45 protein-coding genes (1 of these 45 running past the window's edge) are annotated in these 51,835 nt (G+C 73.3%); 26 read left to right on the forward strand and 19 right to left on the reverse strand.

The window, feature by feature from the left end; translation table 11 throughout:
• The 4 genes from ABD330_RS18910 to ABD330_RS18925 all read right to left on the reverse strand — a co-directional run.
• A protein-coding gene (locus ABD330_RS18910) for a LysM peptidoglycan-binding domain-containing protein (RefSeq protein ID WP_344466546.1) crosses the window boundary here: on the reverse strand, positions 1-915 show its 5' portion. The gene continues 60 nt to the left of window position 1, outside the view; only the first 915 of its 975 coding nucleotides appear in the window; the start codon lies at positions 913-915; the stop codon falls past the left edge of the window.
• A gap of 105 nt (positions 916-1,020) precedes the next feature.
• Positions 1,021-2,643 carry a D-alanyl-D-alanine carboxypeptidase/D-alanyl-D-alanine endopeptidase gene (dacB, locus tag ABD330_RS18915; protein ID WP_344466548.1) on the reverse strand — a complete coding sequence of 541 codons (1,623 nt, stop codon included), beginning with the start codon at positions 2,641-2,643 and terminating at the stop codon, positions 1,021-1,023.
• Positions 2,644-2,837: 194 nt separating this feature from the next.
• Entirely contained in the window at positions 2,838-4,331 is a 1,494-nt protein-coding gene (locus tag ABD330_RS18920; RefSeq protein WP_344466550.1) for an outer membrane protein assembly factor BamB family protein, read from the reverse strand.
• A complete protein-coding gene (locus ABD330_RS18925; protein WP_425555576.1) occupies positions 4,306-4,527 on the reverse strand; it encodes a hypothetical protein in 222 nt (73 codons plus the stop codon). The genes ABD330_RS18920 and ABD330_RS18925 overlap by 26 nt, the downstream gene beginning before the upstream one ends.
• Before the next feature lie 224 nt (positions 4,528-4,751).
• Between ABD330_RS18925 and ABD330_RS18930 the strand changes: the two genes are divergently transcribed.
• The 3 genes from ABD330_RS18930 to ABD330_RS18940 are packed head-to-tail and all read left to right on the forward strand — an operon-like array spanning position 4,752 to position 8,588.
• Complete coding sequence (locus tag ABD330_RS18930; protein ID WP_344466554.1) at positions 4,752-7,097, forward strand: FHA domain-containing protein; 2,346 nt, start codon at positions 4,752-4,754, stop codon at positions 7,095-7,097.
• A gap of 16 nt (positions 7,098-7,113) precedes the next feature.
• Positions 7,114-7,623, forward strand: a complete 510-nt coding sequence (locus tag ABD330_RS18935) for a hypothetical protein (protein ID WP_344466557.1) — start codon at positions 7,114-7,116, stop codon at positions 7,621-7,623.
• Positions 7,620-8,588, forward strand: coding sequence for a serine/threonine-protein kinase (locus ABD330_RS18940; protein ID WP_344466559.1), 969 nt, complete (start codon positions 7,620-7,622; stop codon positions 8,586-8,588). The genes ABD330_RS18935 and ABD330_RS18940 overlap by 4 nt, the downstream gene beginning before the upstream one ends.
• A gap of 49 nt (positions 8,589-8,637) precedes the next feature.
• Here the strand turns inward: ABD330_RS18940 and ABD330_RS18945 are convergent, their stop codons facing one another.
• Positions 8,638-9,981 carry a streptophobe family protein gene (locus tag ABD330_RS18945; RefSeq protein WP_344466561.1) on the reverse strand — a complete coding sequence of 448 codons (1,344 nt, stop codon included), beginning with the start codon at positions 9,979-9,981 and terminating at the stop codon, positions 8,638-8,640.
• 498 nt (positions 9,982-10,479) lie between these two features.
• Between ABD330_RS18945 and ABD330_RS18950 the strand changes: the two genes are divergently transcribed.
• The 5 genes from ABD330_RS18950 to ABD330_RS18970 all read left to right on the forward strand — a co-directional run bounded on the left by ABD330_RS18950 (position 10,480) and on the right by ABD330_RS18970 (position 12,807).
• Positions 10,480-11,589 (forward strand): DUF6777 domain-containing protein, encoded by a 1,110-nt coding sequence (locus tag ABD330_RS18950; RefSeq protein WP_344466563.1) that lies wholly within the window; start codon positions 10,480-10,482, stop codon positions 11,587-11,589.
• Between the two features lie 15 nt (positions 11,590-11,604).
• Entirely contained in the window at positions 11,605-11,844 is a 240-nt protein-coding gene (locus tag ABD330_RS18955) for a DUF2277 domain-containing protein (RefSeq protein ID WP_344466565.1), read from the forward strand.
• Between the two features lie 139 nt (positions 11,845-11,983).
• Positions 11,984-12,199: a hypothetical protein gene (locus ABD330_RS18960; RefSeq protein ID WP_344466567.1), complete on the forward strand. Its 216-nt coding sequence runs from the start codon at positions 11,984-11,986 to the stop codon at positions 12,197-12,199.
• Between the two features lie 72 nt (positions 12,200-12,271).
• The gene (locus ABD330_RS18965; RefSeq protein WP_344466569.1) at positions 12,272-12,472 is read left to right on the forward strand and encodes a hypothetical protein; all 201 of its coding nucleotides are present in this window, start codon (positions 12,272-12,274) and stop codon (positions 12,470-12,472) included.
• A 38-nt stretch (positions 12,473-12,510) separates the two neighbouring features.
• Positions 12,511-12,807, forward strand: a complete 297-nt coding sequence (locus tag ABD330_RS18970; RefSeq protein WP_344466571.1) for a hypothetical protein — start codon at positions 12,511-12,513, stop codon at positions 12,805-12,807.
• A gap of 34 nt (positions 12,808-12,841) precedes the next feature.
• On the opposite strand, the gene ABD330_RS18975 is transcribed toward ABD330_RS18970, so the two are convergent.
• Together ABD330_RS18975 and ABD330_RS18980 are read right to left on the reverse strand one after the other, a co-directional pair.
• Complete coding sequence (locus ABD330_RS18975; protein ID WP_344466573.1) at positions 12,842-13,519, reverse strand: hypothetical protein; 678 nt, start codon at positions 13,517-13,519, stop codon at positions 12,842-12,844.
• Positions 13,516-14,088, reverse strand: a complete 573-nt coding sequence (locus ABD330_RS18980; protein ID WP_344466575.1) for an RNA polymerase sigma factor — start codon at positions 14,086-14,088, stop codon at positions 13,516-13,518. Before ABD330_RS18980 ends, ABD330_RS18975 begins: the two co-directional genes overlap by 4 nt.
• 422 nt (positions 14,089-14,510) lie before the next feature.
• Between ABD330_RS18980 and ABD330_RS18985 the strand changes: the two genes are divergently transcribed.
• The gene (locus tag ABD330_RS18985) at positions 14,511-15,347 is read left to right on the forward strand and encodes an SAM-dependent methyltransferase (RefSeq protein ID WP_344466577.1); all 837 of its coding nucleotides are present in this window, start codon (positions 14,511-14,513) and stop codon (positions 15,345-15,347) included.
• An 81-nt stretch (positions 15,348-15,428) separates the two neighbouring features.
• Here the strand turns inward: ABD330_RS18985 and cpt are convergent, their stop codons facing one another.
• From cpt to ABD330_RS19000, 3 genes are all read right to left on the reverse strand, one after another.
• A complete protein-coding gene (cpt, locus tag ABD330_RS18990; protein ID WP_344466579.1) occupies positions 15,429-15,965 on the reverse strand; it encodes a chloramphenicol phosphotransferase CPT in 537 nt (178 codons plus the stop codon).
• A gap of 82 nt (positions 15,966-16,047) precedes the next feature.
• A complete protein-coding gene (locus ABD330_RS18995; protein WP_344466581.1) occupies positions 16,048-16,839 on the reverse strand; it encodes a methyltransferase domain-containing protein in 792 nt (263 codons plus the stop codon).
• A gap of 102 nt (positions 16,840-16,941) precedes the next feature.
• Positions 16,942-17,685, reverse strand: coding sequence for a Mut7-C RNAse domain-containing protein (locus ABD330_RS19000; RefSeq protein ID WP_344466583.1), 744 nt, complete (start codon positions 17,683-17,685; stop codon positions 16,942-16,944).
• A gap of 218 nt (positions 17,686-17,903) precedes the next feature.
• On the opposite strand from ABD330_RS19000, the gene ABD330_RS19005 reads away from it, so the two are divergent.
• From ABD330_RS19005 to ABD330_RS19015, 3 genes are all read left to right on the forward strand, one after another.
• Complete coding sequence (locus tag ABD330_RS19005; protein WP_344466585.1) at positions 17,904-18,332, forward strand: XRE family transcriptional regulator; 429 nt, start codon at positions 17,904-17,906, stop codon at positions 18,330-18,332.
• Between the two features lie 80 nt (positions 18,333-18,412).
• On the forward strand, positions 18,413-19,000 hold the full coding sequence (locus ABD330_RS19010; RefSeq protein ID WP_344466587.1) for a ParH-like protein: 588 nt from the start codon (positions 18,413-18,415) through the stop codon (positions 18,998-19,000).
• A 3-nt stretch (positions 19,001-19,003) separates the two neighbouring features.
• Positions 19,004-20,248: an MAB_1171c family putative transporter gene (locus ABD330_RS19015; protein WP_344466589.1), complete on the forward strand. Its 1,245-nt coding sequence runs from the start codon at positions 19,004-19,006 to the stop codon at positions 20,246-20,248.
• 354 nt (positions 20,249-20,602) lie between these two features.
• On the opposite strand, the gene ABD330_RS19020 is transcribed toward ABD330_RS19015, so the two are convergent.
• A complete protein-coding gene (locus tag ABD330_RS19020) occupies positions 20,603-21,373 on the reverse strand; it encodes an SAM-dependent methyltransferase (protein WP_344466591.1) in 771 nt (256 codons plus the stop codon).
• Positions 21,374-21,704: 331 nt separating this feature from the next.
• Between ABD330_RS19020 and ABD330_RS19025 the strand changes: the two genes are divergently transcribed.
• From ABD330_RS19025 to ABD330_RS19060, 8 genes are all read left to right on the forward strand, one after another.
• Positions 21,705-22,457 carry an AIM24 family protein gene (locus ABD330_RS19025; RefSeq protein WP_344466635.1) on the forward strand — a complete coding sequence of 251 codons (753 nt, stop codon included), beginning with the start codon at positions 21,705-21,707 and terminating at the stop codon, positions 22,455-22,457.
• Positions 22,458-22,690: 233 nt separating this feature from the next.
• The gene (locus ABD330_RS19030) at positions 22,691-23,326 is read left to right on the forward strand and encodes an Rv1733c family protein (RefSeq protein WP_344466593.1); all 636 of its coding nucleotides are present in this window, start codon (positions 22,691-22,693) and stop codon (positions 23,324-23,326) included.
• Between the two features lie 646 nt (positions 23,327-23,972).
• Positions 23,973-25,676 carry an ABC transporter substrate-binding protein gene (locus tag ABD330_RS19035; protein ID WP_344466594.1) on the forward strand — a complete coding sequence of 568 codons (1,704 nt, stop codon included), beginning with the start codon at positions 23,973-23,975 and terminating at the stop codon, positions 25,674-25,676.
• Between the two features lie 13 nt (positions 25,677-25,689).
• Entirely contained in the window at positions 25,690-26,691 is a 1,002-nt protein-coding gene (locus tag ABD330_RS19040; protein ID WP_344466595.1) for an ABC transporter permease, read from the forward strand.
• The gene (locus ABD330_RS19045; RefSeq protein WP_344466597.1) at positions 26,688-27,677 is read left to right on the forward strand and encodes an ABC transporter permease; all 990 of its coding nucleotides are present in this window, start codon (positions 26,688-26,690) and stop codon (positions 27,675-27,677) included. Before ABD330_RS19040 ends, ABD330_RS19045 begins: the two co-directional genes overlap by 4 nt.
• Entirely contained in the window at positions 27,674-29,377 is a 1,704-nt protein-coding gene (locus ABD330_RS19050) for an ABC transporter ATP-binding protein (RefSeq protein ID WP_344466599.1), read from the forward strand. Before ABD330_RS19045 ends, ABD330_RS19050 begins: the two co-directional genes overlap by 4 nt.
• Positions 29,378-29,422: 45 nt before the next feature.
• Positions 29,423-29,830 (forward strand): DUF3224 domain-containing protein, encoded by a 408-nt coding sequence (locus ABD330_RS19055; protein WP_344466601.1) that lies wholly within the window; start codon positions 29,423-29,425, stop codon positions 29,828-29,830.
• A 201-nt stretch (positions 29,831-30,031) separates the two neighbouring features.
• Positions 30,032-30,532, forward strand: a complete 501-nt coding sequence (locus tag ABD330_RS19060) for a phosphatase domain-containing putative toxin (RefSeq protein ID WP_344466603.1) — start codon at positions 30,032-30,034, stop codon at positions 30,530-30,532.
• A 27-nt stretch (positions 30,533-30,559) separates the two neighbouring features.
• On the opposite strand, the gene ABD330_RS19065 is transcribed toward ABD330_RS19060, so the two are convergent.
• From ABD330_RS19065 to ABD330_RS19080, 4 genes are all read right to left on the reverse strand, one after another.
• On the reverse strand, positions 30,560-31,420 hold the full coding sequence (locus ABD330_RS19065; RefSeq protein ID WP_344466605.1) for a geranyl diphosphate 2-C-methyltransferase: 861 nt from the start codon (positions 31,418-31,420) through the stop codon (positions 30,560-30,562).
• A gap of 14 nt (positions 31,421-31,434) precedes the next feature.
• Positions 31,435-32,505, reverse strand: a complete 1,071-nt coding sequence (locus ABD330_RS19070) for a family 2 encapsulin nanocompartment cargo protein terpene cyclase (RefSeq protein WP_344466607.1) — start codon at positions 32,503-32,505, stop codon at positions 31,435-31,437.
• A 23-nt stretch (positions 32,506-32,528) separates the two neighbouring features.
• Positions 32,529-33,923, reverse strand: a complete 1,395-nt coding sequence (locus tag ABD330_RS19075; RefSeq protein WP_344466609.1) for a family 2B encapsulin nanocompartment shell protein — start codon at positions 33,921-33,923, stop codon at positions 32,529-32,531.
• A gap of 705 nt (positions 33,924-34,628) precedes the next feature.
• Entirely contained in the window at positions 34,629-35,375 is a 747-nt protein-coding gene (locus tag ABD330_RS19080) for a FadR/GntR family transcriptional regulator (protein WP_344466611.1), read from the reverse strand.
• Between the two features lie 177 nt (positions 35,376-35,552).
• Here ABD330_RS19080 and ABD330_RS19085 point away from each other — a divergent pair, with 177 nt between their 5' ends.
• Genes ABD330_RS19085 through ABD330_RS19105 form a run of 5 tightly spaced genes read left to right on the forward strand, consistent with a single transcriptional unit; the run spans position 35,553 to position 41,329 of the window.
• On the forward strand, positions 35,553-37,121 hold the full coding sequence (locus tag ABD330_RS19085; RefSeq protein WP_425555578.1) for an amino acid permease: 1,569 nt from the start codon (positions 35,553-35,555) through the stop codon (positions 37,119-37,121).
• Entirely contained in the window at positions 37,118-38,476 is a 1,359-nt protein-coding gene (locus tag ABD330_RS19090; protein ID WP_344466613.1) for a glutamine synthetase family protein, read from the forward strand. Before ABD330_RS19085 ends, ABD330_RS19090 begins: the two co-directional genes overlap by 4 nt.
• On the forward strand, positions 38,473-39,183 hold the full coding sequence (locus ABD330_RS19095; RefSeq protein ID WP_344466615.1) for a gamma-glutamyl-gamma-aminobutyrate hydrolase family protein: 711 nt from the start codon (positions 38,473-38,475) through the stop codon (positions 39,181-39,183). The genes ABD330_RS19090 and ABD330_RS19095 overlap by 4 nt, the downstream gene beginning before the upstream one ends.
• Positions 39,184-40,557, forward strand: a complete 1,374-nt coding sequence (locus ABD330_RS19100; RefSeq protein ID WP_344466617.1) for an aldehyde dehydrogenase family protein — start codon at positions 39,184-39,186, stop codon at positions 40,555-40,557.
• Between the two features lie 4 nt (positions 40,558-40,561).
• Positions 40,562-41,329 carry a 3-oxoacyl-ACP reductase gene (locus tag ABD330_RS19105; protein ID WP_344466619.1) on the forward strand — a complete coding sequence of 256 codons (768 nt, stop codon included), beginning with the start codon at positions 40,562-40,564 and terminating at the stop codon, positions 41,327-41,329.
• Positions 41,330-41,490: 161 nt separating this feature from the next.
• Here the strand turns inward: ABD330_RS19105 and thrS are convergent, their stop codons facing one another.
• The 4 genes from thrS to ABD330_RS19125 all read right to left on the reverse strand — a co-directional run bounded on the left by thrS (position 41,491) and on the right by ABD330_RS19125 (position 49,982).
• Complete coding sequence (gene thrS, locus ABD330_RS19110; RefSeq protein ID WP_344466621.1) at positions 41,491-42,747, reverse strand: threonine--tRNA ligase; 1,257 nt, start codon at positions 42,745-42,747, stop codon at positions 41,491-41,493.
• 96 nt (positions 42,748-42,843) lie between these two features.
• Entirely contained in the window at positions 42,844-44,982 is a 2,139-nt protein-coding gene (locus ABD330_RS19115; protein WP_344466623.1) for an MMPL family transporter, read from the reverse strand.
• Between the two features lie 68 nt (positions 44,983-45,050).
• Positions 45,051-48,794 carry a SpoIIE family protein phosphatase gene (locus tag ABD330_RS19120; RefSeq protein ID WP_344466625.1) on the reverse strand — a complete coding sequence of 1,248 codons (3,744 nt, stop codon included), beginning with the start codon at positions 48,792-48,794 and terminating at the stop codon, positions 45,051-45,053.
• A 234-nt stretch (positions 48,795-49,028) separates the two neighbouring features.
• Entirely contained in the window at positions 49,029-49,982 is a 954-nt protein-coding gene (locus ABD330_RS19125) for an ROK family protein (protein WP_344466627.1), read from the reverse strand.
• Positions 49,983-50,124: 142 nt separating this feature from the next.
• On the opposite strand from ABD330_RS19125, the gene ABD330_RS19130 reads away from it, so the two are divergent.
• Positions 50,125-51,414 carry an MFS transporter gene (locus ABD330_RS19130; protein WP_344466629.1) on the forward strand — a complete coding sequence of 430 codons (1,290 nt, stop codon included), beginning with the start codon at positions 50,125-50,127 and terminating at the stop codon, positions 51,412-51,414.
• The last annotated feature ends 421 nt before the right edge of the window (positions 51,415-51,835 follow it).

Genomic DNA, 51,835 nt, shown 5'->3' on the forward strand with positions numbered 1-51,835 from the left:
GGCCTCGGCGAGGCGTTCGACGGTGGTGCCGAATTCGGCGGCGATCGCCGAGAGGGTGTCGCCGGGCTGGACGGTGTAGGGGCGGCCGCCGTATTCGCGTTCCAGGTGGTGGAGTTGGCGGGGGCCGGGGATGCCGTCCGCGTCGGGGCCGGTGTCGCCGATCCGGAGCTGGTAGGCGCGGAAGCTCGCGGTGTCGGCGTCGCTCCAGTCCGGGCCGGGGGAAGGCAGGTCGGCGTAGCGGGAGCAGCCGGCGGCGACCAGCATCTCGCGCAGGGTGGCGAGGTGGGCGCCGCTCGCGCCGGGGCCGTACGGCTGCCCGTCGATGACGACCTGCCGCTCTTGCTGGGCCGGGATGGCGCCGGTGAGCGACTGCGTGGGCAGGTCGGCCACGCTCGCCTCGTGCCCGAAGTAGATGACGCCCGCCCGGCCGCGCCAGGCGGGGTCCGCGCAGACCAGGCCCTCGGGGTAGTCGGGGTAGCCGTAGGAGTCGACGTACGCGGAGCGGCGCTGGTAGGTGCGGCTGTAGACGCCGTCGCCCTCCGGGGAGCCGTCGGTGTTGGTGTTGCCGGCCACCACGGTGAGGGTGTCGGTGTCGTAGGAGACGCAGATGCCGGTGTGTTCGCCGCCGGGGCCGAGCGGGTTGCCGGGGGCGCCGAAGAGGACCTGGGCGCCGATCGCGGGGTAGACGGAGAGCCGGCCGCGCTGCTCGAACCAGCCCCGGGCGTCGGAGCAGGAGGCGGTGTCGGGGAAGTGTGCCGCGTTGCCGCTCTCCAGGGCGACGGCCGAGACGAAGTCGGCGCACCAGGCTTCGGCCGGGCGGCCCATCTCGGTGGAGAAGCGGTTGCTGTTCGCCGCGCCTTCGCGGTAGCCGAGGTAGCTCTCGGCCTTGTCGATCATGGCCCTCGCGCCGGACATGGTGCCTCCAAAAGTGCCGGGGCCCTGCCAACGACGGTCGGCAGGGCCCGGTTACGGGGGAGGTCACCCGGATGGTTCGTCAACGAGCCGCCCGGGCGTGAGGGTTCAGCAGTGGCTGAGCGTCTCGCAGTCGTCCCAGCGGGTGGTGAAGGAGTCGTCGGCCGGCGCGTTGTGCGCCGCGCGCGCCCGCAGCGGGGCCTGGGCGGGGGCGGGAGCCTTCAGCGACTTGGCGATGGCGGGGGCGGCGGCCGGACCGGCGGCCAGGCGGACGGCGATGGCGTCCAGCAGCGGCCGGGGGGTGACCCCGGCGAAGTTGTTCACCATGACGGTGAAGGCCAGCCGGCGCCCGTCCGGCGTGGTGGCGTAGCCGGTGATGTTGTCGACGCCGCTCATCGAGCCGGTCTTGGCGTGCACGTTGTTCACGGCGGCGGTGCCGCGCATCCGGTTGGCGAGCGTGCCGCCGACCATCCGGTCCGGGTTCCCGGCCACCGGCAGCGCGTCGTACCAGCTCTGGAACCAGGGCTTGGTGGCGGCGACCTTCAGCAGGCCGGTCATCTTGGCGGGGCTGATCAGGTCGTAGCGGGACAGGCCCGAGCCGTCGACCTGCCGGCCGACCGGGCTCGCCAGCCCGTTGGCGGCCAGGAAGCCCTTGACCTGGGCGACGCCGGTGGCCCAGCTGCCCTGACCGCCCTTGACCTTGCCGATCTCCTTGATCAGCTGCTCGGCCATGCCGTTGTTGCTGATCTTGAGCATCGGGAGGATCACGTTGGCGAGCGGCTGCGAGTCGTGGGACAGCAGCGGCTGCGAGGTCTCGCTGCCGGTCGCCGTCCGGACCGGGTTGAACACGTTGACGCCGTGCCGGGCGAGCGCGCCCGCGAAGACGTCGCCGGTCAGCGTGGTCGGGTCCGCCACGGTGGTCCAGTAGGTGGCCGGAGCCGCCCCGACGGGCAGGCTGCCGGACAGCGCGATCTGGTTCACGCCGTTCAGGCGGGTCGCGTACGCCGTCGCCGGGCTGCCGGCCGCGCCGGTGGTGACCTGGCCGACCAGCTGGACGGGGGTCTCGGCCGGGTTGAGCGAGATGTTCGCGGGCCCGCCCTGGGTGCCCGGCGTGACCGTCACCTGGACGTTGTCCATCGTGTACTCGGCGTCGGTGGAGACGGTGAGGCCGGAGATCTGCGGGCTGTACGAGACGGGCTCGTCGTCCCAGGCCCAGCCCGGGCCGAGCGGGACGTTGTCGTAGCGGCTGCCGTCGGCCAGCACCCGGCCGGTGACGGTGGTGATGCCGGCGGCGGCCACCTTGGCGGCCAGATCGTCCAGGTCCTGGGTCAGCAGGGTCGGGTCGCCACCGCCGCGCAGGACGAGGTCGCCGTCCAGCACGCTGCCGTAGCGGTCGCCGGTGGTGCGGACCTCGGTGGTGAAGACGTGGTCCGGGCCGAGCAGGTCGAGCGCGGCGGCCGAGGTGACGTTCTTCAGGGTGGAGGCCGGGGTCAGCAGCGAGTCGGCCTGGTGCTGGTAGACCACCTGGCCGGTGCTGGTGTCCAGGACCTCGACGCCGGCCTGGGCGCCGGCCAGCCGGGCGTCCGCGAGGATCGCGTCGATGTCGGCGGTCAGCGCCGGGTCGGCCGGGCTGGGGGAGTCGGCCTGGGCGGAACCGGCGAGCAGGGTCGCGGCGAGCGCGACGGCCGCGAACGGCAGCGTGCGGCGGCGTATGCGTGCGGGCAGGGGCAAGGTGGGCTCCTCGCGTGGGGAAGCGGGCAGGGGCAGGAAAGGCCCCACCCGCACCGGACGCGCGGAGATGGACGTGTCAGCCCCCCCGCAAGGCCGGTACCGGCTGGCTGGAGCGCCCCCGTCTGTCGTGCACAGAATAACAGTGATGATCAGTCAGTTTTCACGCGCAAAGGGGATGCACCGTCGGATACGGCTCAGTCCGTCCCGAATGCCGTGACCCCCGCCATGGTGCCGACCAGCACCCGGCCACCCGTCAGCACCGGCGCGGCGAAGTGCGGGACGGGCCCCACCGCGGTCTGTTCCAGCACCCGCCCGTCCGCCGGGTCGAGCGCGTACAGCCGCCCCTGCCCGTAGTCCAGCACCCACACCGCGCCGCCGCCGACCACCGGCGAGCCCGCGCCGCGCAGCGGCAGCCGCCACCCCGTCCCGAGCCTCCCGTCGTCCCCCACGGTGACCTGGAGCAACTGGTCCTGGCACGGCAGGTACACGGTGGAGCCGGTGACCGCCGCGCCGCCGTACGCCGGGCAGAGCGCGGCCTGCGACAGCTCGCCGCCGACCCCGCCGAAGTGCGCGGCGTCCAGCACGTACCCGGTGCCGCGCTTGCCGACGGCCAGCACGAACCGGCCGACCCGGACGGGGGAGAGCGAGCCCAGGTCGAGGTCGTCGGCGTTGTCCTGCTGCCAGCTCGACGGCGCGAAGAAGTCCGTCCGGACCAGCTCCGTCGAGGGCGAGGGCGAGGGCGGGAGCGAGGTGGTGAGCGAGGGCGAGGGCGAGGGCGGGAGCGAGGTGGTGAGCGAGGACGGGAGCGAGGACGGGAGCGCGAGCGCGAGCACCGAGTCCGAGCCCTGGTTCGTGCCGCTGGTCTCGGCGCCGTTGCCCACCGACACCAGCAGCCGCCCGCCGTCCACCACCGGCCCGCCGGCGGCCCAGATCCCGCCCTCGCGGGCGGTCGGCACGGCGTACGAGAGGATCGGCCCCGCGCCCGTCGCCGGGACGGCCAGCACGCTGCCGACGTAGGTGCCGCAGTCCCCGAACAGGCCGCCGAACGCGACCACCACCCGCCCGTCCAGCAGCGTCAGCGCGGCCCGCTGCTGGTGCGCGAGCGGATCGCCCTTCGGCGGCTCGACCTCCCGCCGGACGACCACCGCGCCGGTGGCGGCGTCCAGCCCGGCCAGCTCGTGCCGGCCCCCGGACAGCTCGGCGACGGCGTAGACCAGCCCGCTGGACGGGTCGTAGACCGGGGTGCCGGTGATCCCCAGCGGATCGATGTTCCCGCACGGCAGCTCGGCGGCGGTCGCGGGCGGGCCGAGGTGCGTGCTCCAGAGCACCGCGCCGCTCGCGGCGTCCAGGCCGTAGAGGGTGTTGTTCTCGGTGGCGGCCAGCACCCGCGCGCCCACCACCAGCGGCTGGCCGTAGACCGCGCCGTCGAGCGCGGCCGACCAGGCCCTGGTCAGCGAGCGGACGGGCGCCGCGCCCGGCGCCACGCCGGTGCGGGCCGGGTCGCGGTGGTAGGTGGTCCAGTCCCCGGCCGAGAGCGGTGTCGCGCTGCGCGCGGCCGTCGCCACCTGCGTCGGGACCGGCCCGCCGCCGCCCGCCGTACAGGCGGGCAGCAGCAGGACGGGCAGTGCCGCGGCGGCCGCGAGGGCCGCCCGCCGCCGTGCGTCAGTGCGGCGCCCGGGCACCGCCACCGGCCTTCGCCGCCTCCACCATCGCCTGGTGGACGTTGCGGGCGGTGGTCTCGTCGGCCGCCGCGACCGGGCTGCCGTCGACGGTGTACCAGTCCAGTGAGCCGGAGTACTGCACGGTCAGCCGTGCCTCACCGTCGATCCACATCGTGTGCAGGGTGAGATCCCCTGTGATGGTGCCGACCTCCGCGGTCTGCACTCCACCGTGTCCTGCCAGGATCCCCTGTGTGGTCCAGGTCGCCCAGGTGTTCACAACGCCTCCCCGGTGTGCGGCCGACGGCCAATGAGTGAGCATGCGTCAAGAGCTACCCGCCACGGTACCGCCCGACTCCCCGAATCACCTGTACGGGCGGTTACCCGTGCAAGTCGGGCGCGCCACATCCGGCCGAGCGGCCGTCCCCGGCCAGGACTAGCATCGACCGTATGGGAGCCCGACAGGCCGCCCCAGGGGCGCCGCAGCTCGTACTGGAGACCGACGGCGACTCGCAGGTGATGAGCCCGAGCCGCTCGTACAACGTCGGCCGGGACCCGACCGGTGACATCGTGCTCGCCGACCCCCGGGTCTCCTGGCACCACGCGCTGCTCCACGTGGACGACGGCCACTGGACGCTGGACGACACCGGCTCGACCAACGGCACCTGGACACACGGCCACCGCGTGCAGCACCTGGACCTCGACCCCGGCACCACCGTCAGTTTCGGCAGCCCGGACGGCCCGTGCGCGACGGTCAGCGCCCTCCCCGAGCCCACCGCGGTCGGCCGGCCCGCGCCCTCCGCCCCCTCTGCGCTCACCTCGCTCACCGGCTCCTACCGCCCGCCGACCACCGTCCGCCCGCTGCCCGCGAAGGTGATCCGGATCGGCCGGGCCACCGACAACGACCTGGTCGTCCCGGACCTGTCGGTCTCCCGGCACCACGCCGAACTGCTGGCCAGGCCGGACGGCCGCTACGAGATCGCCGACAGCGGCAGCCACAACGGCACCTACCTGAACGGCCAGCCCGTGCTGCGGGCCGTCGTCGGCGCCGACGACCTGATCGGCATCGGGCACTCGATGTTCTGCCTGGTCGGCGACCAGCTCCAGGAGTTCGTCGACACCGGCGACGTCGACCTGAACGTCGAGGGCCTGGTGGTCACGGTCGATGGCGGCAAGGTCCTGCTCGACGGCATCACCTTCCCGGTGGGCCAGAAGTGCCTGCTCGCCGTCGCCGGGCCCAGCGGCGCCGGCAAGTCCACCCTGCTGAACGCCCTCACCGGGCTGCGCCCCGCCGACCAGGGCACCGTCCGCTACGACGGCCGCGACCTCTACCGCGACTACGCCGAGCTGCGCCGCCGGATCGGACTCGTCCCCCAGGACGACATCCTGCACACCCAGCTCACCGTCCGCCGCGCCCTGCGCTACGCCGCCGAACTGCGCTTCCCCGGCGACACCGCGCCCGCCGAACGGGCCGCCCGGGTGGAGGAGGTGATCGGCGAGCTCGGCCTGGAGCAGCGCGCCGACCAGGTCATCTCCAGCCTCTCCGGCGGCCAGCGCAAGCGGGTCAGCGTCGCGCTGGAGCTGCTCACCAAGCCCTCGCTGCTCTTCCTCGACGAGCCGACCTCGGGCCTGGACCCCGGGATGGACCGCTCGGTGATGCACATGCTGCGCGACCTGGCCGACGACGGCCGCACCGTCATCGTCGTCACCCACAGCGTGCTCAGCCTCGACCTCTGCGACCGCCTGCTGCTGCTCGCCCCCGGCGGGAAGACCGCGTTCTACGGACCGCCCGGCGAGACCCTCGGCTTCGTCGGCTTCCCGCAGTGGCCGGAGGCCTTCGAGGCCTTCGAGAACGACACCGCGCGGGACTGGGCGGGTCAGTACCGCGACTCCGACGAGCACCGCCGCTACATCGCCGACGCGATGGAACGCCCGCGCCGCAGCCAAGGGACCGCCCCGGTGCCCGTCGCGCCGCCGCCCCCGCAGGGCTGGTTCGCGCAGCTCGGCACCCTGGTCCGCCGCTACGCCACCGCGCTCAGCGCCGACCGGACCTTCCTCGCCGTCATGATCGCGCTGCCGTTCGTGATGGGCGCGATGGCCCGCGCCCTGGCCGGCAGCAAACTCGACGAGAACAGCGCCCTCAACGCACTGCTGATCCTCTGCGTCGGCGGCGTCCTCACCGGAGCCGCCAACGCGGTGCGCGAGCTGGTCAAGGAGCGCGTGATCTACCAGCGCGAACGAGCCGTCGGGCTGTCCAGATCGGCGTACCTCTGCTCGAAGATCGTGGTGCTCGGCACGATCACCGTCGTCCAGGCGGTGGTGCTCACCATGGTCGGCCTGGTCGGGGTGAAGATCCGGCCGCAGGGCGGCGGCGGGATCTTCCTGCCACCGCTGCTGGAGATCACCCTCGCCGTCGCGCTGCTCTCCTTCACCGCCATGATGCTCGGCCTCTTCGTCTCCGCCCTGGTGAAGAAGGAGGAGGTCACCATGCCGCTGCTGGTGCTGCTCGCCATCGTGCAGGTGGTCTTCTGCGGCGCGCTGCTCCAGCTGAACGGCGTGCCCGGCCTCAACCAGCTCTCCTGGCTCGTCCCGTCCCGGTGGGCGCTCGGCGCGATGTCCGCCACCATCGACCTGCACCAGGCCGTCCCCGGCAAACTCACCGACGACCCGCTGTTCAAGCACACCCAGGCCGCCTGGCTGCTCGACATGGGCATGCTGGTGGCGCTCTCGGTACTGCTCGGCTTCCTGGTGATCCGGCTGCTGCGGCGGCACGAGCCCGCCATCATGCGCGGGTAGCGGGTAGTCGGCGCCCATGGACGGACCGCAGGAGTTCCGGCCCACCCACGTCGTCCCCGGGGACGGCCTGCCCACCTGGGCCGCGCCGGACCCGTCCCGCCCGACCGCCAGACTCGACCCGCTGCTCCCCGTCCGGCTCGACCTGACCAGCGGGGACTGGGCCCATGTGGTCTGTTCGAACGGCTGGTCCGCCTGGGTGGACGGCCGCCTGCTGGTCGCCCTCCCGCACCACCCGCCCGGCACCGTCGCCCCGCTCGGCGCCACCGCCGACCCGCGCCCGCTGCTGGCCCAGCTGGAGCGGGCACTCGCCTCGTACCGCCGGCTGGTCGACGAACTCGCCGACGGGCGGATCGACCTGGAGACCTTCCGCACCCACAGCCGGGGCCTGCGGGTCGGCGCGGTGCTGGACGGCCCGGCCGCCTGGCTGCTCGACCTCGACCACGGGCGCTGGTACCACTGCGACGGCACCCGGCTGCAGACGTACGCCACCGTCGACCCGCCGCCCGCCGAGGAGGGCGCCGGGTGAGCGGGCCGCCGGACCTCAGCGGGCAGCAGCTGGCCGGCTACCGGCTGGGCCGGGTGATCGGGCGCGGCGGGATGGCGGTGGTCTACCAGGCCGAGGACCTGCGGCTGGGCCGGACGGTCGCGGTCAAACTGCTCGCCCCCGAACTCGCCCGCAACGACGTCTTCCGGCAGCGCTTCGCCCGCGAGTCGAAGATCGCCGCGGCCATCGACCACCCGAACATCGTCCCGGTGTACGAGGCGGACGAGGCGGACGGGATGCTCTACATCGCCATGCGCTACGTGCGCGGACGCGACCTGCGGGTGCTGCTGGACGGCCAGGGCCCGCTCTCCGTCCGCCAGACCGTCCGGATCACCACCCAGGTCGCCTCCGCGCTGGACGCCGCGCACGCCCACGACCTCGTCCACCGGGACGTCAAACCCGGCAACATCCTGATCGCGGAGGGCACCGACAGCGACCACCCCGAACACGTCTACCTGACCGACTTCGGCCTGACCAAGAAGTCCCTCTCGCTCACCGGCCTGACCACGGTCGGCCAGTTCGTCGGCACCCTCGACTACGTCGCGCCCGAGCAGATCTCCGGCAAACCCGTGGACGGCCGCTGCGACGTCTACAGCCTCGGCTGCGTGGTCTACGAGGAGTTCACCGGCGCACCGCCGTTCCGCCGCGACGACGACCTCGCGCTGCTCTGGGCCCACCTGAACGACCCGCCCCCCGCGGTCACCACGCTCCGCCCCGACCTGCCCGCCGGCATCGACGCGGTGCTCGCCAAGGCGCTCGCCAAGACCCCCGGGGAGCGCTACGACAGCTGCCTGGCCTTCGTCGCGGCGCTCAGGGCGGCGGGTGAGGCCGCCGACGCCCGGGTGGTGCCGCCCACCCCGACCGAGGTGGTCCCGGTGGTGCCCGAGCCCTCGGCGCCGCCGATGCCGCCGGACTGGGCGCTGCCGGTGTTCCGGACCGGCCGCTGACGCCTGCCCGTCCAGGAGCCGGGTGGACCGGCGCCGCGCGCCGCACCCGCTATCCGGCGGAGCCGGAACCGCGGTCGGGCCCGACCCGGGCCGCCAGGGCGCCCCCCACCGCGCCGGCCACCGCACCCCAGAGGGCGGCCAGCGGGACGGAGACCAGCAGGTCGGGCTGGAGCGAGATGCCGCCGCTGCCCCCGAGGCCCAGCAGCGACAGCCCGTACGAGGCCGTGATCCGGGTGAGCAGCCCGATCAGCAGCGCCGCGGCCGCCAGCGCCACGGCCAGGTGCACCGCGTGCTGCCAGACCCGCAGGCCGGGCGGTGAGCGCCGGGCCGCCGCGAAGCCGGTGACCAGCAGCAGGACGGCCGCGAGGACGGGCAGCAGCCAGGCGCGCCCGTCCTGCTGGGCGAGCGCACTCACGTCCAGAGTGACGTCGCGGGACGCGGAGGTCTTCAGCACGGCGGCGAGCGCCTCGGGCATCGGCAGCCCGAGGGCGCCGCTGACGTGCCCGTGCCAGGAGCCGCCGAGGCCGAGGCCCAGCGCCAGCCAGGCGAGGTTGGGCAGGCCCAGCAGCAGCACCGAGAAGGTGTCGCGGGCGTGCCCGTCGGTGGCGGCGGAGGCGAGCCCCGCCACCAGCCCGAGGAGGACGTACCCGAGCAGCAGCACCAGCACGGCGTGCCCGGCCGGGCGGACGGCGGCCTGGTAGCGCAGCAGCGCGGTCGGCAGCGGCGCGCGCCGGGAGGCCAGCAGGGTGAGCGCCAGCACGACCAGCACCCAGAGCAGCCCGTGCGCGAGCGCCGACAACGGCTCGGTGCGGAAGCCGACGGTCGGCGCGCCGCCGAACGCGCCGCCCAGCTCGTCCAGCAGCTGGTCACCGGTGGAGAGCGTGAAGGTGTGCTGCGCGGGCAGCCGGAGCAGTAGGACCAGACCTGCCCAGAGCAAGGCCGTCCGCGCCGCGCGCCCGGCCAGCTCGCCGGGCGGGACGACGGCGTGCAGCCGCAGCGGACGCAGGAACACCGCACCGAGAACCAGCGCACCGACCAGCGTCACCGAGAGCGGCAGCACGGTGATCCCGCCGTGCGCCTGCGCCACGAACGCGGCGCTGCCGGTCAGCTCGACCGGCACCCCGACGGCCGTCAGCACCGTCGCGGCGAGCACGGAGGGGAACGCGCCGCCGGGCAGTTCGCGGGCGTGGGCGGACCACAGGCCGAGCGCGGCGACGGCCGTCATGGCCAGCAGGGCGAGCAGGACGGCCGCCAGGGCCTCGCCCCAGACCCGCAGGCCCCTCGCGGCGCGTGACGCGGCGGCGGGGTGCGGTGCGGCGGAGGCTCCGGGGCGGGGGGTTCCGGGGCGGGGGGTTCCGGGGCCGGGGGTACCGGGATCGGCGCTCTGGTGCACGCTCTCCAGACTGGGTGACGGTCGCGGCTTCGGCGACCGCTCGGGCGGCGGTCGCGGCGTCCGCCGCCGTGGGCGGGCCACCGGCGGGGCGGGCCGGAGGCCCGGAGGGCCCGGGGCCAGCGGTTGCGCGGGGGAGCGGGGACGCGCAGACAATGAGGCCGATGGGGGGAGCCAGCAGAGCCGTGGAGGCGAGTCGTGAGTTCCCTACCGCCGTCGGAGCCGCCGTCGGACCCGTCCGCCGAGGGGCTGACCGGTCCGTCCTCGGGGCCGCCGCCTGCCGGGTCGTCCGGGCCGTCCGGTTCCACGGGCGGCGGTCCGCCGTCCGGGGGAGGCTCCGGAGCCGCGTCCGGGTCGCCGTCCGGTCCGCCGTCGGGGCCGCTGTCCGGGCCGTCCGGTGAGGTGGGTCCGACGCCGACGAGCACCGGCGGGGTGCCGCCGGGCTCGGGCCCGCTCTCCCAGCCCCCGTCCCAGCCTCCCGGCGGGCCCCGGACGCTCGTCGTGGCCTCCGGCGGGCGGCCCCGGCGGCCGTGGTGGCACGGGCGGCGGGGCATCGCGCTGGGGGCGGGTGTGCTGGTGGCGGCCGGTGTCCTGACCGTGGTGCTGACCAACCAGGGGGGCAAGGGCACGGTCCAGGCCGCGCAGCAGGTCGCCCTCCAGCCGGTCGCGGCCACCGGGCCGGACCCGTTCACCGGTTCGGTCGCGGCCGTCTCGGCCACGCCGTCCCCGGTGTCCCCGCCGTCCGTGGCCGCGAGCGTCTCCGGAGCGGAGCGGACCGTCCAGGGCGCCGCCGTCGGCCTGTACGGCGGCAGCACGCAGATCGCCAGCTGCGACGTCCCCAAGCTGTCGGACTTCCTCACCAGCCCCGGCAACGAGGCCAAGGCCCGGGCCTGGGCCGGCGTCGAGGGCATCGACCCGAGCGCGATCCCGGCCTACCTGCGCTCGCTCACCCCGGTCGTCCTGCGGGTGGACACCCGGGTCACCAACCACGGCTTCCGCGACGGGGTGGCGACGCCCTTCCAGTCCGTCCTGCAGGCCGGTACGGCGGTGCTGGTCGACTCCCGGGGTCTGCCCAGGGCCCGCTGCGCCTGCGGCAACCCGCTGCTGCCGCCGGCCGCGCTGAGCGCCAACCCGGTCTTCGCCGGCACGGCCTGGCCGGCCTTCCAGGAGCACGAGGTGGTCGTGGTCAGCCCGGCCCCGAGCCCGGTGAACAGGATCGTGGTGGTCGATCCGTCGAGCGGGGAGTCCTTCGCCGCGTCGGTCGGGAGCGGCAGCGCGAGTGCGTCCCACTCGGCGTCCTCGTCCTCGGCTTCGTCGCCGGAGTCGGGTTCGGCTTCTTCCGGTTCGGGATCGCCGCAGTCCGGCGCGTCCTCGGGCGCGTCCTCCGGCGGATCGTCCGGGGCGTCGTCCGGCGGGTCGTCCGGGTCGTCCGCCTCGGCCGGGGTCTCCTCGGGGTCCGCGTCGGGCCAGGGACCGAGTGCGAACGCGGCCTCGACCCGGCGGTCCGGATCACCCGCCGGGGGCTCCCCGCACTCGGAGTCCGGGGTGACGGGCCAGAGCGGGCCGGTGTCCGCCGGGTCCTCGGCCGCGGGCCCGCTCACGGGCGGGTAGGGGCAGACTGGGGGCATGTGCCGAAGCATCAAGACCCTCCGTGCTCCCGTGACGCCCGAGGTCACCGAGGAGGACATCCATGCGGCGGCCTTGCAGTACGTCCGCAAGGTCTCCGGGTTCCGGGCGCCCGCCGCGCACAACCGCGAGGTGTTCGACCAGGCGGTGGCCACCGTCGCGGACGCGACCCGCGAGCTGCTCGCCGACCTGGTGGTGCGGGGCGCGCCGAGCCTCGCACCGGGTGCCGCGGCGCCGTAGGTCCGTCCGGCCGGTGGCCGGGCCCGCCCCCGGTGCGGCCGCCGGGGGAGTGCGGTGGCGGGGAGGGGCGCCGGGCCGGACCATCCTGGGTATGGACCAGCAAGAGGAACGCGACCGGCGGTCGGGGACAGGACGGCCGGTGGGAAGCCCCGCGACCGTCCGGCTCGTGCACGAGGAGGGCCACGTCAATCCCGGTGCCACGGCCGACGACTCGCTCCAGGGCAGCGTGTACGTGGACGGCCGGGGGTGGGTCTGGGTCGAGCGGGACGGGAGACGGCTCGTCTCGCTCCCGGCGCACGCGGTGGCCCGGATCGAGTGGGAGGCGGACGGCATCCCGGCCGGGTACGACGCGTAGCCGGCGGCCCGCCCGGCCGTCGCGGGCCGCCGCCCGGGTGCGGCGGGCTTCCACCGGGCGCAGGCTGACTGTATGGGTGACTTCGTGACCGCGACCGTGGTGTTCCGCGAGATCGTGGTGGTCGGCGGAGTGGTCTTCGGTGCGCAGATGGACGGCCTGGCGGTGCGCCGGGAGGACGACTGGGTGCACGTCCGGCTCACCGCGGACGAGAACACGGTCTACAGCTTCCCGGTGTCCATGATCGCCTGCGTGGCCTGGGCACCGGAGAACTGACCCGCGCGCCGGGCCGTGATGCGGTCTACGCTGGGACGATGAGCAGGTACCACGGGCCGGCCAACGTCCTCAGCGGCGGCAAGGCGATCCCGGTCGAGGCCGATCTGTACGCCGAACACCCGGCCGACGACCTGTCGCGCTGGTGGGGCACGGTGCAGGCCGAACAGAGTGCCGATCGCAGTGCCGACGGCGGCGACGGCTTCTGGGCGTCGTCCGGCCAGCGGTGGGGCAGGCTGAGGCTGCCGGACGGCCGCGACGGGAGCTTCGTCGCCGTCGAGCACGCGGCCGGTGAGCTGTGGATGGAGATCAACGGCCGGGGCAGCGAGCCGTTCTGACGACCGGCCCGGGTGGGCGTGCGTGCGGCGCGGGTCAAGCTCCGGCCGCGGCGTCGGCCAGGTTGCGGACCAGGCCGGCCGAGAGCTGCCGGATCTCGCCGTAGTCCTCGTCGTCGCCGTGCACCGGAAGCTGGTTGACCACGGCCGCCAGCCGGGGCGGCAGCCGCAGGTCGAGGCCTTCGTGGCAGCGGGCGATGATGTCGGCGCGGACGTGCCGGGGCAGCAGCTCGCGCGGTGAGTCGAGGACCTGCCGCACGGGCCGGGGGTCGGCGGCGAGTTGTTCGGCCTGGAGGCGCCAGAAGTCCGCGTCCAGGGGTTCCCCGCGGCTGCGGTGCAGCAGGTTCAGACAGGAGGCGGCCGTGTAGTTGCCGCCGCCGGCCGCGAACTGCCACCAGAGCTGCGCCCCGTCCGGGTGGCCGGTCACCTGGAGCAGGGCGCCGAGGACGAGTGCCCCCTCGGGGTGGATGTGCCGGTCGTTGACCAGCAGGTCCAGCGAGGCGGCGGCCGGCGGCTGGGCCAGGACGAGGGCGGCGAGCAGGTCCAGTTCGTGCGCCGCCTGCTGGTGTTCGGACGGGAAGGGCGCGGGCGCGGTCATCAGCCGCCGCCAGGGCAGGCCGTCGGCGCCGTCCGGCGGGGCGGCCGCCGGCTCGCGGCGCGGCTGCTCGCGCAGCGCGTACGGGGTGTCGGCGAGCAGCCGGTCCGGTCCGGTCACGGTGTGCCTCCCTGGTCCCGGTGGCGGTCGAGCTTGCGGGTGAGCCGTCTGGCCGCCTGGCCCGCGGTGCTCCGGACGTTCGCCTCGGTGGTGCCCAGGTAGTCGGCGATCATGGCGTCCTTCAGTCCGAGCAGGTGCCGCAGGACCACCACGTCGTACTGGCGCTCGGGCAGTTGGAGGAAGGCCCGGTAGAGGTCGGCCGGGTCGCCGGGCGCCGCCGGTCCGAGCCGGGCCAGGCCCGAGAACAGGCCCACCAGCTCCACCCAGGGCGGCACCGCGGCCTCGACCGCGGGCCGTACGGTCTTCAGTGCGGCCTCGGCCAGGGTGTCCGCCACCCGCTCCTTGATCAGCATCCAGGCGTAGCAGGCCGGGACGGGCTGGCGCAGGGCGATCGCCCAGTTCCGCCACAGGTCGGCCTTCATGGCCTCGACCGTCCTGGCCACGTCCGCCTCGTCGTGCAGCCGCGCCCGGGCGATGCCGGTCCAGGCGCGCTCGTGCGTCTCGCAGAACGCGTCGAACGTCAAGCGGGGCCGGTTGGCCGACCGTACCGCCCAGTCGTTCTCGGTCACGTTCCAATCCTCCCCGGCGGTCACCCGTTCGAGGGGCGCCGCCCGGCCGTCCGCCGCGTCTGGCCGCCCGGGGGTGCGGGCCGGTCGTGGCGGCTGCCAAGGGGGGAACTCCTTTCCCCCACGGGAACATTGGATCCCATGCGGGCCCGGATTGTGAAGTGATCGGATGATGAGGTGATCTGCCGTCGGAAATCCCCGGTCCACTGGTGATCAGACGTCAGAACCGATCAGGTGTCACCTTCTTGCGATCGGATACGATCGACCTCCGGGAACGACGGGGGCGGTTCCTGCTTGCCCCGTCGTCGCCGTGGGCATAGGTGGGGACAGGCCGCGCCAGGGTCCGCCAGGCCCCGCCAGTGCGGCGCGGGCCGCGGCGGACCGCCGCGGACGGACCGGCGGACGGGTGACACATGGGGGAGCGGATGACCGGCGACACGACCCGGAGCGACATCGAACCGACCGTCGAGGTCAATCTCGACGTGCACGTCGCACACTCGGCCCGGATGTACGACTTCTACCTCGGCGGGACGACCAACTTCGCCCCCGACCGGGAGGCGGCCGCCCACGCGCTGGCGGTCTTCCCGTGGGCCCGTTCGGCCGCGCGTGCCAACCGGGCGTTCATGCACCGCTCCACCCGGGCCCTCGCCGAGGCCGGGATCCGGCAGTTCCTCGACATCGGCACCGGTATCCCGACCTCGCCGAACCTGCACGAGATCGCCCAACGGATCGCCCCGCAGTCCCGGGTGGTCTACGCGGACAACGACCCGATCGTGCTCACCCACGCCCAGCACCTGCTGCACAGCGCCCCCGAGGGCCGGACCGCCTACGTGCACGCCGACGTCCGCGAACCGGAGAGCGTCCTCTCCGCCGCCCGCGAACTCCTCGACTTCTCCCGGCCGATCGCGCTGAGCCTGAACGCGATCCTGCACTTCGTACCGGACACCGCGGCGACCGGCGCGCACCGGCTGGTGGAGGCGTTCAAGGCGGAACTGCCCCCGGGCAGCGCCCTGGTGGTCAGCCACGCGACCCAGGACTTCGCCCCCGAGGACATCGCGCGGGTGGAGCAGGTCTACGCGAACGCCGGCACCCCCGTACAGGCCCGGACCCGGGAGGAGTTCGCCCGGCTGTTCAGCGGCTGGGAACTGCTCGACCCGGGGGTCGCCGCCACTCCCCGGTGGCGGCCCGACGAGACCTCCGCGGCGGAGCCGGTCGCCGACGCCGAGGCCGCCTGCTACGGAGCGGTCGCCCTGCGGCGTTGAGGCGCGGCGGCGATGGCGGCGACGGCTCCACGGTGACGGCGACCGGCTGACTCGGTGCTGATCCGGTGCCGCGTCGTCGGGTCAGCTGACGACGTGGGCCGCGACGATCCGCGCGCAGGCCAGCGGCTCGGTCCCGGTGGTGTCCACCTCCAGGTCGTAGTGCACGCCCTGGTGGACCAGTTCCGCCTGCGCTTCGGCCGTTCCGAGTGCCCGGTCGCCGCGTGCGAGCTCACGGCCCGCGGCGACCTCGGTCTCGCACCTGACGCCGACCCAGAGCACCCGCAGGCCGTGCAGTGCCTCCTGCCATCGCAGTTGGGAGGCCGCTCCGCCGAGGAACACCTCGTCGACGACGACCCGGGCACCCGCGCGGGCCATCGCGGCGATGCCCTTGATCCAGGCCTCCTCCAGTGACCGGAACGCTGACCCGAGCAGCACGGTGCCGTCCGGGGCGAAGTGGATTCCCGCCTCCGAGGTCCGCAGCGACGCGGGCATGCCCTCGATCAGCGTGTCGATTCCGAAGGTCAGCCACGGGTCCGGCAGAACGGCCTGAAGGCACCGGGCGAGACCGGATTTCCCGGCGCTGGAGCCGCCGTTGAGCACGATCACCTGGGTCGTCATCACTCCACACTAGGACCACCCGGGCGGTGCGCGGGGCGCATTCCCGGGTAGTGCCGGGTGGCCCTTCGCCGACGGTCGGGGTCTAACGACGGGTGGCGACCGCGAAGATCCGGCGGAACGGGAAGACCGTGCCGTACGGGCCGGACGGGTAGGCCTCGCGGAGCAGGGCGGCGTACTCGGCGGTGAAGCGCTCGCGGTCGGCGGGATCGGTCAGCCGGGTGAGGACGGGGCGCAGCGCGGTGCCCTTCGTCCAGTCGAGGACCGGGTCGGGGCCGGGGAGCAGGGTGCTGTAGGTGGTCTCCCAGACGTCGACCGTGCAGTCCGCCGCGGCCAGCGTCTCCAGGTACTCGGCGGGCGAGTGGACACCGACCCGCTCGCCGGCCGGGCCGAGGGCCCCGGCCCAGCGGGCGCTGCGGGCGAGTCCGGCGAGCAGGGTGTGGCTGGGGGCGTCGAAGTTGCCGGGGACCTGGAAGGCGAGGCTTGCACCGGGGCGCAGGGCGGCGGCCCAGCGGGGCAGCAGCTCCCGGTGGCCGGGCAGCCAGTGCAGGGTGGAGTTGCTGACGATCAGGTCGGGCGCGGCGGGGGCCGGGTCGTACCCGGCGGCGTCGGCCAGCAGGTAGTCGGCGTTCGGCTCGCCCTCGGCGCGGGCGATGGCCAGCATCTCGGGCGAGCTGTCGATGCCGGTGATCCGGGCCCCGGGCCAGCGCCCGCGCAGGACGGCGGTGGAGTTGCCCGGGCCGCAGCCGATGTCCAGGACCACGGGGCCGGGCCCGCAGGGGAGGGCGGGCACCCGGGAGAGCAGGTCGTGCAGCGGGCGGGTGCGCTCGTCGGCGTAGCGGAGGTACTGAGCGGGGTCCCAGCGGACGGAGGTCATCGCAACTCCTGAAAGTATCTCGACATCAAGATATATGGCCGAGGATGGCCCGGATGTATCTCGATGTCAAGATATTCAGGTCGGTGCCGGATCGGCGCCCGATCAGTGCCGGACGCGGTCCGGCGGCCCGCCGAACTCCTGGAGGCTCTCTTCGACGATGTCGTTCAGGCGGGAGTGGTGGGCCCCGCGCCAGTACGCCTGGCCGCAGTCGGTGCACTGGGCGAAGGTGTCGTACGAGCGCTCGGTGCCGTCGTGCAACTGCTCGTGCAGGTCCTCCTTGCTCGCGGCGCGCAGCGTCCCGTTGCAGGCCGTGCACCTGGTCCAGGGCGCGAGCGGGGGCGCGAAGCGGGACAGCACGTCCTTGAGCTGCTCGGCCGGCCGGTGGCTGTAGACGTACGCACCCGCCCAGAGCTCGCGGCGGCGCAGCAGGCCCCGGTCGCGGGAGAGCATCACCCGCTGCTCGGCGGCCGAGCGGGCGGCCAGCGCGGCGTCGCCGATGTCCAGGCTCTCGTACGCGGTGTCCACGCCCAGCAGCCGCAGCCGCCGCGCGAGGGTGCCGAGGTGGACGTCGAGCAGGAACCGGGCCGGCCCCGGGAGCTGCTGGGGCCGGGGTACGCCGAGCACGGTGATCTCCTCGCCGTCCGCCGGGATGTGGGAGGTGCGCACCTCCCGCCCGTCGGCGGTCAGCACGCCGACCTCGGTGAGCGGCGCCCCGAGGGACTCCACCACGTGGCCGAGCGTCGAGGCGCCGTCGGTGCGCACCGCCGTCCGGCCCCGCCGCTGCGCCGCAGCGACGAAGACGTGCAGTTCAGGGGCAAAGCTGATCCAGATCTCCGGTCTCTCCACGCGGCCAGCATGCCAGCGCGGGGCCGGCCGCGGCCAGCGCTTTCCGGGCGGCCGCGTACCCCGGCGGCCCGGAGTGGGAGGCCCGGTGTCGGCGGGCGCGGGGCGCCGGGCGGGGTGCAGGTTCGGTGAGAGCTCTACGACAACTCGGCTCACCCCGTTCGGGTTCGGCCTGACGCGCATTAGGATGGGCGTCCAGGACCTAGCGAGGGAGGCGTGCGGTGACCCCAGCCGAGACGGGAGCGTCCACGCTCGCCGAGAAGATCGAGAAGCTGTTCCGGACTGTCCGGCGACCGGGCGGCGAGCCGCACAGCAACGAAGAGGTGGCCCGCGCCTGCCGGGAGGCCACCGGCGAGTCCTTCTCGACCACCTACCTCTGGCAGCTGCGGACCGGGCGGCGGGACAACCCGACCAAGCGTCACCTGGAGTCGCTGGCCCAGTTCTTCCAGGTCCCGCACGCCTACTTCTTCGACGACGAGGCCGGCGACCGGATCGCCGAGGAACTCGCCCTGCTCGGCGCCCTGCGGGACGCCGGAGTCCGGGACGTCGCGCTGCGCGCGGTCACCCTCTCGCCGGAGGGCCTCGGCACGATCAGCGACATGATCGAGGCGATCGCGCGCCGGGAGTCCAAATCCCGCCGGTCCGACTGATACCGGGAACCGTCGGCCACTCCTAGGATCGATACCACCGTGTGCGGTGCATCGGTGACCCGGAGACTGGGAGGGAACGCGTGGCGACCGGTGGAGCGTGGCAGCGCAGGAAGCTCTGGCGGCGGTGCCGGCGAATCGCCGACACCCTGAACGTGCCGACGGAGTTCGACGCCGCCGTCCTCGCGGACCTGGTGTCCTCCCGGCTGGGGCGTCCGGTGGAGCTGGTGCCGCTGCCCTCCTCCACGTGCAGCCCGTGCGGGGTCCTGGTGACCACGGACCGGGCCGAGTACATCGGCTACCCGCGCGACACCACCCCCCTGCACCAGCAGCACATCGTGCTCCACGAGGTCGGGCACCTGCTGTGCGGCCACCGCGGCAGCACCGTGCTCAGCCCGGCCGTCGCGGCGGCCCTGGCGCCCAGCCTCTCCAGCGAGTTGATCAACCGGGTGCTCGGCCGCAGCGTCTACACCGAGGTCCAGGAGCAGGAGGCCGAGGTGTTCGCCTCGCTCGTCCTGCACCGCGCGGCGGACCGCCGGCCGGCCGGACGCGTGGCCGGCCCGCCGCCCGCCCGCCCGGCGGGCGGATTCGGTCCGGCGGGCACGACGGCGGCCCGGCTCGGCTCACTGTTCGACGCGGCGCCACCGCACGGTCCGTCCGAGTCCGTCTGACCAATGATCAACTTCTTTGGATATCTGGCCTGCGCCGTCGCCGTCCTCGGTGCGGCGCACCGGCTCTGGCCGGCCCGCTGGTCCTCGGCCGGGGCGCGGTACGTGGTCGGCTTCACCCTCTGCATGGGCCTCTCGCTGGCCGTGCTGGCACCCGCCACCAGCGCCCTCGTCCGGGTCTGGGCCGCCCCCGCCCGCGACGCGCTGCCGCTCGTCGGGGCCGAACTCAAACTCGCCGGGGAGTACTTCCTCACCCTGATGGCGTACTCGGTACGCTCCCCCGACCCGGACCGGCCGCGTCACCGCCGCCGGCAGACCGCGGGCTCGCTGCTGGTGATGGCGGCGTGCGCGGCGACCTACCTGGCGGCGGGGGTGACGTCCGCGGACGGCAGCACACTCGTCGTCGCGGCGGACGGCAGGTCGGCGCTCGGACTGCACAGCGCCCTGTTCACGCTGCACAGTTGCTGGTGCGTGGGCCTGTTCACGGTGGTGATCCACCGGGCGGCCCGGCACGTCGGGCCGGGCCTGCTCCGGGTCGGCCTGCGGCTGATCGTCGCCGCCGGGGTGGCGGGGCTGGTCTGGACGGCGCAGAGCGTCTCCCCCCTGCTCGCCGGGCTGGCCACCGGCCGGCAGGAGGCCGGGGAGGACGCGGGCTCCGCACCCGTCGCCCTGCTCGTGCTCGTACTCGGCATCAGCGGGGCGACCGTCACGGCCTGGGGCAACCGGCTGACCGGGCCGGCCCGCTGGCTCCGCACGGTGCGCGACTACCGCCGGATCGGCCCGCTCTGGTCGGCCCTGCACGCGGCCCACCCGCAGACGGCGCTCGAAGCGCCGACCGCGCGCGCGGGCGCCGTCCGCGCGCTGCGGAACGCGGAGTTCGCCCGCTACCGCCGCATCATCGAGATCCACGACGGACACCTGGCGCTGCGCCCGTACTTCCACCCGCAGGTGCCGGCCTGGGCGGCGGCCGCCGCCGCGACGCCCGCCGAGGGCGGGCCGGGTGCCGGGGACACGGCGGCGACCCGGGCGGCCGCGCTCGTCGAAGCGGCCGTCATAGCGGCCGCGCTGGAGGCCGCCGCGGCCGGCTGCCGGTACCGCGCCGCCTCCGACTACACCCCGCACGCCGTCCGCGCCGACACCGACGCGGAGAGCGCCTGGCTGGTCCTGGTCACCGAGGCTTTCACGCACTCGGCCGCCGTGCAGGAGATCCGCCGGCGCGTCAGGGCGGAACTCCACCCCGGGCGGGACTGAGCAGCCGCCGGGTCCTGGGGCTCCGGGTCCTGGGGCTCCGGGGCCCGGCGGCTCCGGGCCCGGGATTCCGCCGGGCCCGGAGGACGGGATCCGGCCGTCCAGGAGGCGGCCGATGTCAGCCAAAATGAATGGAAGTCAGGCCAAGCTGACGCTTCATTCATCTGTGCTGATGACATGGGGCGGTCGGGGTGCGTCAATGGACGTGGCGCCGACCTCGTCGTGGACCCCAATCCAGGGCCCGGTGTCGTCTCCGGGGGGAGACCCCCTGGAGGAACGCCGCCGATGGGCGGCCGGCTCCTCCAGGGGCGCCCCGCGCGCCGGTGCCGCACGGGGGCCGGGCCCCTCGCCGACGGATCAGGCCTTGCGGCCGACCCCGGCGTACATCCAGCGGGTGGTGTTCTCGGTCGGGCCGTCCGGGCGCCAGAGCGGCACGAAGTCGACGCCCGGCTCCAGCAGTTCCCAGCCGTCGAAGAAGGTCTCGACGTGGGCCCGGCCGCGCAGGTTGATGCCGGTCTCGGTCTTGTCCCAGGTCTTGGCGGCTGCGGCCGCCCGCTCGGGGTTGCCCTCGAAGGTGCTGTGCGAAAGCAGCAGGTAGCTGCCCGGCGCCACCCGGCTGCGGACCTTCTCCACCGCCTCCCGGGCCTGCTCGTCCGTGACGAAGTGCAGGACGGCGACGAGCAGCACGGCCACCGGCTGTGAGAGGTCCACCAGGTCCAGCAGCTCCGGCCGGTCCAGCAATTCGTCCAACTGGCGGACGTCGCCGGTCAGTACGGTGGTCGAGCGGTTGTCGGCGAGCAGGGCCCGGCCGTGGGTCAGCACGATCGGGTCGTTGTCGACGTAGACCACCCGGGCGTCGGGCGTGACGCTGTGGGCCGCCTCGTGCACGTTGCCGGGGGAGGGCAGGCCGGCGCCGATGTCGATGAACTGCCGGATGCCGGCCTCGGCGCACATCCGGACCGCGCGCTGCAGGAAGCCCCGGTTCTCGCGGGCCGCCGCCGGGATGTCCGCCGAGACGCTGATGGCGTGCTCGGCGGCGCTACGGTCGGGCGGGAAGTTGTCCTTGCCGCCCAACCAGTAGTCGTAGATGCGGGCGGGATGGGGACGGTCGGTCTGAAGTCCCGTCATGTCACGGTCCTGCTCGGACTTCTGCACGTCTCTCCCCTGGTCGACCGGCACCGCTGCGCGGTGGGGGGAAGCATAGCCTCCGCCTCGGACAGTCGTACGGACGGGGTGGGCCGGTGACGGCCGTTCCCGCCCCCGCCCTGGTCGGGGCAGGGGTGACGCGGTACCGTGCGGCCGTGGTCCGCCGACCGGGGTCGGCCGGGCCCGCCGTGATGTGCCGTGATGTGCCGTGAAGTGCCGTGGTCCAACGGGATTCGACAGGGTCCGACCGCGGCCGACCGGATCCGACCGGATCCGGTCGGGTTCGACAGGTTCGACTGGGGGAGTGAGCAGTATGCAGGCTGTGGTCAAGGGCAGCACGATGCCGGTGCTGGAGATCGAGTTGGCGCAGGGCGAGACGGTGATCTCCCCCCACGGCGAGCTGTCGTGGATGTCGGCCAACATGCAGATGTCGCAGACCACCAACGCCGGGGGCAAGGGCGGCTTCATGAACACCCTGAAGCGCGCGGTCGGCGGTGGCGGCATCTTCCTGACGCAGTACCAGGCGCAGAACGGAACGGGTCTGGTGGCCTTCGCCGCCAAGGTGCCCGGCCACATCCTGCCGGTGGACGTCGCGCCGGGCCGGGGCCTCGTGGTGCACCGCCACGGCTGGATCTGCGGCACCCCCGGGATCACCCCCACGGTCGGCCTCCAGCAGACCTTCCGCGGCGGGCTGTGGGGCGGCGAGGGCTTCGTGCTCCAGCGGCTCCAGGGCCAGGGCCGGGCCTGGATCGAGCTGTCCGGCGAGGTCACCGAGTACAACCTCGGCGCCGGGCAGACCATGCTGGTGCACCCCGGGCACGTCGGCATGTTCGACGAGTCGGTGCAGTTCACCATCACCCGGATCCCCGGTATCGCCAACAAGATCTTCGGCGGTGACGGCATCTTCCTGGTGGCGCTGACCGGCCCCGGCCGGATCTGGCTGCAGAGCATGCCGCTGTCCGGCCTGGCCCACGCGCTGGAGCCGTACCTGGCCCGCGACGGCGCGGTGGCTGTCGGTGAGGGCGCCGGGATCGGCTCCATAGTCGGGGGCATCCTGCGCGGCTGACGCCGGGGCCGGGCCGGGCCGGGCGCGGGCCCGGCAGGAGCCGTGTGCGCGGGCCCGGCCGGGCCGGATCCGGCGGCCCGGCCCGCTCCGCGCCGCCGGGCGTCCGGGCGCGGGCCGATCCGCCGCGAATTCTCGGGCCCGGCCTGGGGGTGGAGCGTGAATCGGGGGCAGACTGACAGGTGTACCCCTCCGGCCCGGCCGGTGGTCGCAGCTCCTTACCGAGGAGGCGCGTCATGTCCGCCGTATTCGTCCCGCACACTCGGCCGGTCCCGCACGAGTCGGCCGCCACCCACCTGCGGCGCGCCGTCGGCAGGGACTCCAATCCGCTCTGCCGCCCGGTGGACCGCTCGCGCAGCAGGCTGCTGGTGGCGGTGGTGCCGTGCATGGTCCTGTCGGTGGTCGTGGCCACGCTGGTCGCGCTGGTGCTGCTGGCCGGTATGCGGGCGACCGAGCGGCAGACGGCCCTGCACCGGCACCAGGTGACCGCGACCACGGTCGCGACGGCGGTGGACAACCCGGTCGGGACGGCGGCCCAGGCGCAGGCCGCCTGGGCGTACCCGCAGGCCACCGGGCGCGGCGGCGTGATCGACGTGCCCAGCGGGGCTCCGGTGGGCACCCGGGTGGCCCTCTGGGTCGACGACGCCGGGAGCCCGGCCTCGCGTCCCCGCCCGGGCTCCGAGCTGACGGCCGCCGCCGGGATCTACGGGCTGGGCGTGCTGAGCGGCCTGGCGGTGCTGGCCCGGGTCGGGTACGGCGCCCGCCGCCGGGTCCTGGAGCGCCGGGCCGTACGGGCCTGGGAGCCGGACTGGGAGCAGGTGGAGCCGGTCTGGTCGGGGCGCAGCCGCCGGCCCGGGAACGGCGAGCGCTGACCCGGACGCGGTGGGTGACCGGCGGTGGGTGACCGGCGGTGGGTGACCTGCGGTACGTGACCTGCGGTACGTGACCGGGCCGCGTGAGCGGGTGGTGCGTGACCGGCCGGTGGCCGGTCACCGTCAGTCCTTCCGCAGGCCTCCGTGCGGTCCTGATACCGATACCAGGTACAGAATTATGCACTATTTGTACCGATTTATGGCAAGTGATTTGACTATTTTCTTATAGGGCATCAAAGTTTTCCGCATGTCCCCGAACGGTCCGTCCCGCCTCCGCGCCGCCACTGAGCCGGCGCTGCTCGGCGTGCCCGTGACCCTCGTGGGCGCTGTCGCCTGTCGATGTCGGTGACGAAGCGAAACTGACGAAGAGACCCTGACGCCAGGAATCCTGACGGTCCGTCACGATATTCCGGCGTACCGTCGTGACATGTCCTCGCCCGGCCGGTCGGCCTCGATCGGGCGCGCTCGGGCCGGTCGCACCCCGTCCCTTCGTGTCCGGCCGGTCGCGGCCGCGGATCCACTCCCCGGGCTTCGCCGCGCCGCGTCGTTCCGCCGCCGTCTCCGCCAACGCCGCCTTCGACCCTTCCGTCCCGCCTGTGGACCGCCGTGATCCGGTGGTCCACGAAGTACCCCCGAGAGGTTCACCATGAGCAAGAGCAGGGCCGCTGTCGCGGCTTCCGCCGTCGCACTGCTGGCCGGGCTGACCGCGGCCTGCGGCGCCGGAGGGAGCAAGGGCTCCTCGGCTGCCTTCGACCCGGCGACCTGCCAGGGCGGCACCCTGACGGTGCTGAACCACCGCGGCCAGGGGAACTTCGACCCGGCCGAGCTCTACACCTCCGGCGGCGGCAAGGTGCCCACGCTGGTCTTCCGGACCCTGACCACCCGCAACCACACCACCGACGGCCCGGACAGCGCCAAGGTCGTGCCCGACCTGGCCACCGACACCGGCAAGCCCAACCAGGACGCCACGGTCTGGACCTACCACCTCAAGCCGGGCCTGAAGTTCGAGGACGGCACCCCGATCAGGTCGGCCGACGTGAAGTACGGCGTCGAGCGCTCCTTCGCCCCCGAGCTGCCCGGCGGCCCGCCGTACCTGCGCGACTGGCTGATCGGCGGGGAGGCGTACCAGGGCCCGTATAAGGGCGGCGACCTCGCCTCGATCGAGACGCCGGACGACACCACCATCGTCTTCAAGCTGCGCAAGCCCGAGGGCGACTTCCCGTTCCTGGCCACCGCCACCCAGTTCGCGCCGGTCCCCAAGGACAAGGACACCGGCACGAGTTACCAGAAGCACCCGGTCTCCTCCGGCCCCTACAAGGTGGTCAGCAACGACGGCGGCAAGACCATCGTGCTGGACCGCAACCCCAACTGGTCGCGCTCCGCCGACGACCAGCGCCTCGCCTGCCCGGACAAGGTCGTGGTGAACTCCGGCCTGGACCAGTCCGTCATCAACCAGCGGCTCGCCGCCGGCACGGGGGACGACGCGGGTGCCGTCACCAGCGACACCAACGTGAACGCCTCGGTGCTGGCCCGGCTGAACAGCGACGCCGCACTCAAGAGCCGGGTCGTCACCGGCTTCTTCGGCGAGACCCAGTACCTCGCCTTCAACCCGAAGGTGAAGCCGTTCGACGACGTCCGGGTGCGCCAGGCGGTCTCGTACGCGATCGACCGCGAGTCGGTGGTCAACGCGGTCGGCGGCAGCTCCGTCGCCAAGCCCGCGACCACCTTCCTGCCCGACCAGCCCGCCTTCGGCTACACCCCGTACGACTACTTCCCCGCCGGGCAGAACGGCGACCCGGCCAAGGCCAAGGAGCTGCTGGCGCAGGCCGGTTACCCGAACGGGCTGACCATCACGCTCAGCCACTCCACCGTGACCGGCGACGGCAGCGGCCCCGAGGTCGCGGCCGCCGTGCAGGAGGCGCTCGGCAAGGCCGGGATCACCGTCAAGCTCGACGGCACGGCCGACGACGACTACCAGACCAAGTACCAGAAGCCCGCCACCGAGCCGGGCCTGTTCCTGGCCAGCTGGGGCGCCGACTGGCCGTCCGGCGGGCCGTTCCTGGCACCCGTCTTCGACGGGCGGCAGATCCTCGCCGACGGCGGCAACTACAACTCCGCCCAGCTGGACGACCCCAAGGTCAACGCCGAGATCGACGCCGCCAACCGGCTCACCGACTCGGCCCAGGCCGCCAAGGCCTGGGGCAGCCTGGACGCCGAACTCGGCAAGCAGGCGTACACCGTGCCGCTGTACCACCCGGTCTACAAGCGGCTCTACGGCAAGGACGTGAAGAACACCTACGTCAGCCAGTGGAACGGGCTCTACGACCTGTCCCGCATCTCGGTCAAGTAAGGACCCCTCCCCGATGAGCGAGACCTCGACGGTCCCTCGGAGCCCGGACGTGGACCCGCGCCCGCCCGGCCGCCACCAGGTGTGGCAACGGCTGCGCGCCGACCGCGCGGCGCTCGCCGCGCTGGTCGCGGTCGCCCTGCTGGTCCTGATCGCCGCCGCCGCGCCGCTGATCTGCGCGCTGGAGGGCCAGAACGCGACCACCTTCCACAACAGCCTGATCGACTCGGCGACCGGCGGCGTGCCGATCGGGCCGTTCGGCGGCGCGAGCGGCGCGCACTGGCTCGGTGTCGAACCCGGCACCGGCCGGGACGTGCTCGCCCGGCTGGTGACCGGCGCGCAGGTCTCGCTCGCCGTCTCGCTCGGCGCGACGGCGGTGCAGATCACGCTCGGCGTCGTGATCGGCCTGGCGGCCGGGCTCGGCAGCCGCGCGGTCGACACCGTGCTCAGCCGGGCGATGGACCTGGTGATCGCCTTCCCGTCGCTGGTCTTCGCCGTCGCGCTGATGGCCGTCGTCCCCGGCGGGTTCCCCCGGCCGCTGCTGCTGATGCTGGTCATCGGCGTGCTCGGCTGGGGGCAGACCGCCCGGATCGTGCGCGGCCAGGTGTTCGGCCTGCGCGGCCTCGACTACGTCGCGGCGGCCCGGCTGACCGGCGCCCGGCGCGCGCGGGTGGCGCGGCGGGAGATCCTGCCCGCGCTGGCCGGGCCGGTGATCACCTACGGCGTGCTGCAACTGCCCGCCAACGTCACCCAGGAGGCCGGCCTCTCCTTCCTCGGCGTCGGCGTCCGGCCGCCCACCCCCTCCTGGGGGCAGATGCTGGCGAGCGCCACCGACTGGTTCCAGGCCGACCCGAGTTACGTCCTGCTGCCCGCCACCCTGCTGTTCGTCACCGTCCTCGCCTTCACCGTGCTCGGCGAGAGCGTCCGCACCGCGCTCGACCCGCGCGCCAAGTCCCGCCTGCGCGCCGGGCTCGACCGCCGGCGCGGCAAGCGCAACCCCGAGGAGGCCGAGGCGTGATCCGCTTCCTGCTCCGGCGGACCGTCAGCACCCTGCTGGTGCTGCTGGCCATGTCGGCCGTCATCTACGTCGTCTTCTTCGCCGCCCCGCACGACCCGGCCGTGCTGGTCTGCGGCAAGGGCTGCGACGGCGCCCGGCTCGCCGTCGTCCGGCACAAGCTCGGCACCGACCTGCCGGTCTGGGAGCAGTACTGGCAGTTCCTGCACGGGCTGGTGGCCGGCCGCAGCTTCGACTCCGGCACCGACGTCACCCGCTGCGCCGCACCCTGCCTCGGCTACTCGTTCCAGACCGACCAGCCCGTGCTGCAGATGGTCACCCAGCGCATCCCGGTGGACTTCTCGCTCACCGTCGGCGCGATGGTGCTCTGGCTGCTGCTCGGCGTCGGCACCGGCCTGCTCTCCGCGCTGCGGCGCGGCCGGTTCGCCGAGCGGGCGCTCACCGCGCTCACCCTGGCCGGGATGTCCACGCCGGTGTTCCTGATCGGCCTGATGCTGGTGATGCTGTTCTGCGCCTCCCTCCAGTGGATGCCCTTCCCCAGCTACACCGCCTTCACCGACGACCCCGCGCAGTGGGCGGCCAACCTGGTGCTGCCCTGGTTCTCGCTCGCGCTGATCATCTCGGCCGCGTACGCCCGGATGACCCGCAGCAGCCTGCTGGAGACCCTCGCCGAGGACCACATCAGGACCAACCGCGCCTACGGGCTCTCCGAGCGCCGGATCGTCTTCGGCCACGCGCTGCGCGGCGCGCTGGTGCCGGTGGTGACGATGCTCGCCATCGACGTCGGCCAGATCCTGGGCGGCGCGATGCTCACCGAGTCGGTGTTCGGCTTCGACGGGCTCGGGCGGCTGCTGGTGAACTCGGTCAACCAGATCGACCTGCCGGTGGTGGTCGGGGTGACGCTCTTCGCGGGCTTCTTCATCGTGATCGCCAACGCCGCCGCCGACGTGCTCTACGCGCTGGCCGACCCGAGAGTGAGCGTGGCATGACGGACCGTCGGAAACTGGTGGAGGTCTCGCAGCTGCGCGTCGCGTTCGGCGCGGGCGCGCCCCCCGCCGTCGACGGGCTCTCCTTCGAGCTCGGCGCGGGCGAGTCGCTCGGCCTGGTGGGCGAGTCCGGCTCCGGCAAGAGCACCGTCGCCCTCGCCCTGCTCGGCCTGCACCGGGCCGGCGGGGCCGAGGTCACCGGCACCGTCCGGGTGGACGGCACCGACGTGCTCGGCGCGACCGAGGCCGAACTGCGCGCCCTGCGCGGCGCGCGGGCCGCGATGGTCTTCCAGGACCCGCTCTCCGCACTCGACCCCTACTGGACCATCGGCGACCAGATCGCCGAGGTGCACCGGGTGCACACCGGCTCCACCCGCCGGGCCGCGCGCGACCGCGCCGTCGAGGTGCTCGACCGGGTCGGCATCCCGGACGCCGCCAAGCGGGCCAGGGCCCACCCGCACGAGTTCTCCGGCGGCATGCGCCAGCGCGCGCTGATCGCGATGGCGCTGGCCTGCTCGCCGAAACTGCTGATCGCGGACGAGCCCACCACCGCCCTGGACGTCACCGTCCAGGCCCAGATCCTCGACCTGCTGCACGAGTTGCGGGCCGAGCACGGCATGGCGCTGCTGCTGGTCACCCACGACCTCGGCGTCGTCGCGGGCAACACCGACCGGGTCCTGGTGATGCGGGACGGCCGGGCCGTCGAACACGGCCGGGTGGCCGGAGTCCTCGGCGCGCCGCGCGAGCCGTACACCCGTGAACTGCTCGCGGCGGTGCCCCGGCTGGACAGTCCGCGCGAGCGGCCGGCGCCCTCCGCCGACGTGCTGCTGAGCGTCACCGACCTGCACCGCCACTACCCCGCCCCCGAGCGGGCGGGCCTGTTCGGCGCACGCGCGAAGCTGCGCGCCGTCGACGGCGTCACCCTGGACGTCCGGCGCGGCGAGACGCTCGGCGTGGTCGGCGAGAGCGGCAGCGGCAAGAGCACGCTGGGGCGGCTGCTGGTACGCCTGGACCAGCCCACCTCCGGCGGGATCCGGTTCGAGGGCGCGGACCTCGCGCACGCCTCCGAGCGGAGCCTGCGGCCGCTGCGGCCCGACCTCCAGATGGTCTTCCAGGACCCGGTCTCCTCGCTCAACCCGCGCCGCACCGTCGGCGAATCCGTCGCGGACCCGCTGCGGGTGCGCGGCGGCCGCTCCGGCGGTCAGCTCCGGGCGGAGGCGGGCGAACTGCTCGAACGGGTCGGCCTGCGGCCGGACTGGTACCACCGCTACCCGCACGAGCTCTCCGGCGGCCAGCGCCAGCGGGTCGGCATCGCCCGGGCGCTGGCCCTGCGGCCCAAGCTGATCGTCTGCGACGAGCCGGTCTCCGCCCTCGACGTCACCACCCAGGCCCAGGTGGTCCGGCTGCTGGCCGGCCTCCAGGCCGAGTTCGGGCTGACCCTGGTCTTCATCGCCCACGACCTCGCCGTCGTCCGCCAGGTCAGCGACCGGGTCGCGGTGATGCGGCAGGGCCGGATCGTCGAACTCGGCCCGGTGGACGAGGTGTACACCGCCCCGCAGCACCCGTACACCCGGACGCTGCTGGCGGCCGTACCCGTCCTCGACCCCGCCGAGGCGGACACCCGCCGCGCCGCCCGGGCCGCACTGCGGGAGGTGCCCCGGCCCGCACCGAGCGGGGAGGGCCGGGCCCTGGCCGGAGCGTGAGCTCCGGGCCGGGCGCTGTCGGCGGGCGCCGCTACGATCGGCCGCATGAGAGCTGACGGAACGTTCAGTGTGAAGAGCTTCGTGCCGACCGAGCTGGTCCCGGAGCCGGCCGTGCCGACCGGGGTCCCGGTGGGTGTCGCGAAGATGGAGAAGCATTTCGAGGGCGAGGTCGCGGGCCGCTCCGCCACGTTGTTCACCGCCGCGTTCGACCAGGCGACCGGCATCGGCACCTACGTGGCGATGGAGTCCTTCGAAGGCTCGCTGAACGGCCGCGAGGGCGCCTTCAACTTCGCCCACTCGGCGACCACGTCCGGCAGTGACCGCAGCGCCGAGTTCTTCGTCGTGGTGCCCTCCAGCGGTACCGGCGAACTGGCCGGGATCACCGGCACCGGCGGGATGACGGTCGAGGCCGACGGGACGCACCGGATCTGGTTCGACTACGAGACCGGCTGAGGCCCTGCGGGCCGGGCCGGGAGCCGGTCGCACCGACTCCCGGCGCCGGGACCGGCACAGAGAACCTGCCCCGGTCGGGCCGTCCGGCCCGCCGACAGGCCGCAGAGCCGCCCCCCGCCCGCCGACGCGGCTGATCCTGTCGGTCCCGCCGGTCCCGCCGGCCCCGCGCTGTTCCCGCCGAACGAAAGAAGTACCGCTGCCGTGCGACCTTCCCTCTTCACCGTCGACCGCCCGGGCCCGGGGCGGCTGAGCACCATGGCCCGACCCCGTGGCGGTGACTGGCTGGAGGACGAGATGACCGCGCTGCGCCGGCACGGCGTGGACGTGCTGGTCTGCGCGCTCACCGGCCCCGAACTCGACGAGCTCGGCCTCACCGAGGAGCCCCGGGCGGCGGTGGCGGCCGGGCTGCGGTTCGTCCCGCTGCCGATCCCCGACCGCACCGTGCCCGACCCCGCCGCCGTGCTGCCGGCGCTGCGCGAACTCGCCGGTCAGCTGCGCGCGGGCGCGCACGTCGTCACGCACTGCCGCGCGGGCATCGGCCGCTCCTCGCTGCTGGCGGCCGCGCTGCTGATCCTGGAGGGCGCCGACCCCGAGGACGCCTGGCAGCGCATCGAACGGGCCCGGGGCCTGGCCGTCCCCGACACCGCCGAACAACGGGCATGGGCGTTCGCCCTGCCCGCCGACGGGTCGGTCCAGGAGTAGCCGCCCCGGGCACCGGAGCCTGCTGCCTCAGACCTTGTCGGCCGCGATCATCAGGTACTGGAAGCTGCCCTCCTTGTAGGCGGTCAGGAAGGCCGACTCGATGCCGGTCGCCACGGACGACCCGGCCCGCAGCTCCCAGTAGGGGATGGTGGCGGCGGTCAGGTCGACGACGCTGATCGGGAGCAGGTTGTTCGCCGCCATGGCGGCGAAGTACGCGCTGCGCGGGTGGATGTCGCAGATGTAGTGCGCGTCGATCTGGCTGACGGCCCGGGACGGCTGGCGGCCGTGCACGTCGTTGAAGCAGCCGGTGATGGTGACGTACCGGCCACCGGGCTTCAGTACGCGGGCGTGCTCCGCGAAGAGCTCGTACAGGTCGACGTACATGGTGCTCTCGTTGTTCCAGACGGACCGGAAGGCGGCGTCCGGGAAGCCGTTGTCGAGCATGTTGCGGAAGTGGAAGGCGACCTTGTCGGCCACACCGCGCTGCTCGGCCTGCTGGTTGGCGAACTTCACCTGCTCCTCGGAGATGGAGATGCCGTCGCCCCGGCTGCCGAACCGGAGGTTGGCCATGAAGCTGGTGCCGCCCCGGCCGGAGCCCGCGTCGAGGATCCGGTCGTCCGGCCCGACCTCGCCGAGCTGGTCGAGGAGGAAGTCGGCCTGGGCGATCTCCAGCCGGTGCATCTCGGCGATCACCCGCTCCTCGCGGGTCTCCTCCGGGCCTTCGAGGGCGGTGTGGTCCACCGCGCCGATGCCGTAGTGGTGGTGGTACGTGCCGGTGACGTCGCCCAGCCGGATGTTGACGGGGTCCTTCTCCTCGTTCCAGTAGTCGGCCACCGACTGCTGGTACCTGGTGGTGAGGACGGGGGAGGGGGTGTCGAGAGTCGTCATGACTGCTTCTTCCTTCACTGGTTGTAGCGGGGGCTGGTGGCGTGCCACTCCCGGTTGCCGCCGAGCCAGGCCCACAGAGCGCCCAGGTAGCGGGTCAGGACCGGGTCGCCGGCGAGGGTGAGCGAGGCCGCTGCGGCCTCGAAGGAGCGCACGAGTTCGTCGTGGATCGCGGCGGACCGCTGGATCGCCTCGTCGGGCGAGCAGCCGTCCTCGGCCATCAGCACGGTGGGCAGGTTGTACTCGACACCCTGCGCGCCGCCCTCCTTGTGCATCGAGTAGATGTCGTTGAGCAGGACGGAGGCGAGGGCGGCCTGCAGGGTCGCCCGGCGGACGTCCGGGCGCCCGTAGACGTCGGCCGGGAGCAGGTAGCCGCCGACCGTGTCGACCAGTGTCATGCAGGGCAGGAAGCTGTTCATCTGACGATTCGCCAGATACTCCCAGACCGCCGGAGGGGTGCCCTCGATGCGCCAGCCCGCTTCGGCGTCCATGCCGAGGAAGAGCCCGGCGATCTCCTGCCGGAGCCGGTTGACCTGCGATCCGGTGGCGTACCGGCCCAGTTCCAGCACCGAGCGGCGGAGCGCGTGCCACACCGGCTGCTCGCGTATCTCGCGCTCGTAGCGCTCGTGGTACCCGCTCGGCATCCGGCCGGGGTCGATCGCCGCCTGGGCCAGCATCAGCTGCGGTCCCAGGCGCTGCGGCCGGCCGGTGGTGGCGGCGTCCTCGCAGAAGTAGTCGTCGACGGCGAACTCCGCCGCCATGCAACGGCCCGCGGCGAGCAGCCGGTCCGGGTCGTCGGTGTCGGGGTGGGCGAGCATCAGCAGCCGCCCGTAGTCCGCCTGCTGGAACTTGTCCAACTGGCCTTCGTAGATGCCTACTTCTTCGGCCCAGCGGACCAGGCGGCGGTTCACCTCCTCGCCCAGGGCGGGGTCGTCGCGCAGGGGCGGCGGGCAGTACAGCTCGGGGACGCGGCTCCCCCGGGGAGCCGCGGTTCGCGGCCGCAGCAGATCGGTGATCCGGGCCGCCGAAGTGCCCAGCCCGGTGGGGCCGGTGGGGACCGGCCGGTCGGTGGTGTCGAAGGCTGCCATCGGGTCCTCCTGGAGGGGACGGGTCAGGACCGGGGGGCGGCGATGTCGACGTTCTCCAGGATGCCGACGGCGTCCTGGACGAGGATCGCGGCCGAGTAGTAGGCCGTCACCAGGTACCGCATGACGGCGGTGTCGTCGATGCCCATGAACCGGACGTTCAGGCTCGGCTCGTACTCGTCCGGGATTCCGGTCTGGTGCAGCCCGATGACGCCCTGGTTCTCCTCGCCGGTCCGCATCGCCAGGATGGCGGAGGTGTGGCCGTCGGTGACCGGGATCTTGCTGCAGGGGAAGATCGGCACCCCGCGCCAGGCCGGGACCTGGTGGCCGCCCACGTCGACGCCGTCGGGGGAGATGCCGCGCCGGTTGCACTCGCGGAAGAAGGCCGCGACCGCCTTGGGGTGGGCCAGGAACATGTCGGTGCCCCGGCGCATCGCCAGCAGGTCGTCCATGTCGTCCGGGGTCGGCGGCCCGGACCAGGTGTTGATCCGCTGGTCGTAGTCGACGTTGTGGAGCAGGCCGAACTCCCGGTTGTTCAGCAGCTCCCACTCCTGGCGTTCGCGGATCTCCTCGACGGTCAGGCGCAGTTGCTCCTGCAACTGGTTCATCGGGTCGTTGTAGAGGTCGGCGACCCGGGAGTGCACCCGCAGGACGGTCTGGGTCAGCGAGAGTTCGTACTCGCGGGGTGCGAGGTCGTAGTCGACGAACGACCCGGGGATCTCGGACTCGCCTTCGTGGCCGGCCGAGACGGCGACCTCCACCTCGCCCTTGGAGTTGACCCTGCGGGAGGACCGGGTAAGGAAGGCGTCGACGTGCTCGCGCAGGCTCGCGGAGCGTTCGAACAGGCTCAGGAAGGAGTCCCACGGGAGGGCGAGCAGAGTCCCGGCCGTGGTGGCCTTCGCGGTGGCCGTCCACTTCGGCTCGCGGTGCAACAGTGCCTCGTCGCCGAGGTGGTCGCCGTCGGAGAGGGTGCCGACGGCTTTGCGGTCGCCGTACTTTCCGGTCACGATCCGTTCGACGCGGCCGTGCGCGATCAGGAAGACCTCCGTGATCGGCCGGCCCTCCTCGGCGAGGACGTCGCCACTGCGGAAATCGCGCGGGGTGAAGCGGCCGGCCAACTCGGCGAGCAGCGCGTCGTCGCCGAATCCGCGCAGCACCGGGATCTCCCGCAGCGTCTCGGGGATGACCCGGACGTTGTCCGCACCTGACTGGACGAAGCGGACCCGGCCCCGGCCGACCGCGAGCGAGAGTCTGCGATTGACCCGGTAGGTGCCGCCCGACACCTGCGTCCACGGGAGCCGGCGCAGCAGCCAGCGCGAGCTGATGCCCCGCATCTGCGGAGCGGACTTGGTCGTGGTGGCCAGGTTCCGCGCGGCGGCGGTGCTCAGGCTCAGCTGTACCGGGTCCTGGGCGGAGGACATGTCCGGCACTATCGGTTCTGTCGACATGGAGACTCTCCCGTAGAACTGGCGGGCAGGGTTGCCCGTACCGCGGTGCGGTGCGCTTCGCTGCCCGAATGCGGCGAGGTGCGGGAATGCGGAGGTGGCATACGGACGGGGAAGGACCGGGGCGGGGCGTACGGATGTGCAGGTGTCCGGGCGTGCCGGTGTGGCGCCGTGGCGGCGCACCGACGTGCGGATGTACGGAGAAAGCGGAGCGGAATGCGGAATTCCCGACCGACGGCGGCAGACGCTATCAAGATCGGTCAGCAGTGGACGTCGATACGCAACGAATCCGCCAATGTTCGCCCGGCCGGTCCGCGCTGTCCTCGGTGGATCCCGGCCGGGCAGGGGCGGCCCGGTTCGGGGTCGAACCCCCGGGGCTTGCAGTCGAGTTCGGCGGCGCCGGGGTGGCGGCCGGCCGGGGAGGGCGGCCCGCCGGCCCGGCGGGCCGCCCTGCGCATCCCCCCTTGGCCCGGGGAGCCAAGCGCGCCGGTCCGCAGTTGAGTTGCTCCCGTCAAGTCGCCCGCCTGCCACTTCCGCCTCATGGGGAACATGAGTGCGACAGTGGCTCAAATCCTCCGGTCGGCGACTGACCGTCTGTTAGAAGCGCCCGGGCGGCTCTGCCGGAGCCCCGGCCCGACAGGGCCCGCCGGAGCGGCACGACCGGGCGCCGGCCGGGTGCGGTCAGCCGAGGAAGCCCCGCAGCAGGGCCGCGGTGGCTTCGAGGTGCTCCTCGGTGGAGCGGCGGGCGGCTTCGACGTCGCCCGCCAGGATGGCCTCCGCCATCGCCCGGTGCTGCTCGCAGGCGTGGGCGATGTTGCGTTCCAGCATGGGGATGGCGTTGAGCAGGTCGTTGAGCCGCATCCGGCTCTCCGCGATGCCGGCCGCCAGCGAGTGCGAGCCGGTGAGTTCGGCGATCGCGAGGTGGAAGCGGGAGTCGAGCCGGCGGTAGTCCTCGGGGGCGGCCTCGTCCAGCTCGCCGAGGCGCCGGCGCAGGTAGTCGCGCTGTTCCGGGGTGAGCGTGCGTCTGGCGGCCTGTTCGGCGGCGCCGATCTCCAGGACCATCCGGAAGGTCAGCGCGTCCTCCAGCTCGGTGCCCATGTCCTGGACGGCGCGCCGGAGTTCGCCCAGGTCGGGCGGCGGCAGCCGGTAGGTGACGAAGGTGCCGCCGTAGCGCCCCCGACGGGACTCGACGCAGCCGGCCTGCTGGAGCGAGCGGATCGCGTCGCGCAGCGTCTCCCGGCTGACGTGCAGCCGGGCGGCGAGTTCCCGCTCGGGCGGCAGGCGGTCGCCGTACCCGAAGACGCCGAGCTTGACCGCCTCCAGGATCCGCTCGACCGTCTCCTCGAACGCGTTGCCCGTCCGGACGGGGCGGAAGATCGCGCCGCCCTGCCAGTCCATCCGTGTGTCGCGCTCGTCTGCTTGGTCCACGAGGGAATCGTACCGAGGTGCGGTTCCGTCCGGCGGGACCCGGAGGGGCTCTTGACGTGGGGGTGGCCGGGGGTGAAACATACGCGCTACGTCAATGGTCTGCTTTCGGGCCATTGATCGACCACAGTGCTGTGGGCGCACGTTTCGGATTCCCCCACCGAACCCCCAGGGGTGCGCATGTCTGCTGAACCTTCACCCGTCGACCATTCCGGCACAGCGATGCTGCCGACGGACACCCCCTCTGTCAACTCCGACGAAGCACGGTTGCGCGAGCTCGGCTACACGCAGGAGCTGGCCCGCTCCATGTCGGGCTTCTCGAACTTCGCCCTCTCCTTCTCGGTCGTCTCGATCCTCTCCGGCTGTCTCACCCTCTACGGCTTCGGGATGACCACCGGCGGCCCCGCCGTGATCGTCTGGGGCTGGCCGCTGGTCGGCGTGATGACCCTCGCCGTCGCCCTCGCGATGGCCGAGATCTGCTCCAGCTACCCGACCGCCGGCGGCCTCTACTACTGGGCCGCCAAGCTCGCCCCCTCACGCGGGCCGGCCTGGAGCTGGTTCACCGGCTACTTCAACTTCATGGGCCAGGTGGCCGTCACCGCCGGGGTCGACTTCGGCGCCGCGTTCTTCACCAACGCCTTCCTCGAACTCCAGTGGGGCTTCGCCGCCAGCCCCGCCCACACGGTGGAGATCTTCGCCGTGATCCTGCTCGTCCACGGCCTGCTCAACACCCGGGGCGTGCGGCTGGTGGCGATCCTGAACAACGTCAGCGTCTGGTGGCACGTGTTCGGTGTCGCGATCATCGTCGGCGCGCTCGCCGTGCTGCCCTCGCACCACGCCTCCGCCTCCTTCGTCTTCACCAAGTTCGTCAACGGCACCGGCTTCCACAGTTCCTTCTACGTCGCCATGCTGGGCCTGCTGCTCGCGCAGTACACCCTGACCGGCTACGACGCCTCCGCCCACATGACGGAGGAGACCCAGGACGCCGCCCGCTCCGGGCCCAAGGGCATCGTGAACTCGGTGCTGGTCTCGCTGGTCGCGGGCTGGATCCTGCTGATCGGCATCACCTTCGCGATCCAGAACTACGACGGCGCGGTCAACAGCCCGACCGGCGTACCGCCCGCCCAGATCTTCCTGGACGCCATCGGGGCGAGCGGCGCCAAGCTGCTGCTGCTGATCGTGATCGGCGCCCAGTTCTTCTGCGGCATGGCCTCCGTCACCGCCAACTCCCGGATGATCTACGCCTTCTCGCGCGACGGCGCACTGCCCGGCTCCCGCTTCTGGCACCGGATCAACCCCCGCACCCAGACCCCCACCAGCGCCGTCTGGCTCGCCACCGGCGGGGCCTTCCTGCTCGGCGCCCAGGACCTCTGGAACGCCACCGCGTACGCCGCCGTCACCTCCGTCTCGGTGATCGGCCTGTACATCGCCTACGTCATCCCGGTGTTCCTGAAGCTCCGCCAGGGTGATTCCTTCCAGCGCGGCCCGTGGCATCTCGGGCGCTGGAGCCGGCCGATCGGTATCGTCGCGGTGGTCTGGACCGTCGTGATCACCGTGCTCTTCATGCTCCCCACCCTCAGCCCCATCACCGCCGCCAACTTCAACTACACACCCGTCGCGGTCGCCGCCGTGCTCGGCTCGGCCGGGGTGTGGTGGCTGGTCTCGGCCCGGCACTGGTTCACCGGACCCAAGGTCCAGGGCCCGCCGAAGCAACTCGCCGACCTGCCGGACGAACTGGAGACCCGATGAGCAGTCCCCGCCTCACCCTGGACCATCTGCGCACCCTGGTCGCCGACGGCTCGGTCGACACCGTCGTGCTCGCCATGACCGACATGCAGGGCCGCCTCCAGGGCAAGCGCATCGCCGCCGAGTTCTTCCTCTCCGACGTGGTGCCCAACGCGGCCGAGGGCTGCGGCTACCTGCTCGCCGTCGACATCGACATGAACACCGTGGACGGGTACGAGAACTCCTCCTGGGAGACCGGCTACGGCGACTTCGTCCTCACCCCAGACCTGGCCACCCTGCGGACGATCCCCTGGCACCCCGCCACCGTGATGGTCCAGTGCGACGTGCACAACCACGACGGCACCCCCGTCGCGGTCTCCCCGCGCCAGGTGCTGCGCCGCCAGCTGGAGCGGCTCGCCGCGTACGGATGGCACGCCTACGCGGGCACCGAGCTGGAGTTCATCGTCTTCCGCGACAGCTACGAGCAGGCCTGGGACAAGGACTACGCCAAGCTCACCCCCGTCAACCAGTACAACGTCGACTACTCCATCCTGGGCACCTCGCGGATCGAACCGCTGCTGCGACGGCTGCGCAACGAGATGGCCGGCGCCGGGCTCACGGTGGAGTCGGCGAAGGGCGAGTGCAACCTCGGCCAGCACGAGATCGCCTTCAAGTACGGCCCGGCGCTCACCACTTGTGACGACCACTCGGTCTACAAGACCGGCGCCAAGGAGATCGCCTCGCAGGAGGGCGTCAGCCTCACCTTCATGGCGAAGTTCAACGAGCGCGAGGGCAACTCCTGCCACATCCACCTGAGCCTGCGCGACGATGACGGCCGGTCGGTGATGGCGGGCGACGAGGAGCACGGCTTCTCCAGGACGATGGAGCACTTCCTGGCCGGGCAGCTCGCCTGCCTCGCCGACTTCGCGCTGCTGCTCGCACCGACCGTCAACTCCTACAAGCGGTACGTCCCGGGCAGCTTCGCCCCCACCGCGATCGCCTGGGGGCGGGACAACCGCACCTGCGCGCTGCGGGTGGTCGGCCACGGGCCCTCGCTGCGCTTCGAGAACCGGGTGCCCGGCGGCGACGTCAACCCCTACCTCGCGGTCGCCGCGCTGATCGCGGCCGGCCTGCACGGGGTCGAGCAACAGCTCGCGCTGGAACCGGAGTTCACCGGAAACGCGTACGCCTCCGACGCCCGCCGGGTGCCTGCCACGCTGCGCGACGCCGTCCAGGCATTCGAGCACAGCGAGGTGGCGGCGCAGGCCTTCGGCAAGGACGTCGTCAAGCACTACACCCACGCCGGCCGGGTCGAACTCGCCGCCTTCGACGCGGCGGTGACCGACTGGGAGCGCCGTCGCGGATTCGAGCGGCTGTGACCGCCCGACCGCTGGTGGGGATCACCAGCTACCTCGAAGAGGCCGCCTGGGGCGTCTGGCGCCAGCCCGCCGCCCTCATCGCACAGAGCTACCTGGACGCCGTCGGCCGGGCCGGCGGCACCGCCGTGGTGCTGCCACCGCAGACCGGCGGCAGCGGCCGGCTGCTCGACCGGCTCGACGGACTGGTGATCGCCGGCGGCTCCGACATCGACCCGGCCCGGTACGGCGCACCCGTCCACCCGCTCACCGGCCCGCCCCACCACGCGCGCGACGCCTGGGAGTTCGAGCTGCTGCACGGCGCACTGGAGCGGGACCTGCCGCTGCTCGGCGTCTGCCGGGGCATGCAGCTGCTCAACGTCGCCCTCGGCGGCGACCTGGTGCAGCACCTGCCCGAGCAGACCGGCGGCGAGGGCCACCAGATCGCCCCCGGCACCTACAACCGCCAGCCGGTGATGATCAGTCCGGGCAGCAGGCTCGGCGGGATCCTGGGGAAGTCCGCCAAGGTCCCGTGCTACCACCACCAGGCGATCGGCCGGCTCGCCGAGGGGCTGCGGGCGACGGCCTGGAGCGCGGACGAGTCGGTCGAGGCGGTCGAACTCCCCGAGCAGAGCTTCGCCCTGGGCGTGCAGTGGCACCCCGAGGCCGACCCCACCGACACCCGACTGTTCGACGCGTTCGTTCTGGCCGCCCGTAAGGAGAGCAACTAGATGACCAGCCCGGAGCCCGACCTCTTCGACGTGGTCAACCCGGCCACCGAGGAGGTGATCGAGACGGTGGCGATGGCGGGCCTCGCCGAGACCGACGCCGCCGTCGCCCGAGCCAAGGCGGCCTTCGACGGCTGGCGCAGGGTCGCCCCCGCCGACCGGGCCCGCCTGCTGCGGGCCTTCGCCGCCGCGATCGACGCCGACCGCGAGCACCTGGCCCAGCTCGAAGTCGCCAACGCCGGCCACACCGTGGGCAACGCGCGCTGGGAGGCGGGCAACGCCCGGGACGTCTTCGAGTACTACGCCGCCGCGCCGGAGCGCAACTTCGGCCGGCAGATCCCGGTGGCCGGCGGCCTGGACATCACCTTCCAGGAGCCGCTGGGCGTGGTCGGGATCATCGTCCCGTGGAACTTCCCGATGCCGATCGCCGCCTGGGGCTCCGCCCCCGCACTGGCGGCCGGCAACACGGTGATCCTCAAGCCCGCCGAGCTGACCCCGCTGACCGCGCTGCGGCTGGGCGAACTCGCCCTCCAGGCAGGCATTCCGGAAGGGGTGTTCCAGGTCCTGCCCGGTCGCGGACCGGTGGTGGGCCAGCGCTTCGTCACCCACCCGGACGTCCGCAAGGTGGTCTTCACCGGCTCGTCCCGGGTCGGCAAGGGCGTCGCCGCCGGGTGCGCCGACCAGGTCAAGCCCGTCACCCTGGAGCTCGGCGGCAAGAGCGCCAACATCGTCTTCGCCGACGCCGACCTCGCCAAGGCCGCCGCCACCGCGCCCTACGCGGTCTTCGACAACGCCGGGCAGGACTGCTGCGCACGCTCCCGGATCCTCGTCCAGCAGTCGGTGTTCGACGAGTTCATGGGCCTGCTGGAGCCGGCCGTCCTCGGCGTCAAGGTCGGCGACCCCCGGGACGAGAAGACCGAGATGGGCCCGCTGATCTCCGCCGCCCAGCGCGAGCGGGTGGCCGGGTACGTCCCCGAGTCGGTCGCCGTCCGGGGCTCGGTGCCCGAGGGCAAGGGCTTCTGGTTCCCCGCGACGGTGCTCGCGCCGGTCGACCAGTCCTCCCCGGCGTTCACCGAGGAGATCTTCGGACCCGTGGTCGCCGTCGTCCCCTTCCGGGACGAGGAGGACGCGCTGCGGATCGCCAACTCCACCGAGTACGGCCTGTCCGGCTCGATCTGGACCCGCGACCTGGGCCGGGCGATCCGGGTGGCGCGGGGTGTGGAGGCGGGCAACCTGTCCGTCAACTCGCACTCCTCCGTGCGCTACGCGACCCCGTTCGGCGGCTACAAGCAGTCCGGCCTCGGCCGTGAACTCGGGCCGGACGCACTGAACGCTTTCACCGAGACCAAGAACGTCTTCATCTCAACCGAGGAGTAGCACCATGACCAACCGCCTCGACGGCCGCGTGGCCGTCATCACCGGTGCAGGCAGCGGAATCGGGCTCGCCACCGCCCGGCGGTTCGCCGCCGAAGGTGCGAAGGTCGTCTGCGTCGACCTCGACGCGGTGTCCGGCAAGGCGGCGGCCGAGGAGGTCGGCGGCCTGTTCATCCAGGCCGACGTGACCGACGAGGACGCCGTCCGCGCGATGTACGACACCGCCGTGGCCGAGTTCGGCCGCCTGGACATCGCGTTCAACAACGCCGGGATCTCGCCCCCCGACGACGACTCGATCCTGACCACCGGCCTGGAGGCGTGGAAGCGCGTCCAGGAGGTCAACCTGACCAGCGTCTACCTCTGCTGCAAGTACGCCATCCCGCACATGCAGCGCCAGGGCAAGGGCTCGATCATCAACACCGCCTCGTTCGTCGCGGTGATGGGCGCGGCCACCTCGCAGATCTCCTACAGCGCCTCCAAGGGCGGCGTGCTGGCGATGTCGCGCGAGCTGGGCGTGCAGTTCGCCCGCGAGGGCATCCGGGTCAACGCGCTCTGCCCGGGGCCGGTCAACACCCCGCTGCTCCAGGAGCTGTTCGCCAAGGACCCGGAGCGCGCCGCCCGCCGCCTGGTGCACATCCCGCTCGGCCGCTTCGCCGAGCCGACCGAGATCGCCGCGGCCGTCGCCTTCCTGGCGAGCGACGACTCCTCCTTCATGACGGCGAACACCTTCCTGGTGGACGGCGGCATCTCGGGCGCGTACGTCACCCCCCAGTAACCCGTTCATGCGGGGTCACTCACCTCCGGGGGCGCGGGGAACTGCGCGACCAGGGCACGACGTTCGTGCACGGTTGCGCGCGCAGTTCCCCGCGCCCCCATCCGGTTACCCCAGTGCGAACGGTCAACCGCGTCCCCGTCTGGTTGCCCCAGAGCGAGCGCTCACCCGCCCCACAGCTCCGAGCTTCGCGCAGCGACCACCGCAGCGACCCGCCCCACCGCCTCCCCGGCGGGAAGCGCCTCGGGGCGCCGCCCGTCCCGCAGGCGTAGCGCGACGGCCCCGGCCGAGGCCTCGCGGGCGCCGATGACGGCCTGGTACGGCACCAGCCGGGCGGCCCGGATCCTCGCGCCGAGGGTGCCGTGTTCGGGGCCGGCGAGTTCGGCTCGCAGGCCCTGGTCGAGGCACTGCTCGACCAGCGCGGCGGCGGCCGGGACTTCGGCCTCGGAGATCGGCACGGCCACCAGCTGGACGGGTGCGAGCCAGGCGGGGAAGGCCCCGCCGTGCACCTCGATCAGGTGGGCGACGGCCCGCTCCACGCTGCCGATGATGCTGCGGTGGACCATCACCGGCCGGTGCTTCGCCCCGTCGGCGCTGATGTAGTGCAGGTCGAACCGCTCGGGCTGGTGGAAGTCGATCTGCACGGTGGAGAGGGTGGACTCCCGGCCCGCGCCGTCGGCGATCTGCACGTCGATCTTGGGACCGTAGAACGCGGCCTCCCCTTCCACCGCCTCGTACGGCACCCCGGACGCTTCGAGCACCTCGGTCAGCAGCTTGCAGGACCGCTCCCACAGCTCGGGGTCGGCCACGTACTTGCCGCCCGCCCCGGGCAGCGAGAGGCGGTACCGGACGGCTTGGATGCCGAGCACGGCGTACGCGCGGCGGATCAGCTCCAGCGCTCCGAGCGCCTCCCCGGCGGCCTGCTCAGGGGTGCAGAAGATGTGCGCGTCGTTGAGCTGGATCGCCCGGACCCTGGTCAGCCCGCCCAGCACCCCGGACAGCTCGGAGCGGTGCATGCCGCCCAACTCCGCCATCCGCAGTGGTAGTTCCCGGTAGCTGTGGGCCCGGGAGCGGTAGATCAGCGCGTGGTGCGGGCAGAGGCTGGGCCGCAGCACCAGCTGTTCGCCGCCGAGGTCCATCGGCGGGAACATGTCCTCGCTGTAGTGCGACCAGTGCCCGGAGATCTCGTACAGCTCGCGTTTGCCGAGCACCGGCGAGTACACGTGCCGGTATCCGGCGCGGCGCTCGACGCCCAGGATGTACTGCTCCAGGGCCTGCCGGACGGCCGCGCCGGCGGGCAGCCAGTACGGCAGGCCGGAGCCGATCAGCGGGTCGGTGTCGAACAGGTCCAGCTCGCGGCCGAGCTTGCGGTGGTCGTGCACGGTGGTCTCCTCACGGATGGTGAGGCGAGTGCCCGACACGCCGAAGCCCCGGGGCACTCGCCCCGGGGCTTCGGACAGTCAGCTGTCAGCGCGCCGGGACATCGTCCGGCGTCGTCGTCACAACAGCTGCGCGCTTCATGGTTTCGAGGCTAGCAGAGGGTGCGGCGGCGGTGTGTCGATTTCCCGGCCGCGGCGCGACAGCGCGCTCGGCCACCACATCCGGTGGTCCAGGTCGATGGTGAGCGCGGTGACCAGGACGGAGCGGACCACCAGGGTGTCCAGCAGCACGCCGAGTGCCACCGCGAAGCCGATCTCGGCGAAGCCCACCACCGGCAGGGTGCCGAGCACGCCGAAGGTGCTCGCCAGGATCAGCCCGGCGGAGGTGATCACGCCGCCGGTCGCCGCCAGCCCGGCGACCGCACCGGCCTTGGTGCCCCGGTGCAGGGACTCCTCGCGGACCCGGGTCATCAGGAAGATGTTGTAGTCGATGCCGAGCGCGACCAGGAAGACGAACACGAACAGAGGGAAGGCATTGTCCTGGCCCTGGAAGTGGAAGACGTGCGCGAAGATGAACGCGCTGATGCCCAGCGCCGCCGCGTAGCTGAGCACGACGGTCGCGATCAGTACCAGCGGTGCGACCACCGCCCGCAGCAGTCCGGCCAGGATCAGCAGGACCACCACCAGTACCAGCGGGATGATCGCCCGGTTGTCGGCCGCGGCGGCCCGTCCGGCGTCCAGGATCACCGCCGTGCTGCCGCCGACCTTGGCATCGGCGTCCGGCAGGGCGTGCACGGCGGTGCGGACCCGGTCGACGGTCGCCTTGGCCTGGCTGCTGTCCGGTGGATCGGCCAGCGTCGCCTGGATGAACGCCTTGCCCTGCTGGAACACCGGCACGGTCGTCCCGGCGATGCCGGGGGTGGCGAGGACGGTCCGCTCGACGGTGGCGGCCGAGCCGGCGGTGCTGATGATCGACAGCGGTGCGCCGGTGCCGCCGGGGAAGTGCTGCTCGACCACCTGCTGGCCGACCACCGAGTCGGGCTTGCCGGTGAAACTCCCGGCCGTGCTCAGCCCGTTCGCGTTCAGCGAGAACAGCCCCAGGCAGCAGGCGGCCAGCGCCAGGCCGGTGCCGGCCCAGACCTTGCGCGGTCGCCGGCCGATCCACGCGCCGACGTGCGCCCAGCGGCCGGTCGCGGTCGGCTCGGGCGTGCCGTACGCGGGTTTGACCGGCCAGAACACCCACCGCCCGCAGACCACCAGCAGGGCGGGCAGCAGTGTCGTCATCGCCAGCAGGGCGACCAGGACGCCGATCGCGCAGACCGGTCCGAGCCCTCGGGTCGAGTTCATCTTCGCGATGGTCAGGCAGAGCATCGAGGCGATCACCGTGGCCGAGCTGGCGCCGATGGCCGGCCCGGCCCGGTGCAGGGCGAACGCCATCGCCTCGTGCCGGTCCCGGTGCCGGCGCAGCTCCTCGCGGTAGCGGGCGGTCAGCAGCAGGGCGTAGTCCGTTCCGGCGCCCAGCACCAGCACGACCAGGATGCCCGCGCTCTGCGCGTTGACGGTCAGCCCGGCGTGCTTGGCGAGCAGGTAGATCCCGCCCTCGGCGACGGTCAGCGCGACACCGGCGGAGAGCAGCGGCAGCAGCCACAGCACCGGGCTGCGGTAGGTGAGCAGCAGCAGGACGATGACGACGCTGACGGTCGCGTACAGCAGCGTGCCGTCGATGCCCGCGAACGCGGCGGCCTGGTCGGCGGCGATCCCGGCGGGCCCGGTGACATGGGTCGCCATGCCGAGGCTGTCGGTGGCGGCGGTGGCCCGCATGCTGTCCACGGCGGGCCGCAGCTGGTTCCAGCCGCCGCCACCGCTGATGTCCACCGGCACCACGGTCTGGAGGGCCTTGCCGTCGGTGGACTCCTGCGGCCCGACGACTCTGCCGATCACGTGCGGGGCGCTCACGAAGGCCATCGCGTCCCGCGCGGCCTTGGCCCGGTCGGCGGCGGTGATCCCGTCGGCGCGCTGGTAGACCACCACGGCCTGGGCCTGGTCGACGGGCTGGAACGCCCGCTGCTCGTTCAGTACCTGGGTCGACTCGGCGCTGCCGGGCAGCCAGCTGGACGCCTGGTTGTCCTCGGCGCCCATCAGCTTCCCGGCCAGTGGCCCGGCCGCCGCGATCAGGACGAGCCAGAGCACGAGCACCACCCATTTGCTGCGGCGGCCGCAGGGGAGTGCGGCGAGTCGGCCGGAGGGGCTGGGGGCCGGGGTTTGCTGGATGTCCATCTCGTACTCCCGAACGGGTGTCTGCGGATGCTTCCAGGGGGAGCGGGCGCGGAGAAGAGCGGGTCCGGTTACGCGGGGGCGGGGAGGTGGTGGTGCGGGGGGACGCCGGGCGGGATCTCCAGCTCGAACCAGACCACCTTGCCCTCGGTGGTGCTGCGGCTGCCCCAGCGGTGGGCGAGTTCGTTGATCAGGTGCATCCCGCGCCCGCCCTCGTCCGAGTCGTTCGCGCGGCGCGGGGCGGGCGGGTGGCTGTCGATGTCGGCGACCTCAACGGTCAGCAACCGGTTGCGGAAGATCCGCAGTTCGGTGGGCGCACCGGCGTGGGTCAGGGCGTTGGTGATCAGCTCGCTGGTGAGCAGTTCGGCGATGTCGCCGAGGCTTCCCAACTCCCAGCAGTCGAGGGTGCGGCGGACGAAGCGGCGGGCGTGCCCGACCATCGCGAGGTCCCCGGCCAGTGGCAGCACGGCCAGCCGGTAGGTCTCGATCGGACGGACGTGGGCCATGATCACGGCGATGTCGTCCTGGCCGGCGCCGGCGTGTGCGCCGAGGGTGTCGAGCACGGCGTCGCAGGTCTCCTCCAGGGTGGGCCGGCGATCGGCCACCGTCCGGCGCAGCAGCTCCAGGCCCTCGTCGAGGTCCTGGTCCCGGCGCTCGACCAGGCCGTCGGTGTACAGCACCAGGATGCCGTCCTCGGGCAGCGTGAACTCGACGCTCTCGAACGGCACCCCGCCGATGCCCAGCGGTATGCCGGCCGGCAGCTCCAGCAGGTGGGCGGCGCCGGACGCGTCGCCGATCACCGGCGGCAGATGACCCGCGCAGCAGGCGACACAGGAGCGGTCCACCGGGTCGAAGACCACACAGACGCAGGTGGCGAACTGTCCCTCGCCGACCGCCGAAGCGGCGTCGTCCAGCCGCCGCATGACCCGGGTCGGGTCCATGTCCATGGTGATCAACGTCCTTGCCACCGTACGGAGTTGGCCCATCGTAGCGGCCGCCCGGATGCCGTGGCCCATCACATCGCCGACGATCAGTGCGACGCGTCCGCCGGAGAGCGGCACCACGTCGAACCAGTCGCCGCCCACCTCGCTCACCACGCTGCTCGGCAGGTACCGGTAGGCGATCTCCAACCCGAGCGAGCGGTGCACCTCCTGCGGCAGCAGACTGCGCTGCAACGTCAGCGCGGTGTCCCGCTCACGCCGGTACAGCCGGGCGTTGTCGATGCAGACCGCCGCCCGCGCGGCCAGCTCCTCCGCCAGCGCGACGTCGGCCGCGCTGAACGGCTCCGGGTTGGCCGTCCGGATGAACTCCGCGCCGCCGAGCACCACACCCCGGGCCAGCAGCGGCACCATCAGATAGGAGTGGATGCCCGCCTCCAGGCTGGGATCCACCCGGTCCGGCGAGGCGACGATCCGGTGCAGCGCCTCCTCGTCCACCTCGGCGACCAGGATCGAACGCCCACTCCGCAGGCTCTCCGCGTACAGCTTCGCGGACCGGGACGGCTCGCCGACGGCGTCGGCGGCCCCCGACATCACCACCGACTCGCCGAGCTCGCCGACCGCGACGGCTCGCATCATGGCCGGTCCGGAGAGCGGCAGCGGCGCGGCCTCCTCGCCCGCCAGCACCGACTCCAGCAGGTCGACGGTCACGAAGTCGGCGAAGCGCGGTATCACCACCTCCACCAACTCCCGTGCGGTGCGGTTCAGATCGAGCGTGGTGCCGATCCGGGAGCTCGCCTCGTTCAGCAGTGTCAGCCGCTGCTGGGCGGCCTCCGCCTTCTCCAGCGCCACCTGCCGCTCGCGGGCCGCGTCCCGCTCCCGGGTGTACAGCAGCGCGTTGTCGATCGCGACGGCCGCGCGCGCGGCCAACTCCGAGGCCAGCGCGAGGTCCTCCTCGTCGTACGCGCGCTCCGTCACGTTCCGGTAGAACGCGGCGACGCCGACCGGCGCACCCCGGGCGATCAGCGGCACCACGATGAGCGAACGCACCCCCTCCCGGACGGCGGCGTCCGCCCGGGCCGGGTCGTCCGCGAACCAGGTCAGCCCGGTCTCGTCCATCCGGGGCACCAGCAGCGGGCGCCGGTGCGCCAGCGCCCAGGCGTACGGGGTGGAGGGGTGGAACCGGTGCACCGAGCCGACCGCCGCGACCGGTGTCATCGCCGAGGCCGGAGCGCTGTGGAAGGCCATCCGGCGCAGCACCGCCGAACGGTCCGCCCGCCCGGGGACCTCCGCCTCGCGGCCCTCGATCAGCGACTCCAGCACCTCCACCACCACGGTGTCCGCCAGCAGCGGGGTCGCGACCTGGGCCAGTTCACGGGCGGTCTGCGCCAGGTCGAGCGTGGTGCCGATCCCGGCCGAGGCCGCGTTGATCAACGCCAGCCGTTCCTGCGCCGCCTTGGCCTCGCGCAGCGCCTGGGCCCGGGCCCGGACCGTCTCGTGCTGGCGCTGGTAGAGCAGCGCGTTGTCGATCGCCACGGCGGCCCGGGAGACCAACTCGTCACCCAGCGTGATGTCGGCCGCGCCGAACGACTCCCGGTCACCGCGCCGGGAGTACACCACCATCCCCAGCACGACGCCCCGGGCCACCAGCGGGGTGATCCGCACCGGACGGGAGCTCTTGCCCCGGAAGGCCTTCACCCGCTCGTTCGGCATGCCCGAGGCCAGCAGCGGCAGCTCCCAGGACGGTGCCACCACCGTCCGGCCGGACCGCATCGCCTCGGCGTACACGGAGTCCGCGGGCAGCCGGTACACCGCCTCGGTCGGCAGGTGCTCCACCGGATAGTCCGGGTCGATGGTGGAGAGCGCGAGCCGGCGGACCCAACGGTCACCCGAGTCCTCCTCGGCCCGCTCGGGGTCGGCCCCGGAGACCAGCCGCTCCAGCGCGAAGACCCCGCTGACGTCCGCGATCCGGGGCACCATCGCCTCGGCCAGCTCCCGGGTGGTCCGGCGCAGGTCGAGCGTGGTGCCGATCGAGGCGGTGGCCTCCATCAGCACCGCCAGGCGCTCCGTCGCCCGGGCGGCACGGGACTCGGCCCGGTAGCGCTCCGTCACGTCGATCAGGGTGGAACTGACCCCGAGCACCTGGCCGTCCGGCTGGTCCAGCCGGAAGTACGAGGCGGACCAGGCGTGGTCGTGGTCCGGGTCGCCCGGGGTCCGCCCGTGCGAACGCGCGTCCACCACCGCCTCGCCGGTCTCCAGCACCCGGCGCATCACCGCCTCGACCTCGGTGCCGTTGATCCCCGGCAGCACCTCCGTCACCCGCCGCCCCAGGTGCTCGGCGGCCGGGATGCCGTTCACCCGGGCCAGCGCGTCGTTCAGCCGGACGTAACGCAGCTCGGGGTCGTAGACCACCATCCCCACCGGCGACTGGGTGAAGAAGCCGTCCAGCACCGCGAGGTCCTCCTGCACCCGCCGCAGCGCCGTCACGTCGGACGCCACCGCGAGCACCAGCGGACGGCCGTCCGGCCCAGCGATCGGATGGGTACGGAACTCCAGGTTCACGTAGTGGCCCTCCAGATGCCGGACGGGGAACACCCCCGACCAGGCCCGGCCGCCGACGATCCCGTCGAACAGCTCCAGCACCTCGGACCGCTGCTCCTCGCCCGCCAGGATCTGCGCGGCCAGCGAGCCGACGGCCTGCTCGGCGGTGTAGCCGAGCAGCGCCTCGGCATCGGCGCTCCAGTGCAGGATGCGGCCGTCCTCGGCGATCAGCGCCGTCGCGATCGGCACCACCAGCGGGCCGTCGTGAATCCGCTCCCCGCCCGCCGTGGTCCGGCGGGACCCGTCGCCGGGGCCCTGCTGCTCGTCGGTGTGCATGTCCACGCAACCGCCCGGGGGTCATTTTTCCGCCCTGACATCGTCCCATGGGGCCGGGACCCGTGCCGCTCGCGCCCCTCCGGGGGGGATCGGGGGTCCCCAGGGGCGCGGGGATCTCGCGACGGTTAGGGGTAACCCCCAGGGGCGCGGGGAACTGCGCGAATCGGGAGTGACGGTGCGGTGCCTTCCGCCCTCGCGCAGTTCCTCGCGCCCCTGGATGGTGCGGGCTCGCCTTTAGGTGAGGGCGGCTACCGCTGCCGCGCCGACGAGGCCCGCGTCGGTGCCCAGGTGGGCGCGGTGGATCTTGAGGTCGGCGGCGAAGGGGAGGGCCGCGTAGGTGGTGAGGTGCCGTCGCAAGGGGCCGAGGAGGAGTTCGCCGACCTGGGCGACGCCACCGCCGATCACCACCGCGTCCAGCTCCACCAGGGTCGCCGTGGCGGCGATCCCCGCCGCCAGCGCCCGACCGGCCCGGTCGTACGCGGCGAGCGCGATCGGATCGCCGGCCCGGGCGGAGGCCGCCACCGCGACCGCCGAGGCGTCCTGTGAGCTCGGCTGCCAGCCGCTCCGCAGGGCGTGGCGGGCGATGGCCGTCCCGCTGGCCAGCTGCTCCAGGCAGCCCCGGCTGCCGCACGGGCACGGTTCGCCGTCCAGGTCGACGGTGATGTGGCCGATGTGCCCGGCGTTGCCGGTCCGCCCGGTGTGCAGCGCACCGCCCAGGATCAGCCCGCCGCCCACTCCGGTGGAGACCACCATGCAGAGCGCGTTGTCGTACGGGCGCGCCGCGCCGAACCGGTGCTCGGCGGCGGCGATCGCGATCCCGTCCCCGGCCAGTACCACCCGCCCCCGCGCGGGCGCCAGGTGCGCGGAGATCCGTTCCACCAGCGGGAAGTCGCGCCAGCCCGGGATGTTGACCGGGCTCACGGTGCCGCGCGCGGTGTCCACCGGCCCGGCGCTGCCCACGCCCACCGCGCGGACCCCGGGCCAGCGCGGTGAGGCGGCCAGTTCGTCGAGCAGGTCGAGCACCGTGCGCAGCACCGTCTCCCCGCCCGCCGTCGCCGGGGTGGGCCGCTGGGTGCGGGCGAACAGGGTGCCGGCCTCGTCCACCAAGGCCGCCGCGATCTTGGTGCCGCCGATGTCGACGGCGGCGACGACGCCCCCGCCGGCGTCCGGCCTGGAGTCGGTGTCCACGTGCGTTCCTCCCGTATTACCTGGTGCGCGGCTGCCCGTACGTGTGCCGTCCAGATTCTGGCACTGTCGCGGCCGATAGACTCACGCCCGCCCCCAGGCGGTCAGCGGCGACCGTCCACACCCCTGCCCGAGGACCTTCCCCATGCCGCTGGCGCTCGTCGCCCTCGCCATCACCGCCTTCGCCATCGGCACCACCGAGTTCGCCGCGATGGGCCTGCTGCCGCAGGTCGCCGACGACCTGCACGTCTCGATCCCGCAGGCCGGCTGGCTGATCTCGGCGTACGCGATCGGGGTGGTCGTCGGGGCTCCGCTGCTCACCGCCGCTTCGGCCCGGCTGCCGCGCAAGGCGGTCCTGACCGGTCTCGCCGGGTTGTTCACGGTGGGCAACCTGCTCTGCGCCGTCGCTCCCGACTTCGGTCTGCTGGCCGCCGCCCGGGTGATCGCAGGCCTCCCGCACGGCGCCTTCTTCGGGGCCGGGGCGGTCGCCGCCGCCGAACTCGCCGCGCCGCACCTGCGGGCCCGTGCGGTGTCGGTGATGTTCTCCGGCCTCACCATCGCCAACATCCTCGGCGTCCCGGCCGCGACCCTGCTCGGGCAGCACCTGGGGTGGCGGGCCGCGATGCTGGTGGTCGTGGTGATCGGGGCGCTGGGCACCACCGCGATCGCCCGGCTCGTCCCGCCGCTGCCCGCCCACCCGCAGGCCGGCCTGCGGCACGAGCTCGCCGCCTTCCGCAGCGGGCAGCTGTGGCTGGCACTGGGGACGGTGGTCTTCGGCTGCGCCGGGCTGTTCTCCTGCTACTCCTACATCACGCCGATCCTCACCCGGGTCTCCGGCTTCGGCTCGGGTTCGGTGACGGTGGTGCTCGCGCTGTTCGGAGTCGGCATGACGCTGGGCAACGCGATCGGCGGGTACGCGGCGGACCGGGCGCTGCGGCCCGCGATCTGCGCGGCCTTCCTGCTGATGGCGCTGGCGCTGGCGGCGTTCTCGCTCACCGCGCGGACGGAGTGGTCGGCGGCGGTCACCGTCGTGCTGATCGGGCTGTTCGGCTTCGCGACCGTGCCCACCGTGCAGACCCTGGTGCTGCAGAAGGCCCGACGGGCGCCCACGCTGGCCTCCGCGACGGTGCAGGCCGCGTTCAACCTGGCGAACGCGCAGGGCGCCTTCTTCGGCGGGCTCGCCCTGAGCGCGGGCCTCGGGTGGGTGTCGCCGGCCCTGGTCGGGGCCGGACTGGCGGGCGTCGGCTTCGTCGTCGCGGCCGTCTCCTGGGCGGTCGACCGGGGTGAGCCGGGGGCGGCTGTGAGCGGGGCCACCACGGACGCCGGATCGGCAAGATCCAATGCGACCGTGGGTGTCCGGCGCGTCGCGGACGGTGCGGAATGTGCCCGGCCTCACGTGCTCCGGGGTGTGGCCGCGGGCACAAAGCGGGGCTGATCGATCTTGGGTGCCTGCCCGAAACCCCGGTTCCTCGGGCCCGAGGAACCCCGGCTACCTTCGGTAACACCGGTCTGAGCTGGGAATTCGCCGGAATCCTTGAACCGGGCCGTGGTGGTCCGTAGCTTCGTAACCAGTGCAACGAGCACTACCCGGGTTCACCCCCACAGCCCACGCCCTCCGGGGCGGACGGTGCACGGGCCGGTGACCGGGGCGGCAGGCCACGCCGGATGCGTGAGCGGCCGCTCGTCGAGTGCGACGTACCGAAGCAGCCCCTGACGGGTTCCTTCGTGCTGTCCGCCCGGGGTGTCCGAGAGGATCTGTATGACCTTCCGTAACGAGACCGCCGCTGCCACCTCGACCACCAAGCGCAACCGCGTGCGGATGGCCCTCATGGGAGGCGCCGTGCTGGTCCTCCCGG

This window comes from Kitasatospora kazusensis, from assembly GCF_039529945.1.
Classification (GTDB): Bacteria; Actinomycetota; Actinomycetes; order Streptomycetales; family Streptomycetaceae; genus Kitasatospora; species Kitasatospora kazusensis.

Excerpts from the sequence above, each read along its gene's own strand:
- ABD330_RS18930 (WP_344466554.1), top strand. The coding sequence starts at position 4,752 with ATGGGAGCCCGACAGGCCGCCCCAGGGGCGCCGCAGCTCGTACTGGAG.
- ABD330_RS18935 (WP_344466557.1), top strand. The coding sequence starts at position 7,114 with ATGGACGGACCGCAGGAGTTCCGGCCCACCCACGTCGTCCCCGGGGAC.
- ABD330_RS18955 (WP_344466565.1), top strand. The coding sequence starts at position 11,605 with ATGTGCCGAAGCATCAAGACCCTCCGTGCTCCCGTGACGCCCGAGGTC.
- ABD330_RS18965 (WP_344466569.1), top strand. The coding sequence starts at position 12,272 with ATGGGTGACTTCGTGACCGCGACCGTGGTGTTCCGCGAGATCGTGGTG.
- ABD330_RS18970 (WP_344466571.1), top strand. The coding sequence starts at position 12,511 with ATGAGCAGGTACCACGGGCCGGCCAACGTCCTCAGCGGCGGCAAGGCG.
- ABD330_RS18985 (WP_344466577.1), top strand. The coding sequence starts at position 14,511 with ATGACCGGCGACACGACCCGGAGCGACATCGAACCGACCGTCGAGGTC.
- cpt (WP_344466579.1), bottom strand. The coding sequence starts at position 15,965 with ATGACGACCCAGGTGATCGTGCTCAACGGCGGCTCCAGCGCCGGGAAA.
- ABD330_RS18995 (WP_344466581.1), bottom strand. The coding sequence starts at position 16,839 with ATGACCTCCGTCCGCTGGGACCCCGCTCAGTACCTCCGCTACGCCGAC.
- ABD330_RS19015 (WP_344466589.1), top strand. The coding sequence starts at position 19,004 with ATGATCAACTTCTTTGGATATCTGGCCTGCGCCGTCGCCGTCCTCGGT.
- ABD330_RS19020 (WP_344466591.1), bottom strand. The coding sequence starts at position 21,373 with ATGACGGGACTTCAGACCGACCGTCCCCATCCCGCCCGCATCTACGAC.
- ABD330_RS19025 (WP_344466635.1), top strand. The coding sequence starts at position 21,705 with ATGCAGGCTGTGGTCAAGGGCAGCACGATGCCGGTGCTGGAGATCGAG.
- ABD330_RS19030 (WP_344466593.1), top strand. The coding sequence starts at position 22,691 with ATGTCCGCCGTATTCGTCCCGCACACTCGGCCGGTCCCGCACGAGTCG.
- ABD330_RS19035 (WP_344466594.1), top strand. The coding sequence starts at position 23,973 with ATGAGCAAGAGCAGGGCCGCTGTCGCGGCTTCCGCCGTCGCACTGCTG.
- ABD330_RS19040 (WP_344466595.1), top strand. The coding sequence starts at position 25,690 with ATGAGCGAGACCTCGACGGTCCCTCGGAGCCCGGACGTGGACCCGCGC.
- ABD330_RS19050 (WP_344466599.1), top strand. The coding sequence starts at position 27,674 with ATGACGGACCGTCGGAAACTGGTGGAGGTCTCGCAGCTGCGCGTCGCG.
- ABD330_RS19055 (WP_344466601.1), top strand. The coding sequence starts at position 29,423 with ATGAGAGCTGACGGAACGTTCAGTGTGAAGAGCTTCGTGCCGACCGAG.
- ABD330_RS19065 (WP_344466605.1), bottom strand. The coding sequence starts at position 31,420 with ATGACGACTCTCGACACCCCCTCCCCCGTCCTCACCACCAGGTACCAG.
- ABD330_RS19070 (WP_344466607.1), bottom strand. The coding sequence starts at position 32,505 with ATGGCAGCCTTCGACACCACCGACCGGCCGGTCCCCACCGGCCCCACC.
- ABD330_RS19075 (WP_344466609.1), bottom strand. The coding sequence starts at position 33,923 with ATGTCCTCCGCCCAGGACCCGGTACAGCTGAGCCTGAGCACCGCCGCC.
- ABD330_RS19085 (WP_425555578.1), top strand. The coding sequence starts at position 35,553 with ATGTCTGCTGAACCTTCACCCGTCGACCATTCCGGCACAGCGATGCTG.
- ABD330_RS19090 (WP_344466613.1), top strand. The coding sequence starts at position 37,118 with ATGAGCAGTCCCCGCCTCACCCTGGACCATCTGCGCACCCTGGTCGCC.
- ABD330_RS19100 (WP_344466617.1), top strand. The coding sequence starts at position 39,184 with ATGACCAGCCCGGAGCCCGACCTCTTCGACGTGGTCAACCCGGCCACC.
- ABD330_RS19105 (WP_344466619.1), top strand. The coding sequence starts at position 40,562 with ATGACCAACCGCCTCGACGGCCGCGTGGCCGTCATCACCGGTGCAGGC.
- ABD330_RS19115 (WP_344466623.1), bottom strand. The coding sequence starts at position 44,982 with ATGGACATCCAGCAAACCCCGGCCCCCAGCCCCTCCGGCCGACTCGCC.
- ABD330_RS19120 (WP_344466625.1), bottom strand. The coding sequence starts at position 48,794 with ATGCACACCGACGAGCAGCAGGGCCCCGGCGACGGGTCCCGCCGGACC.
- ABD330_RS19130 (WP_344466629.1), top strand. The coding sequence starts at position 50,125 with ATGCCGCTGGCGCTCGTCGCCCTCGCCATCACCGCCTTCGCCATCGGC.